This window comes from Aestuariirhabdus haliotis (assembly GCF_023509475.1).
GTDB classification, from domain to species: domain Bacteria; phylum Pseudomonadota; class Gammaproteobacteria; order Pseudomonadales; family Aestuariirhabdaceae; genus Aestuariirhabdus; species Aestuariirhabdus haliotis.
The window spans coordinates 1-56512 of record NZ_JAKSDZ010000001.1 but is presented as its reverse complement, the minus strand read 5'-3'; the positions used below and the strand labels follow the sequence as shown (position 1 = coordinate 56512).

Sequence of the window (56512 nt, the reverse complement as noted above, 5' to 3'; positions counted from 1 at the left end):
TCGATAGGGAACTCCTGCCGGCGAGCGATCTGGGTTACAAACAGGCGAATGGCATCGGCCATGCTCATGCCTATCTGGTCCAGCACCTGCTCGGCGTCGGCCTTGATCGAGGGTTCGATACGGGCGCGTACAATTTCGGTTTTGATGGTAGTCATAAAAGCAGTGTCCTCGGATTGAATCAGTGATTATTGGCGCGTATCGCGAGTGTAATAGCGGTCACCGTCGAAGTGACTAAAACAATCACCCAGATTGGGGTGGTTGATCTGCTGATGATCTTCGCAGGGCTCAAGATTGCGCTCAGCAACATAGGTGGTGCTGTCGGTACCATCGACAAGTACATGGTACCAGGGGGCGTCTTTCGGCGGTCGGGTGCTGGCGACTGTCTCATACCAGGCGTCATCCAGTGAAAAGCAGGGGTCTACCCCGTAGATTACACCGCGATAGTGGAAACGACGGTGATGAACGATCTGGCCCAAATCAAAATGGGCTTGGTGAGTAGTCATAGAGGATGCTCGGTCAGGTTGGGCAAGCCGGTTGCTTGCAAACAAGCGTCAGTGCTTTTTAGCAATAAGATTATAGAGCGTGAAAAGCAGGAATAGGTTCCCGGTATCAGAAAATCCGCAGGTCAATGAATATAACGTAAACGGGGTAGCGCTCTGCGAAGGCTGGCCAGAATTCGGCTCCAATCCATTCGTTTCTGCCAGGGTTCCCCATCGATCGTAACGTTGTAGCAATCAAACTGATCGCTTCGAAAGAGTTCAATTTGGTGGACCACAGACGAACCCAAGTTGTAATCGGTGATTTCGATGACGCGGTGTAACTCGGGAAGTACAGGTATATCGCTTGGATCAGAATTTTCCAGACGCTTGCGAGCCGCTCGAGCCTTGGCCAACAGAGCAACTTGTATTTGATACTTCTTGCTGCGACGATACATTTAAATAGCCTCCTACCTTACAAGGTAGGTCAAGCTTGCAAGGTACGCTACCTTGTGAGGTCTTATGAATAAATTGTTAGTGTTCACCAAGTATGGAAGCCGAAGAAGAAATTTTAGTAAATAGGTATGCCGCTGGTATATTGCATACAGATGATATTCTCGAGTTTGTTAACACGAAGCTCGATGCGGGAGCATGGTCGGATGTATTCTTAGAAATTCTTGATTACGACCCCAAAAGTTGGGTCGGAATATCTGAGCTTTTTGAGAAATATTTAAAGGAAAGAGAAGTAAATCTACCTAGCCTAGAAGAAGCAGTCAGATATCTCGTAGAGCATCATGTCAAACTTATAGCTTCGGGAAGTGTAGAGCCTTGTGGTCAGTTTAGAAAAATGCTGCAAGAAATAGATGGCTACGATTACTATAGTAAAACCAAAGATTACGTTGGTGACGACCTTGGGATTCACGTAATGTATGGATGGTATTATGAAGACTATTGTTCAGTAGAAGAAATCAATCGGGGTATATTTAACGAATCTCAGGTTTGGGTTTCTAAATATTCTAAAAAACACTAACAAAGCGCTCTACCATCGGCAGCAAGCTGCCTGGACTCACAAAAGCTGCGCTTTTGCTCGCCGGTAAGCGCGGCGTTAGAGCTCTCTAGAGTATCGGTACATGATCATATATCAGAACTATGCTAAAGAACTTATAAGTAAAATAGGCCGCCTTTCAGAGTTGACAAAGCATGCCCCCTCAGTGGGAACTTTCCATGAAAATATAGTAAGTAATTATCTTGAAAATTTTATTTCAAAGCGTTTTTCTGTAAAGACTGGTTTTGTTTTCAATTCTGAAATTGGTGGATCAAGTCCGCAAATAGATATCCTTATAATTGACGAAAATATTCCGTCTGCATACCTATTTCAAGACAAAGACTTGGTGGTGGCAACGCCTGATTCGGTCGTATGTGCAATTGAGATAAAAACCAATTTTAACAAGAATTCATTCGATGATATATGTAAAAAGTCTGCTCACTACCGGAGAGTTAATCCAAAAGGAACCAATATCATATCGCTATGCTTTAATTCCAAGGTAAGGGATGCTGAAACTGTATCGACTTGGTATAAGAGCGTAGAAATCGAGGACGATTGGTTAATGTATCCTAGCGAGATAACGATCCTTGACTCATGCATATTGAAGGCAACACCCGAACCCTTAATTAAGCCCTCCGGTGCAAGCTATATTGTCTGTAATGATGGTGTTGAGGTAAAAGAGGCATTGTTAACAACCTTTCTTTTTTCAATCATGAAAGCATGTGAACTAAAAGCTGGTGAAAATTCTAAACGAACAATAGAAGCAGTATTTGCTGGAGATTTTGATAAGTTATTCACTATAAAACACACTGTATTTAAGTATGGTAAAGGCCGAGTAGATATGGATGAATTGAATAGGCATACAGGTGAAAATATATATAGGCGCGGTGAATAAAAGCTCTAACAAATCCATGTACAGCGAGCTACTTTTTTGCCGCTTGAATTATAGCGAAAAAGACTGCCATAATTCCATAAACTACAAAGCAGCCGCGTAATGGCAGGCGTTATAACTCTCTGGAGCAGAAGTGCTAGTTTGGGATGAAACTGATGTTTTGGCCGTTTTGGAAGTCGTACCTGAGGTAGAGCCTGACGGTATTTGGCATGTCTATTCGGTTGAGAAAAATGGAGTCGAATTGCGCATATCCATTTATCAGTATGATGGTGATGTTCGATTCGAACTGTTTAATGCAGAGTCTGAGAGTCCCATGTTCTCAATGCAGCTCTTAGATTGCTCGGGGGTTAGGTGGAAGAATGACCCGGCGGGAGAGTATCTGGAGTTCGCCCCAGCCAAGTGTTTCGGCTCCAGATATGATGGTGAATCACCTATCCCTTACGGTGTTCGTGTGTACGTTAAACCAACTATTAATGTTTCATTGTTCTAGAAAAGTTATAACAATGCAGCTCACTAACTCGTCGCTACGCTCCTCGGGGACAAAGGTCACAACGCGACAAGCCGCTGGCCATTGCCCGTGGCTGCGACGTTAGTTTACCCCAGCCACCAATAACTACACGGATGTAATTATGAACAAGAAAATATATTTAATATCAACAGCATTGTTAATAATCGGCGCATTGCTTAGTACCATGTCGGGCTGGCGCTATTTTTTTAGCCCTGTATCACTCTTCAAGCTTGGAACTCTCTTAAACATTGTATTTTCAATAGGCTTGGGAGCTCTTATGGCATACATGCTTTCAATCAGGTTTCTGTCTGTATGGAAAAATAGTGTGGATATAACCATGAGAGCTAAAACTAAACATGCGCTATATATACAAAATTCTGGGCGCTGGCTCGTATATGGCTATTATGTATTATTCCCGCTGCTACTGATCCTAATGTTCTTTGGCGGTCCAGTGAAAGCTGAGATTAAGTTCTTATTCTTTCCTTTATTAAAGATTTTTCCAATAGGGTATATTTTATTCGAAATGGCTAGATTGATTGACTTCGATGCTCGTCTAAAAAAGAAAACTAACAAGGTAATCTAGTACGTACGGCCAAAAAAAAAGTGGCCTTCACAGGGCGCGCGTCTCTAATCGCGGCGTTAGATAGCTGTGTTAGCCACGAAAAGTAGACACAGATTGTGCGTGTAAATAGAAGATTATATACAGATCTGAAAGCATCAATTGGTTGTGGTTTTCTCTCTTAATCTTTCATGTAAAAAAATATAAGGAAAGGGACCTGGATGGTCATATAAATCGGAGGAAAAAATATTTGTAGAAGAAGGTCTGTATGCAGTCGATGCACAGATGGTCTAAGTTTTAATCCCATATTATTTCGATCAAAGTTGATAAATGAAGCGATATATACAAAAAGGAATTAATACTGTAAGTCCACTTATGGATAAAGCGGTAGAAGGAATAACATCTAATATTTCTACGATTAAAAAAATGGTTGATGGTCTACCAATTTTTATATCTTTAGAGACCTCTGAAAAATATTCAATCGAAGAATATGATGAAAAGCACTATTTCGTTATTCCATACGAATTATCTGACTATAAGTTTGCTTTGCATACAACAAGATGTCTTCCTACAGGCGTTCCTGAGATAAATGATCTACCTAAAAGGAGAATATTTCATTTCGCAAATGAACATGCTGAGCTGGCATTAAAAAGTTATATGCTTAAGAGTGTAAATGAAGATATTCACGATAAACACAAAGAAAATCCGAACACGCTTGAATCGCTTGCTAACGACATTGATGCTTTAGACAAAAAACTGACCTATGGAATGCTGCTGGTTGGTGGCGTTACAGCAATATTTAATCCACTTATAGGTGCTGGCATTGCAGTCAAAGCTCTACTTCCTGGTGCAGCTAGTTTTGTCAATAAATATGGGGTGAGGCCAGCCGGGGAAAAGTTAAGCAAAATTCAGCTAGAAAAAGACGTGCGTAAAGCTGAAGAGGGTGTTGCTAAGCAGTTTGAAGATTCAGATACTTTGCGTGTGGTAAACCCAATTCTTCAAGAATTGGAGTTTTCATTAAGAACAAGTGAAAGTGAGCATGATCCTTTAACTGATCCTAATCTCGCGAATGGTAGTATTCCAGAAATAACACATGAGCGATGGCGAGAGCTTACGGAAGTTGCAATCTGTCATGTATACAAAGAAGTATACGAAGATTCATCTCAGCATAAAAAAGCAAAGTTAGGCCCTGAAGATCTGAGGTGGTTAAAAATAATGTTTGATACAGTGCCGAGCTAAATAATTGTTGCGACTGTTTGCATGATACGTGGACTGAAATGGATACATTTACTTTGAATTCTTTGATCCCTTGTTATGAATTCGCCTAACACATCGTATTATTTACCTTAAGAGTTAAATCTTGAAGTGAATCAAAAAAGCATTTATTCAAAATTCTTTACATGGGATAAAGGCCGTCAGAATACTGGCTATGAAAAAATGCTCATAGCCAGTGGTCGCTGGCCAAATCCATTTGATGTTTACATCCTGAGGTTTTCTGAAGGTGATGAAATACCTCTGCACGTTGATAAGGTTAAGAACGGTGAACACTATCGGTTGAATATTGTGCTGTGGTCGGCGAAAAGCGGTGGAAAATTTATTTGTGCTAATCCAATTTATGAAAGTAACAGAGTAAAGTTCTTTCGATCTGATAGTTCAGAACATGCCGTGAGTAAGGTAGTTAAAGGCCGTCGGTATGTGATGAGTATTGGTTGGGTAAAAAGTACAAAATAAGGATGTGTTGAGGGTCACATTCTGGTGATTCTATTGCGTGGCGGTTACGGACTGACTGCGAAGGCGAGAGCAATTTGTTATTGTTAGCGTCCAGATTACGTAATGAGCTGCCAATAAAAGGACTTTGATATGAGCGAGATTCAAACCATTAATGTCAATAAGGTGGAAGTGAAGCTTGCAGACACAGATGACCCGCTAGCACAAAAAATCAGTTGGAATCCGGCCAAGTCGGGTGGATCCAATTTCAAGACTCAGAAGATGACGGTTGAAGGCAAGCGGGTTGTTATCGAACGCTCTATCGGCGCCATACTGTTCTCGCTTATTTTCGCTATACCCGGCACTCTGGCCGTTGTGCTTGGAGTACCTTTTTTCCTCTTTGATGGAGAATACTTCGGTGCTGTTTTCCTGCTGGTGTGGGGCGTGATGTTTGGTGGTGCCGGCTATTATCTTTTATTAAGTGGGAAAAAATTTACCATCGATAAAGATCAGGGGGTGTACTATCGAGGTAAAGCCTACGACAAAATGAAAGCGTTGCCCGAAGATGTTCAGGGTCGAACACGGGAAATACATGCGCTACAGCTAATCAGTGAAAGGGTGCGTTCCAGATCAAAAAACGGAGGAACCAGCACGTACTTTAGCTATGAGATGAATCTGGTCTTAAGAAATGGCGAGCGGATCAATATTATGGATCACGGTAAGGGTAACGAGGTGGAAAAATCTGCCATCGAAATTGCCGAACTGCTGCGGATTCCTGTTTGGAAAGCAGAATATTGATATTGGATATTTTCTGAATGATCGCTGCATTCGTCAGGCGTTTTTGCGGACATTTCCTGGTTGTCTTTTTGCTGCTGTCAGCGGACGCTTATGCGAAAGAATGCGTTGTTTTGCTGCATGGACTGGCTCGTTCATCGACTTCAATGGAGGCTCTGGAAGAGCGCCTGACGAGCACTAACTACGATGTGGTCAATGTCGATTATCCTTCACGCGAAATGCCAATCGAACAGTTATCAACGTTGGCGATCGAGCAAGCCTTGTCGTCGTGCCAGATGCAGCAGGCGTTCCCCGTTCATTTTGTCACCCACTCTTTGGGTGGTCTATTGGTCCGCTATTATTATTCGCATAACAGCACGAATGGGCTAGGCCGGGTGGTTATGCTGGGGCCGCCCAATCAAGGCAGTCAGGTGGTCGATCACCTCAGAGCCTTGCCCGGGTTCGAGTTTGTCAATGGCCCGTCTGGTATGCAGCTGGGGACTGATGCAGACGGTATGCCCAGGCAGCTGGGTCCGGTTAACTTTGAATTGGCGGTAATCGCGGGAACGCAATCAATGAATCTCTTTCTGTCGTTGTTTCTTCCTAATCCCGACGATGGCAAAGTTTCTGTTGCAAACACCAAGGTTAAGGGGATGTGCAGTTTTGTAGCCCTGCCAACGACTCATCCCTTTATGATGAAAAATAATGTAGTGATCAATGAAGTTGTCAGCTTTTTGCAGGCTGGACGATTTGAACATCCAGATGCAGTTAATATCAGCGCAGCGAATAACTGCGGGGAGCGTTAGGTACTATCAATCAGCCTGGTAATGGCTTGTTCACCTATTATGACAATGTTCGATGGCCTCTGAGGGTGCATCAGTAGATGTTCATAGATGGAATCGTCCTGAGTAGTTTTAGTCTACAAGGAGTAGAACAATGGATTACCTGATCTCTCTGGCCACTGATCCGGCTATCTGGGTAGCGCTGATTACCCTGATTGCAATGGAAGTCGTACTGGGTATCGATAACCTGGTATTTATCTCTCTGGTGACGAATAAGCTACCGCCGGAACAAGCAGTGCGGGCGCGACGCATTGGTATCAGCCTGGCGTTAATCCTGCGCCTGGGTTTGCTCGGCACGATTGCGTTTATCGTTCAGCTGGTCGAACCGGTGCTCTGGTTGTTCGACCATAGCTTTTCCTGGCGTGATCTGATTCTGATTGCGGGCGGCCTGTTTCTGGTCTGGAAAGCGACACGAGAAATCCATCACAACGTCGATCCGGACCCGGATCTGGAAGCGGGTGGCAGCCTCGCCACCACCTCGAGCTATGCTGCAGTTATTGGCCAGATACTGGTACTCGATCTGGTGTTTTCCATCGATAGTATTGTAACGGCAGTGGGCATGACGCCGCACTTGCCAGTGATGGTAATAGCCGTAGTGGTTGCTGTCACCGTGATGCTGCTGGCGGCGGATCCGCTGGCCCATTTTATCAACCGTAACCCCACGATTATTATGCTGGCGCTGGGGTTTTTGTTGTTGATTGGTACCACTCTGATTGCCGAAGGCTTTGGCGTTCATGTGCCCAAGGGATATATCTACGCGGCGATGAGTTTTTCGGCGTTGGTCGAAGGGTTGAATATGCTTGCGCGCAGAAGGCGACAGCAGCGAGAGAGCGATTAGTCCTTTCCCTACAGCAGGAAAGGCGGCACAGCTAAGCTCTTAACTCTATTGTTGGAGAACAAGGAAACTGGCCTTATTTGGGAGTAGGCTAATTTGGCAAGCCAAAAGGGAACCTGGGCCAGGTTTAAGGGCTGATAATTGTTTTATGATGGCAACGAATCCACTGTGCACTGCTTGCAAGGAGGTTTGTATGTGCTGGAGATTATGCGCTGTGGCGTGTCTATTGGTGGCTCAACTGGGGGTTGCCGAGGTGGTACCAGGGCAAGCTCTGCCTCAGGATACGGTCGAAACAGCAAACAGTACGGATCCCCGCCAGCTGGTGACCATGCCGGAAGAGGCTCGCGAGATGATGCGCAAGGATATGCTCGATCATCTGGCGGTTATCAACGAAGTGCTCGGCTATATGGGCGACAATAATCTGGATGCCGCTGCCGAACTGATGGAGATGCGTTTGGGACGCAGCTCGATGGGCAAGCATCGTGTCAGGGGAATGGGCCCGGGTCGTTTTATGCCCTTGGAAATGCGTAACCTGAGCTGGTCCATGCATCAGTCCGCGTCGGAATTTGCGTTGATATCCAAGCAGGGGGATCTGTCCGGCGCCTATAAAGCGCTGCAAAAAGTGACAACCAGTTGCGTGGTTTGCCATTACAGCTACCGTGCTCGCTAGTCGGTTACCGAAGCGTTCAGCTGAGCCAAATGATTGACCAGCTGGCGGGTCAGGCTGGTATCCGACACGTTGCCCGGCCAGCAGGCGAAAACCGGCATGGTTTCCACATGCCAGTGAGGTAGTAATTCAATCAGCTCACCCCGTGCCAAAGCAGCCTTGACCAGATAATTCGGAGGCGTTGCTACTCCCGCCCCGCTGAGGCACAGCTGCGTCATAGCTTCGACGCTGTTGACGATCAGGTTGCTGGTAAAGGAGACTTCGACCGAAGCCCCATTGGCATGCTGCAAGCGACGATAGTTGGGCAGCATCGCCAGTTTGATCCAGTTCCAGTCACCCAGCTCACTGGGTTCGGTGGGTAGGGCTCGTTCACCAATGTGATCGGGTGAACACACCAATATCCGTTCCACCGATCCTATGCGTTTCGAGCGTAAGGCGCTATCGGGCATGGCGCCGGCACGAATGGCCAGGTCGAAGCCATCGGCGATCAGGTCGATGCGGTGGTCGGTGTAGAGAATGTCGAGCTCCACTCTGGGAAATCGTTGACTGAATCTGGCGAGTTGCTGATTCACCGGGGCGCGCGCCAACGCCGAGGGCAGGGTGATTTTCAGGCGCCCTGTGGGGTCCTCAACACCACTGGCCACTTCGCTAATACCGCTCTCAATGGCGCTCAACATTTTGCTGGCGTGGCGATAGAGAATTTCCCCTTCATGGGAGAGCGACAGACGGCGTGTGGAACGGTAGATCAAGGCAGTACCGATACGTTGTTCCAGCTGGGTAATGTGATAACTCACCACCGAGGGTGAAAGGCCCAGGGATTGCGCTGCGCGGCGAAAGGAGCCCAGTTTTATCGTCTCTGCGAAGATGGCAATGGCGCGAAGATCGTCGATCATGCTTATTCAGGTTCCTAAAAGAGGTTAAAAATAGAGAGTGGAGCTGTTTACTGGGGTGTTTGTTGCGCTGGCGGGCGGGGATGCAAAGCAGCGTGCTACTCGATGAATAATAAAACCATTAAACCAAATAATAGAACAATGAAATCAAATTAAACCATCTAATAGGTGTTAAGGGGCGGTGCTAGGCTGAAATTCAGATTCAGGAGGAATCATGTCCCTACTTATTTCCATGTCACTGTTTTCGCTGTCCATGTCGATTTCACCCGGTCCGGTGAACATCATCACGCTCTCTACCGGTGTCAATTATGGTTTTCGAAAAGCCCTGCCCTTTGTTTCTGGTGCCACGGTGGGCTTCACGCTTTTACTGCTGTTAATTGGCCTCAGTGTTGATCTGATTGCCAGTTTCAGTGGCCGGTTTTTACATCTTCTCAGTTATGCTGGCTGTGCCTTCATCCTGTATATGGGTTACGGCATCATGACCTCCAGTGGAGCGATTTCGGCGGCGCATGGGAAGCTACCAACCTTTCTTCAGGGGGCCGGTCTGCAATGGTTAAACCCCAAAGCCTGGGCCGCCTGCCTGGCAGGTGTCTCGGCGTTTAATCTGAGTCAATCTTACGAATTGTTGGCGATGTTCGTGATGATCTATTTTGTTATCTGCTACCTTTCCATCGGCAGCTGGGCGTTGCTCGGTGACAGGTTGACCGGGGTGGTCGGCAAGGAGAAGAACATTCGTCTGCTGAATAGGGTGATGGGAGGCGCGCTCATTCTGGTGGCGCTACAGTTATTATTGATGCCGCTGTAGCTCGGAGCATTACAGGCATCGAACGAAGAGGGTGGTAGCGGTAATCTTTCGGTGAGCTTAATAGCAACGATACGCTGCAGGCGTTCAGTGAGGAAGATATTCGTGGAAGAGTCCTGATGGCCCATTGTGATTACCAAGTGTCGCAATGGGCCATCATGTTTTCGATGGTCAGGCTTGTGCGGTGTTACTGCTGGGTATTTCTAATATGCGCCCGCTCAGCCAGGTTGGTCCATTTGCGCACCGATTTCAGATATCGGTTCTGGCTCTTGATAATCTTGGCCGCCAAACGATCTTTTTTGGCCATGCCGTTTAACAGGATGGTGTTGGTACCACGCAGTTTGGACATGACCGCCGGTGGAAAACTCAACACCTGAATTTTCGGGAAGGCATCGGTGATCAAACGCCAACTCTTGCCGTTCTCATAGGTAGACTGAACATACATGTCGTAGGCGGCGGTGCGCATGGCGATAATGAGAATTTCCTGAAGATCCTTCGGCAGTTTTTTCATCACCTGTTTGTTGATCAGGAACTGCAATTCGGCAGCGGGTTCGTGCCATCCTGTGTAGTAATAGGGAGCCACTTTATGCAGCCCCATATCCCGATCCATAGCAGGGCCAACCCATTCCACGGCATCGAGTTTTTTACTGGCAAAGGCATCGTAGAGTTCAGCGCTGGAAATATTGTCGACGACGTCGGCGCCCAGCTGCTTGAATATTTCACCGGCAAAACCCGGGACGCGCATTTTGAGTCCCTCAAGGTCTTTCACCGAGGTAATCTTCTTGCGAAACCAGCCACCCATTTGGTTGCCGGTATTGCCTCCGGGGAATGACATCAAATTGTGCGGGCTGTAGACCTTATCCATTAATTCCATGCCGCCACCATGGTAAAACCAGGCGTATTGTTCCGAAGCAATCATGCCAAAAGGCATGGTGGTGAAGAATAACGTGTTCGGTACCTGATCTTTCCAGTAATAAGAGGCGGAGTGCCCCATATCGTATTGGCCGGATTTGACCATATCAAAGATGCCGTAAGGCTTTTGATGGTTTGACGCAGGAACAATATTGATTTGCAGCCGACCATCCGACATCAGCGACACCATCTTGGCAAAATTACGTGTGGTATCGGCAAAGATGGGCATGTCCGAATCCCAGGATTGTGCCAGGCGCAAGGTATGGTTATCGACTGCCAGAAGAGAGTTGCTGACCAAACACAGCGCAGCGACAAAAAAACGAATCAAATTTTTCATGGTGCGCTCCTTTAGCGTATTTCGTTAGCCGATTCGAGATAAGAGAAATCGGATATCTCTGTCCAGGCGCGCACTTGGGACAGATAATCTTCCTGAGATTTCAGGATCTGCGCCGAGAGTTTATCTTTGGCTGACTTTTTCAATAACAGTTTGTGGCTGGCAGCCTGCATGGCTTCCAGTACCGGTTTGGGGAAGTTTTTCACACGTATGATGGAATAATTTATACGCAGGCTACTCCAGTTTTCTGCGCTTTCATGGGTGGCCTGTATATACATATCGTAGGCACTGGAACGCATCGCAACGCGCAATATTTCCTGAAGGTCAGCGGGTAGAGAATCGAACGCTTTTTTGTTCACGATAAAGTTCAACTCGGTCGCAGGTTCGTGCCAGCCGGTGTAGTAGAACTGGGCACTCAGGTGAAGGCTTAGTTTAAGATCGAGCGAAGGGCCAACCCATTCGACGGCCTGGATGCGGTTGTCCTGCATCGCACCAAGCAGTTCACCGGCCGGGATATTGGTTGGAATAACGCCGAGCTCGGCCATAACTTCACCAGCGAAACCGGGCACTCTCATTTTCAGCCCTTTGAGGTCATCCAAGGAGCGAATACGGGTTTGAAACCAGCCACCCATTTGGCTGCCGGTATTACCACCGGGGAAGGAGAGGAGCCCGTGTTTGGCGTAGACCTGCTCCATCAGTTCCATGCCGCCGCCGTAATAAAACCAGCTGTATTGCTCGATGGGCAACATACCAAAGGGCATGGTGGTAAAGAACAGCGCGTTGGGATCTTGCTTGGCATAGTAATAGGAGGCGGAATGTCCCATCTGGTATTCGCCGCTCTGGACCATATCCCAGATGCCAAGGCCTTTACCGTGGGTGCTGGAAGAGTCGATCTCGATTTTGAGTCGGCCATTGGACATCTCATGGACGCGTTTGGCTAACAGTTCAGAAACATCGCCAAAGATCGGGAATCCTTCAGACCAGGTTTCGGCAAGACGGAAAGTATATTCGGCAGCCAAGACCTTGGCCGGTAAACTCATAACGCCAAGTAACAGCGCAATACATATTTTTATTTTCATCGGGCTATCCAGTACCGCAGTACTTCTAAACAACTGAAACAACGCAGCGGTAACCCAGAGCAAAGATCATCTTTGAGTGTGGCATGAAAGATGCCGACTCTATAATTATATGATGTATCAGTTAACTGAGAATTATCGCTGATCCCTTAAATGTAAAATTTACTCACAAATGCAGATAAATTTTGCAAGCTCAAATACGCTAACATGTCTATTGTTCTAACATCTATCGAAAAATTTGCTGGCCAGTTTTGGTTTGTGAAAAACGCTGATTTTTTTCTGGCACGAACGTATTAAAGAAGTGTTTTGGTACAATTGTTTCACTCTTCTGCTTTGCCATGGTGGTAAAAAACGTGAAGCAATGAGTTTGAAAGTAGCACGTAGGTACAGCTTCTATAAAAGCGATTAGAGTAAGCAGTAGAGAGTTAATAGAGCCCGGAAAAACACTCCTTGGCCTCCGTAAATATCGCTTTGACAGTCAACACAAAACGCAATGCTGGTAGAATCAGGCGAACGATAAATCACGAAATAAGCTGTAATATAAGGGTTATTTCGAACGGATGCGGCTGATTGTTATTGGCCCAGGTAAGAGATCAATCGCCAAGGGAACTCCTGGTTTGATCGGCGTTGTTTCCAAAAAAAGAGATTATGAATCTCTGGTGGGGAGAACATTATCCAAAATTTATTGGCGGGAAAACATCGAGTGGGTAGCGGATGGATTTAAAAAAACGGCCATGGCCGTTTTTCAGGTTTGTCTCCTTTTGTTCGTGGATAACTGAAGCTGGAGTGCTGGCGGATTTGTAAGGAGATGAAAGCAGTGTGTAAAAAATTGATGCTGACGTCGGTTTTCTTGCTTGCCTGTATATTGGTAATACCAATGGCGTCATATATAAAGCCACCAATCTGCGCGGATGGAAGAATGCGACGCAGATGTGAATATCTCTAGGGTGAAAATAATTCTGCCTGTGCGTCGGGTAGATACGTATTCAGGCGGCCATTAGCGATCTCATTGCCGCGCTCAAGAATCCGGCAATTAAACAATCCCATGCCTTCGCTCAGGTATTCTTGATGCGCCTCTATAATGAGTTCGCATCCCAAGGCAAAAAAAGGCCTGGTGCTATGATAGCGGCGCGAGCCAATAAGGTACCCCACCCGGACTTCCTCCCCTCGGTTCAGGCAATGATAGCCACCAAATAGAGCGATGGCCTGAGCCATGAGTTCGATCCCCAATGAGGCCGGCAGTTGTCCTTGCTCCGTGATAAAGGGATTGTCGTCATGTAGCACCAGTGAGCAGCGAACGTTGGCCTCATCGATGGCGAGCAGACGCTCAACCATGCGCATCGGCGGCTGATGTATCAGGCAATCATTGACGGGAAAAAGATCAGGGTTCATAAGGAGCCTCTTGCTGATGCCAGTCCAGGGTGTCAATAGCGAGCTGATAGTCCCGCTGGAAATGAACATAAGTCACAGGGCCTTGTAACCGGGTTGGCGTCTGATAATCGATCTGAATCAACAGGCTGCCCCTGTCCCAGATTTGGCGTTGCAAAGCTGTTTCATAGAGACGCAACCCGTTGGCAAGCAACATCTGTTCTATTTGCGCAGAGCTCCAGTAACAGAGCATCAAATCGAGCAAGAGATTCTCGGGCGCGAATGGCAGTTTGGTCAATCCGCTACTGTCACTGGTCAACTGTCTGCCGTCATAGTTCAGGTTAAGCAGTGGCACTCCCAGGGGCGTTAATGCGGCCAGGGCGAACTGCTGTGGAGCGGCTTCGAAGGTTGCCAGAAACTGTTCGTGTTTGTTGCCATATTGAACGGCGACCAGCTGGTTTGCCGATAGACCGCTCAGGTGGGGATCAAGCCCGGGCAACTGTACCGAAACTCCCCGTGCAAGGGATGCGAAAGTGGGGGGAGGTTCTGTAAGAGCAGCATCCTGTATCGCCCTGGGGGTTGAACATGCGGATAAAATAACAACCAGCAGAGACGCCAGCAGGGAACCTGGGCAGCGCAAACGATACTGAGAGTGACGAGGATTCAACGTTCTGCTCCGGTTTGTCGTGGCATCGCAAAGGGGGCCAGTAGATAGGCGACTAGAATCCCCACCAACAGTGTTTGCCCGAAGGCGCTGATGGCAGGAGTGTCACTCAGGCTGAGTAAACCAAACGAGAGCAATGTAGTAATAGCCGCCAGGGTGACTCCTAACAATGTGGTGCGCCAGTCATGACCGCGTTCGGCAAAAAATACCGAATAATCGATGCTGATACCCAGCACCAACAATAGCGCCAGAAGATGGAAAAGATTGATCGGTTGACCCATCAAGCCGTTGATGCCCAGCGCCAGTGATGACGCGAGCACCGGGACTGTAATAACTTTCAGTGCTTGTGTAAGGGGATAACGCATGCGCAGCAGCAATAAAATAGCCCCATAGGCGGCGATCAATAGCAGGCTGATTCGGTAGCGATAACGCGCGAGAATGTCCGAGGTATCATCGGCCTGGCTGACAAACTGGGCATTAGTGATCTGGGCCGCGAGAGTTTTCATGGTTTGATGCAGTTCGGGGGTAAACAACAACACGCTGGCCACGCCGTACTGACCATTATCAATCCATAAATGGTTAAGCTGCTCTCGCAGCGGGCCATTGTTCAACGAATCAATATCCAGAGCTTTGATCGGCGATTGCTGAGCAATGGATGCCGCAGTGGTGGCAATAGCGGCATCGGTATAGCCGGCGTCTCCTAGCAAGCGGTGCAGCTCCTGTTCAACCAGTTGATCGGTCAGGGCGCGATTCTCACGCTGCCTTTTTTGGCTGGCCACATAGCGACCGACCGAACGAACCTGGGCGTTACCAGAGCGACTGGATGGCAGTTGGTCGAGCAAGGCTTCTTCGGTTTGCAGCAACGCTTCATTGGTCGCCGCGGTGAGCACAATATAGCTATGATCCATTCGATTGCCGGCATAGGTTTGCAGTTGATGATCCATAGTCTGGATTTCCGGGTTCAGCGGTTGTAACTGGCGAACGTCGTCATCTGCATGCAATAGCAACAAGCCGATCAGGGCTAAAACCGTCAGCATCATCAGCACTATCCGATGCTGAATGGCTGGGCGTGTTGCCCAGAACCGCATCAATGGCTGGTACAGGTACACCAGGCCATTATTGTGATAGGAAGGCTGGGGACGTAGAAGGCTGGGATAGACCAGAACCACCGTCAACCAGGCGACCAGTAAGCCGCTACAGGAAAACACGGCCAGTTGTTGCAGCCCTGGAAAGGGGGTGGCTAATAAAGCGCTGTAGCCTAGCAGGCTACTGATCAACCCCATCCCTATGGCGGTTATGATTCGACCGAGTCCATCGAAGGGGCGCCAATGAGGACCCCCCTCGTTCTGTTCGGCAAAAAAATGGAATGCGTAGTCGATCGACACGCCAATCAGGCAGGCGCCGATCACCAGCGTGAACAGGTGGATCTGGCCAAAGATGAGCAATGTACATATTAAGCCGGCGAGTATGCCGCTGCCAATTGAAAGCATGGCAATAAAGAGCGGGCCGAACGAACGAAAAACCCAGAGAATCAACAGCATGACGCCGCACAGAGAGCCCAGCCCGATGGTGGATATCTCTTCTCGTGCGCTCTCGGCACCCGCCGCGGCATAGAAGGTAGCACCGCTGCGCAGAAGCTGAACGTTGGAGCCTTGCTCGCTGGTAAATTTGTCCAGCGTGGCCAGCAAGCGGGACTGGGTTGACAGGTCAAAGGGATCGCTGGCGAGCGTGGCGCGCAACAAAATGCCATAGCGATTACCGGCAGAATAGACCAGCATGTCTTCATCAAGCTGGAGCTGACCACCAGGGGGTTGTATAGAATCCAGATAGCGACCCAACAGGCCAAAAGGGTCGTCATTGAACTGCGCAGCGGTAATGCCGGAAAAGGGGTTGTAGAGATTTTGCAGCGCCGTTTCACGTAGCTCCGAACCCTCTTGTTCGAGCAAGCGTTGCCGATCATGCCGGCTTAACAGTTGCCAGCGGTAGGGATAGTAGAGCGCACCCACTTGTTGCTGTTGGTTAAAATCGATGCGTAGCTGAAGTCGTTCCAGTAGCTGGCTGTCGAGCAACTTGGCTTCTAACGCCAGGGCGGCCTGGCGTGCACTGGTTTTCGAATCACTTTCGACCATAAACAGGAGTTGGCGGGAAAGCTGACTGGAAAATCGTTGTACCGCTTGCTGAACCGCGGGTTGCTGCTCGGCATGGGGCAGTAGTTCCAGCATGCTGGTTCTCGGCTTAACGCCCGTGTTCAGTAAGACGCTACCTTGCCAAACCAGCAACAGCATTAACAGTAACCAGATCAATAATCGGGCGGGTTGCCAACGCGGATTGAGTAAGGGGGACAAGGTGATTTTCATAGTATCAGGGTTGATACTGCTTCAGTTCAGCATCGGATAATGGAAGCTGGTCGGTACTGAGATTTTTGAAGTGGATGTCGATACGCCCACCGCTGCTTTCGATCATGGTGAGTCGCGACAGTTGATCCTGTCCTTCGATGCGAATGGCTTCAATGGCTCGACGCATCGGTTCCTGGATTGGCTGTAACAATAACCCCTGGTCGGTATGCTCAATACGAAAATCCTGCCGCAACCTTGCCCAGTCACCGCCCAATAATGACTGAAAGATCGCCACAAAATAAAAGGGCGCGGGGTTCTGCACCGGGGTCAGTATTTGCGGTGCTTTATCGGCCACCTGCTGGATCAAGCGTTGTTCAGAAAACACCAGACGAGTACGAAAGGGTGCTTGCTGTTGCCAGAGAAAACCCTGGTCACGGGACAGGATAAATTGCCCGGAAGATCGTAAGGGGTTGCTCAGGTTGGGCAATGTGCGAAGCTGCATAAACTCGCCGCGCAGGGTGCGATAGTTTTGCAGTGAGGCGAACCGATTATCGATTAACGTCTGGCTGCTGGACTCGGCCGTGACCAGACCTGAACCGGCCAGCAGCCAGGCGATCAGACTGACCAGCAGCAGCCAGGCTTTCATAACGAATCCCTGATGCGCTGCAGTAATACCTCTGGGGATTGCAGACATAGATTCCCCTGGCCATCGACGGCAACTTGAACGCTGTGACCTCGGGTGAGTACCTGGCTGTGGTCGGCGTTATGGATCAGGTAATCAATCTTGATGCGGTTTTCATATTCCGACAGCTGTGCGCTGACATGAATCTGATCGCCAAATTGACAGGAGCGCACATACTTTAAACGCAGGTCGACCACTGGCCAGCTGTAGCCGCTCTCGGCCATTTTCAGATAAGTGAAATCAATTTTTTTGAGTAATTCGCATCGGGCCAACTCAAAATACTTCACATAATGACCGTGCCAGGTTATGCCCATCGGGTCGGTATCGAAGAAGGGAATTTCAAGTTTCAGGCTGATGCCCGGCAATTCCTGACCGGTGACAGCATCGATAACGGGTTTAAGGCGTTTTGCGCTCATGGTGTGGTCTCTTGGTCAGGGCGTGCCCAGAAGTCGAAAAAATTGAACCATTGCAAAGGGGCTCGCAGACAATAATGCTCCAGTCGACCGGCATAGTCATCGACGGCTTGTTGCAAGGCTTGCGTGCGCTCTTTTCTTGGCAGTACTAACTGGTCGCGAAAGGGTTCGAAGAACATGTCGAAACCGGTATCGTTGCGCAGGCAAAACAGTAAAATCACAGGGCAACGCATCAGCGAGGCGAGTATAAAGGGCCCCTGGGGGAACGAGGCCTTATCGCCCAGAAAAGTGCTTTCTACGATGCGCTCCTGGGCATTGGCTGAGGTGCGGTCGCCGACAATCACCACCAGCTCACCCTGATCGATTTTCTCTTTCAGGGTCACCGCCAGTGCCGGGTCAAACTGGCTGACCTGTATCAGGTTGAGGGATGCGTCAGGGTTGAGTTCCTCTACCACCTGATTGAAAACCAGCGCGTGCTCGGTAAACACGATGGCGTTGGCGGTAAGACCGGGAACCCGTTCGCTAAGGGCGCGACAGATTTCCAGATTGCCAAGGTGAGAGCCTAATATCAGTACCCCTTCACCGCGTTCGAGGGGTTGGGTCAGGCAGGCTTCGTTATGAATGCTGAGCGAATCCATACCGATGTCGCCAAGCCACACCGACATTTTGTCGAGCATCGCCTGGCCAAAACTGTAAAGATGGCGAAAACTGGTTGTGGCATTTGCTTGTGGTACGGTTACCCCTTTCGGTCGGGAAAATCGTGCCAATCGATCCAGGTAATCTCGGGAGGCTCGGCGGGCATTACCTGCGAATAGAAAGAAATACAGCATGACCGGAAACAGCAAGATATTGAAAACCCGGCGACCACAATAGCGATAAACCTGCAGCATAAAGCGGATCCCCAACCGGCTACCGCGTTCGCCCAAGTCGGACCAGTGCTTGCTCTTCGCTTGCTGATTCAATGAAGGGCTACTGCCGGATCGATGGCGGGTCAACAACGCAGGAATGCGCTTCAACATGCCAAAAAACAAGCGACTGTGCATTTTCGAAATAAGCCAGTTATCGTGCCAGCCACTGAAGTGGGAAATGCCATCCTTGGGATAGGTCACTCGCGTTGGAAACTGGATGACGTCGACCCCTTGCCAATAAAGCCGTACCAGGATTTCAATATCGAAATCCATTCGACGTCCCAGTGCGCAACGGTCCATCAGTTCGATGCAAGGGGCCAATGGGTAGGCGCGAAATCCACACATGGCATCGCGGATCGAAAAGGACAGGGTTTCGATCCATACCCAGAAATGAGTAATGTAACGGCTGTAATAGCGTGCCTTGGGCACCGACGCATCGTACATCGGACGGCCACTGATCACCGACAACGGGTGGGCATGCATTTGCTCGATCAAAACCGATACATCCTCACTATTGTGCTGACCGTCGGCGTCAACCTGCAGAGCGTGACTGAAACCCAGTTTCCATGCCAGGCGCATGCCGGCCATAACGGCGCCGCCCTTACCCTGGTTGCTGGCAAGGCGGGTCAGTTTGACCTGCTCAGATCCCTGTTCTATGCGCCGCAGTTCGGTGGCGGTTTGGCTGTTGCTACCATCATCAACCAGAATAACCGTAAGCCCGTATGCACTCACCGACTGGACCGTCGTCGCTATGGTGTGCGGATGGTTATACACCGGGATCAGTATGCAGGGGTTCAGTTCGCGCATTTAATGGTCAGACTCGGTTAGGGTAATCCGCCCGCTGGACACATCACCCTTGGCGTTAAGGTACTGGAACCAGAGTTGCTGCTTATCGCGCTTGTACTCGAGCTTCAACTCAAGGTGCTGTCCGGGGAGTACCAGCTGTTGAAATTTGACCCGCTGCATGCCGGAAAAGGCTCCCGTCACAGACAGTATTTCTTTCGCGTAATGTTCTGCCCATTGCAATTGCACCACCCCGGGCAGAACGGGTTGATCGGGGAAATGACCGGCGAACCAGATCAGCTCGCGAGACATTTTCAGCACCAGAGTGGCCGTGTTGTTGTCCATGGCAATGATTGATTGTTCGGGGTATTTCATGATGAATGCGCTATAAAAAGGCGGCGATAAATCCATTCGCCAGCGGCCAGAGTGGCCATTAATCCATAAGCAATTAACCCGTTATACAGCGTCCAGTGTTCGAGACTGGCATAGAGAGCGGTATACAGGGCAATGCTGCCGTTGACCATAAAAAACAGACACCAGATTTGTGTCACCCTGCGAGTATAGCGGACGCCCGATTCCGGCAGGTCGGGATCTTGCAGGCGGGCAATGCGTTCAACGAAGGAGGGGCCATGGCGCAGGCTGAGGCCAAACAAAATCAGCATCAGAGTGTTTACCGCCACAGGGTAAAAGCGAAACGGCAGATCGCTATTGGCTAGCAGGGACAGTGCCGCTACAGCGATACCGACGAAGGCAATCGCGCGGGTCGAGGTGGTGATGGCCAGGCGGCGGCCCAGCAGTAGGCGTGCGGAGAATAGAACCAGCAATAACCAACCCAGATGGGACGGTTCCCAGTAGCTCAGTCCCAGATAAACAGCAATGGGGTAGAGTACGACCAGTACCCCCAGCAAAAGGGAAAGCAGGCGCTCCACAATCAGTCGAGTAGCGCCTCGACGGCGTCAACCACATCGCCGACCGTGCGCACATTCTTAAACTCTTCGGGTTGAATTTTTTTGCCGGTAAAATTTTGCAGGCGTACGACCAGGTCGACAGCGTCGATGCTGTCCAGGTCAAGATCCTGGTAGAGCTGTGCTGTTTCGGTAACCTGGTCTTGATCCAGTTCGAACAGCTCTACCATCGCTTTTTGCACTTCGCTGAATATGGCGGCGCGGTTTGACATGGGGTTTCCTCTAGATGTCTGTATGCTCAGTGGCCTTAGCCGGCTCATTGTAAGGCTAAGGCGTCGGTTTGCCCAAGGGATTCGGGCGTGGTAAATAATGGCTGATTAAGCTGCTCTTCCAGCGTACGGCTGAGGGTGCGGGCGGCAATCGCCAGCGAGGCGCTTTGCTCAATTAGCTGATCTGGATTAATTTTGTCACCGACCTCAATGCGGAAATGAGGCGTGCGGGGTGGTATACGGTACCAGGGGGTATTGCGGGTAAACACCGGCGGCACACAATGGATATGTACCAATCGTACCGGGCAACAGGTCCGAACGGCGATATTCGCCGCGCCCCGATTCAGGCGCACGGGTTGGCCCGGATCGGTTCGAGTGCCTTCGGGAAATACGATCAAGCGCTCTCCCGCATGCAGGCGCTGGCGGCACAACTCGATCATATCGGGGCCGGTGGAGTTGGGCAGATAATCGGCGGCACGCACCACGCCTTTCAGAAAAGGGTTGCTCCATAAGGCCTGTTTGACGATGCAATCGCAGTCGGCAACCTGAGAGCCTAACAGGACAAAATCGACCAGTGACGGGTGGTTGGCAATGATCAGGGTGCCCCGATCCTGGGTCAGCTTTTCGATCCCGATAAATTCCACCCGGAACACTCGAAGCCCGGTAACGATAGCGGTGAAGGTGCGGAAGGTGATGTTGATCAAACGTTTCACGCGCCGTTTACGTTGCTGATCATCCGGGCTGAACAGATTAATCGCCGGAAAGCATACCAGGGCCAGTATCAAGGCGCCGATACCGAACAGACTAAAGCCGATCGCGGTGCCCATCAGGCGCCAAAGCCAGTTGAGGGAGGAAACCATGACTAGGCGTCCCGCTCGCACACCAGCAAGCTGTGACCCCGGCCGAGGTTATCGTGCTGGCGGGTGACACGCAGACCGGCTTGCTCTATGAATCCAATCAGATCGGCCGCAGCGTACATACGGCTGTTGCCGTTGGCCATGGCGGTAAAATAGAGCGAGGTACAGTTCAGGCTCAGGGCCCCGGCTTCCTGCGGTTGTCGATCCCACAGGGTTTCCATAATAAACAGACGGCAATCGGTGCTCATGACCGCTTTGACCCGTTGCAGTATCGACAGAATTTGTTCGGGTGGGAAACAATCCAGGAACTGGCTCATCCAGATTGCATCGGCCCCGGAGGGTGGTAGCTGGTGCTCATCAAGCCAGTCGATAGGATACCCATCGATACGCTGGGCCTCCGGGTGCTCGGCGTTCTGTTCCCTCATCAATGCCAGCTGCTGTGGCAGATCGACCACGGTGACCTGAACCTCGGAGTTGGCCTGGACACAGGCCCGGGCCCACTTGCCGGTGTTGCCACCGATATCGAGCAGATGGCGTACCGGACGATCAAACACCAATGGCAGTGCCTGGGGGTAGGCATTATCGGAATAATAATGGTCAAAATTGAACCAGCTGCGACCGGCTTCCTCGGGCAGCGAGGAGAGTCCGGGATAGAGGGTGGGCCAGTCACCAAATACCTTGAGGCCTTCGGGTTTGCCGCTGCGGACCGAATCGGTTAATGCGGCGATGCCCTGATAGCAAAAGTCCTTGCTGAAATCGAGGTTGACGTTGGTCATGCGATCGTGGAGTACGAAGTGACCGGTTTTGCTCAATACATAATGGCCTTCACGATCCCAACTCAGGCCTATACTGAGACTGGCGTCGAGTAACACTTTGGCACCGTAGGCGGAGATATCACAGTGTTTGGCTACTTCTGCCGCGGTGGCACCCAGTTTCCGTGCTTGATCCAGGGTTGCCAGAATGCCCAAATCCCTCAATGCGACGGTGGCCTGGAAAATAATGGGAGCAAAAGCAATGCGCTGCGCATCGCTGATTGCTTGCAGGGCACTTTTGTCATCGGACTGGTAATAGTGGGTCATGGCATCGGATGGAGGCTGTGAGAGGGCGCGGATTATAGCTCCCTGAGGAGGGCTTGCGAAGGTTTCAACCTGACTTTTGACCCCTGATATGGCACCAGATCAATGCCGTTGGTAGAATCCTCCCCTTTTTGACTGGATATCGGTGGCTAAACTGAAGGTTTGCCGCCGAAGGTAGGTAACGTATGGGACGCAGAGTCCTGGTAACAGGCGCCAGTAAGGGCATTGGTCAGGCGATCGCGCAGCAGCTGGCGGCGGATGGTTTTCATGTCAGTGTGCACTATCATGCTGATCGGTCGGGGGCAGAAAACACCCTGGAGATGATCACACAAGCCGGTGGCACTGGTGAACTGTTGCAGTTCGATGTTAGTGATCGTGAGCGTTGCCGAACCCTGCTCGAACAGCAAATTGAAGCCCAGGGCGCCTGGTACGGTATTGTCTGCAACGCGGGCATCTGCGCCGATACGGCGTTTCCGGCGATGACCGATCAGCAATGGGATGGGGTGATTCGGACCAACCTCGATGGCTTCTATAATGTCCTGCACCCCTGTGTAATGCCCATGGTGCGTGCCCGCAGTGGCGGCCGAATCATTACCCTGTCGTCGGTCTCCGGCATGATTGGCAACCGGGGTCAGGTTAACTACAGTGCTGCCAAGGCCGGTATTATTGGTGCCACCAAATCCCTCGCACTGGAATTGGCCAAGCGTAAAATCACCGTGAATTGCATCGCCCCGGGGCTGATAGAAACCGATATGGTGTCAGAGGTGGAGGTCGATGAAGCGCTTAAATTTGTACCTGCACGTCGAATGGGCACCCCGGACGAGGTAGCAGGTCTCGCCAGTTACCTGATGTCTGATCGAGCTGGTTACATCACCCGTCAGGTGATGGCTATAAATGGTGGTATGGCCTGATGAAACGCGTCGTGGTTACGGGAATGTCGGGAGTGACTGCGCTGGGCAGTCACTGGAATGAGGTCGAAGCAGGCCTGCGGGGGCTGCAAAATCGGGTTCAGGTGATGCCCGAATGGGCCTGTTACCAGGGCCTTACCACGCGTCTGGGAGCTCCCATCGAAGATTTTACGGTGCCGGCTCATTACACTCGCAAGAAGCTGCGCAGCATGGGCCGTGTCGCCCGCCTTGCTGTGGTTGCTTCGGAAGCCGCGCTCGACGATGCTGGGCTGTTGCAACATCCGGTGCTGACGAATGGCCGTACGGGGGTTGCTTACGGTTCCTGCACCGGTAGTACGGAACCCTTCAAGGCCTTTGGTACCATGCTCAATGAGCACAGTACCCGCGGCGTCACAGCCAACTCCTATATCCAGATGATGTCCCATACAGCGGCCGTTAATCTGGCATTGTTTTTTGGCGCGACCGGACGGGTGATTCCGACCAGTAGCGCTTGCACGTCGGGCAGTCAGGGCATTGGTTATGCCTGGGAAGCGATTCGTCACGGCTACCAGACGGTAATGATCGCCGGTGGTGCCGAGGAGTTATGCCCAACCGAGGTGGCGGTATTCGATACCCTGTATGCCACCAGTGTACGCAACGATCAGCCCGAGCTGACTCCGCGTCCCTTCGATCAGGGTCGTGATGGTCTGGTGATTGGTGAAGGGGCGGGTACCCTTATCCTGGAGGAGCTGGAACATGCCCAGGCCCGTGGTGCGACCATTTATGCCGAGCTGGTTGGTTATGGCACCAATAATGACGCCCAACATGTTACCCAGCCGACAGCCGCCACCATGCAGGTAGCGATGGAATTGGCTCTGGAAAGTGCCGGTTTGCAGGCGGACGTCATCGACTACATCAGTGCCCATGGCACCGCAACGGATCGGGGGGATGTGGCGGAATCCCAGGCCACCGCGACCCTGTTTGGGAGTCAGACCCCGATCAGTTCATTGAAAAGTTACCTGGGTCATACTCTGGGGGCCTGCGGTGCGCTGGAATCCTGGATGGGAATCGAGATGATGAATCGAGGCTGGTTTGCGCCCACGATTAATTTACAAACCATCGACTCGGCCTGTGGTGAACTGGATTACCTTATGGGTGAAGGTCGTGACATCGATTGTCAGTACTTTATGAACAATAACTTTGCCTTTGGCGGTATCAATACCTCGCTGATTTTCAAGCGGTGGCCCTAGGGCACCTCTGAATTATTCACGGAGTAGTCTGAGTGTATCCGAATCAATCAGAATTGATCGGGTTCACCGGAATTCAAAAAGGCGTCGTAAGGACGCCTTTTTGAGTTTTGGACTGACATCGACAGGTTTTGGCCTTACCGAAATCGGTCGTTTGTCGAGATTACTCGTAAGTGCACAGATAGGCGGTATCCTTGGCGACCTTCAGTTGAAAGCTTTGGTTGGCCTCAACGATAAAGGCTTCCCCACTGGAGAAAGTCTGCCAATCGTTGCGGCTGGGCAGCTGAACGGTCAAGGCGCCGCTGATAACGGTCATGGTTTCTTTCTGGCTGGTACCAAACTCGTACTCTCCCGGGGCCATGACACCGACGGTTGATGGTAGCTTTTCGCCCTCGAAAGCGATGGAGGTGACGTTACCGTCGAAATATTGATTGGTCTGAAACATGGCGTGCCTCGCAGCTGCAAGTGGTTGGGTAAAGGGCTGCATAGTAGCGAATTTAGGGGTGGCGTTAAAATAATGGCAAGACAAAAAAGGTACATCTGTTGGTAAAAAAATTGTCATCTTGCTGGGCGACACTGTTCGGGATACGGCGGTTAACGTCGGTACCGACAAGTCCAACGGAGGATGCAGGGATGAAGCAGAAGACTATTCAGCGACAGCTTACCCAGGAAAAAGTACGTCAGTCAGAAGAGTTGCGCCGGGATGTGGAACGCTTTCTGGCCAATGGCGGCAGTGTTCAAGTGATTGAAAATGGAGCCAGCCATCGCAACCGTTACCCGATAGATCTCGAGTTTGAATCCTTCCACGTTTGAATGATCAGGATGGGTCAGTAACGACGGGCAGGCGGCTTAGGCCTTCCCGTCGTTGGTTGGTCTTAGCCGTCAGATTTTAAAGCGAGCCAGTGCCCGGGCCACCTCACTGGCCAGTGAGCGAATGGAGCCTGCTTCATTCTGGGCCTGTTCCGCGCCACTGCTGGTTTCGTGGGCAATATCACTGATACCCATAATATGACGATTAATCTCTTCTGAAACGGAAGACTGCTGCTCCGCGGCACTGGCAATCTGTGCCGACATGGAGGCGATTTCATTCATATTGCGCACCACTTCGGCCAGCTCATTCTTGGCCAGGTCGGCTTGCCCGGTGGCACCCTCGGCCATCTGCTTGGCCTCATCCATAATGCCAACGGCGCGTTGCGAATCGGTCTGCAATTTCTCAATGATGGTGCTGATTTCGGTGGTCGCTTCCTGAGTTCGTGAGGCCAGGCTGCGGACTTCATCGGCGACGACCGCAAATCCCCGTCCGGCTTCACCCGCCCGAGCCGCCTCGATCGAGGCGTTCAAGGCCAGCAAATTGGTTTGCCCGGAGATGCTGCTGATAACGGAGACCACTTCGTTGATGTTTTCACTTTGATCGCGCAGCTGGTGGATTATGCCGGTGGCATCGGTCATCTGCACGTTCAAGGTATCCATGGCGGCTTTGGTGCGTTCGACCTCCGCTTCGCCATTATGGGCCGATTCGCTGGCCTGTTCGGAGAATTGCGCGGTTTCGGCAATGTTCTTCGCGACGTCTTGTGCGGTGGCGGTCATTTGGTTCATTGCCGTGACCAGACTGTCGATAGCCCTCACTTGTTCCTGAGCGCCATTGGCGGAGGTATCGGCCAGTTGAGCGGAGGTGTCGGCGGAACTGTGCAGATGCTCCATCGGTTTCAGGATATTGGTGACCAGTTCGCGCAGACTGTCGATAAAATAGTTATAGGACTCGGTCAGCTCGCCCAGCTCATCTTTGCTGCTGGATTCCAGTTTGCGGGTCAGGTCTCCTTCGCCCTGGGCGATCTCCTTGATCGCTTCAACAATGGTCGTGATGGGGCGCATCTGAACCTGCACATAGACCAGTACCAGCGCCACCATAATAAGGATGGCGAGAATCAGGAAGATCAACCCCAGGGTCTGCATATTGGTCAGTTCGGAGAAAATTACCTCCTCAGGTACCATCATGATCAATGTCCAGCCGGTCTCACCCACGGCAGCTCTGATCACCAGCAAGGCTTCATCGTTGAGGGTGATGCGCTCCAGATCCGGGCTGGTGAGTTCATCATCGATGGTTTCGATGGGTTTCAGGAACAGCTCCTTGTTTTCGGCGGCAATAATTTGTCCGGAGCGATCGACCAGATAAGCTTGACCGCCACCGGGGACCTCCAGCGCATTGACGATCTCGTTCAGTTTGACCAGTGTCATATCACCGGCGGCTACGCCGGCAAACTTGCCATCCAGAATCAGCGGCAGGGTAACCGTTAACAACAGATCGCCGGTCTCAGCATCGCTATAGGGTTCGGAGACATCCAGGGTTTGCTTGCGCTTTGAGTCGATATACCAACCTCGTTCCCGTACCGGATAACTGTTGTTGGCTTTCTGGTCGGCTTCAAAGGCCTCATCGCTGAAATAGAAATCGCCATCTTCGAAACCCAGGTACACATCGAAGAAATCCTGGCCGGAGGTCGAGCCGCGCAGCAGGGCTCGGAACTGGGTCGCATCCTGGCCGACCATTTCGACCTGCTCTTTAACGGCGGCGACAGTATCCACCTTGCGCTGGAACCAGTTCTCCAGCTCGCTGGTCACCGACTGGCTGCGATAACCCAAATCGCCATCGATCAGTGTCGTGATGGCATTACCCGAGATGGTCCTCATTAACATATAGAGGCTTAACAATAAGATGGCGCTGATGGTCCCGGCGCCGAGGGCAAACTTGTATTTCAGGCTCAAAGATTTCATGAAGGGGAGCTCCAATACCGAGAGGCAATTCTATTAAGGTATAGCACATAGCCGTCCTGGCCGAGGCTTAGTCCGGACTCCGTTGACTTGGAGAATGGGGCTAAATCTCTTATGCTGCAGCAAGCTGCTCATCCAGGGAGGTGATGATGTTCAATATGCCGTTGATACGTTATATCGGCTCGAATCTGCCGAGCTTGAGCCTGCAGAATTTTTTTGCTTCAACGATCGTGATGACCGTACTGCTGGCATCGCCTCAGGTGTTCGCCGAAGCGTCGGATGACGCCGATGCTCGGGCCATTGTCCGCGCCGCACTCGACCACTGGCGTGGTAGCAGCTCCTTCTCCGAAATGACCATGACCATCGAGCGTAGCGATTGGACGCGTTCGCTATCCATGCGTGCCTGGACTCGAGGTGACAAACTCTCATTAGTACGAGTAACCGACCCCGCCCGGGATGCTGGCAATGGCACCTTACTACGGGGTAATGAGATGTGGACCTTTTCTCCCAAGGTGAATCGCATTATCAAGGTGCCTTCGGCGATGATGAATCAAAGTTGGATGGGATCGGATCTTTCCAATAAGGATATCTCACGTTCCAGCGATATCGTTGACCAGTACCAGCATCGTTTGCTGTCCGAGGAAACCATTGATGACCATCGGGTGTATCAAATCGAATCGATACCGCTGGAGGAAGCGGCTGTGGTCTGGGGGCGGGAAGTACTCAGGATTCGTGACGACTATGTCATGCTGGAGCACCAGTTTTGGGATCAGGACAACCTGCTGGTCAAAACCCTGTTAACCCTTGAGATCGATACCATGGACGGGCGTGCGGTGGCGGCACGTCAGCGTATGTCCAAAACCGAATCCCCTGAAGAGTGGACCGAGATTCAGGTGCAACGGATTCGCTACGATGTGGTTCTGGAGGAATATCTGTTTACCCGCTCCAACTTGCGCAATCCGCGTGAGACGGTCATACCATGAGCGTGCGAGCATGATCCTGCGGCTTGCCTGGCGCAATCTGTGGCGCCATCCGCGACGCACCTGGCTGACCTGTGGTGCCATGATCTTCTCCAACTTGCTATTGGTGTTCCTGATGACGCTTCAGTTCGCCATGTATCGCCTGATGATCGACAACACATTGGGGGCGGGAACGGGTCATATTCAGGTGCAGTCCGAGGGCTATCTGGACCGGGCCACGATGCGTAATACGCTGGCCAATATCCAGCAATTGTCTCAGCAGTTGCGCGAGACATTTCCCGAACTGGAAAGCGCTGCGCGAGCCGAAGCCTTTGCTCTGGTCTCCAGTGAGCAACGCTCCTATGGGGTGCAGGTGGTGGGTGTGGAGCCCGAACAGGAACCCCGGTTATCGAGTTTACCCGGACTGATGGTATCCGGGCGTTATCTGCAGGCTTCCGACCAGGACGCGGTAGTCATTGGTGCGGTACTGGCACGTAATCTTAAAGCGTCGGTCGGGGATGAGCTGACCTTTATCGGTAGTGGCCGGGATGGCTCCTTTGCCGCCATGGTGGTCAATATCGTCGGCGTATTCGAATCGGGTATTGCCGACATCGATCGCAATCTGGCGCAATTGCCCCTGAACAGTTTTGATAGCGCCTTTGCTATGGCGGGCAGTGGGCACCGAGTGGTGGTTCAGGTGCCTGAACTGGAGCAGGTGGACTATTGGCTGGACCGGATTCAAAGCGTCCCCGGCGGTTTGCCGAAGGGGGCTGCGGTGCTGGATTGGGATCAACTGCAACCCGGGCTGAAACAGGCGATTCAAGCCGATATGGCGTCGGCCTGGTTTATGTATGGCGTGCTGGTATTGCTGGTGGCTTTTGGGGTGCTTAACACGCAATTGATGTCGGTGCTGGAGCGAACCCGTGAGTTTGGCCTGGTCTTGGCCCTGGGCTTGCGCCCGACCCGATTGAGCCGGCTGGTGATGCTGGAATCGGCTCTGATGGCCTCAGTGGGTTTGGTTCTGGGAGTGGTTTTGGGGGTGCTGTTGATACTCTGGCTGGGCTATAGCGGGTTCAGTTACCCCGGCATGGACGAGATGGCCTCACGTTTCAACTTGCCGGCGCGGCTTTACCCTAACCTGTCGTTTGAAGGTGTACTGCTGGGGCCGGCGGTGGTCTTTGTCGCCAGCCTGATGGCCGCACTGTACCCGGCGGCGCGCTTGCTCCGGTTACAGCCGATCAGCGCCATGAGGGCCGTCTGATGCGGTTGGTAATGACCCTGGCCTGGCGCAATCTATGGCGTAACTACCGTCGCACAATGATCATGCTGGTAGCGATCGTACTGGGGGTATGGGCCATGATCTTTATGACCGCCCTACTCAGGGGCATGGTCGCCCAGATGCTGGATACCGGTATCGAAACCCTGGTCGATCATGTCCAGATTCAGCATTGGCAGTACCAGGACGATCCCAGTATCGACAATCGTATTCAGGCGCCCCGGGGGGCGCTGCTGCAGCGTTTGCAACAGAATGATATTCGCGCCTGGTCCACGCGCATCCGAGTGCCCGCCGTGGTGAGCAGCGAACGGGAATCACGGGGTATCAATCTGGTCGCGGTTGAGCCGCAGATGGAGGCTCAGCTGAGCTTTGCCGCCGACGCCGTTATTGAAGGCCGCTGGTTAGAGAGCGCCGGTGAAAACGGCGTAGTCATGGGGCAGGAGCTGGCGCGACAGCTGCAGACCCGCCTGGGCAAGCGGGTCGTGGTGATGAGCCAAAGCCCCGGTAATGAGATCGCGGATCGTGGTTTGCGCGTAGTGGGCATCTACCGTGCGACCCTGCAGGGGGTAGAGCAGCGTTATCTGTTTATGGGGCGCGAAACAGCCCAGCAACTGCTGGGGGTTGAGGGTCAGGTATCGGAGATTGCCCTGCAGCTGCAGGAGGCCGCCCGGGCCGATGTGGTTCGTGATCAGCTTCAGGCTTTATTACCCGAGGAGCAGTTGGCCCGTTCCTGGTCCGAGCTTGATACCTACCTGGCGACCATGCTCAAGGTGATGGATGGCTTTGTGCTGATCTGGATGCTGGTGGTGTTTTTGGCGCTCTCCTTCGGTCTGGTAAATACCCTGGTGATGGCACTGTTTGAACGAACCCGCGAACTGGGTTTGATGATGGCGCTTGGGTTGCGGCCCCGACTTATCCTTTTGCAGGTATTGCTGGAATCCTTGCTGTTACTGACCCTGGGATTATTGCTGGGTAACCTGCTGGCCATTGCCTGTATAGAGTGGATGGCCGACGGTATCGATATATCGATCGTCTCCCGGGGCATGGAGATGATGGGAGCGGGTAGCATGCTCTACCCACAGTTAAGAATCGGGGATCTGGTGCTGGCAAATGTGGTGGTGCTGATACTGGGTATCGTGGCCAGCTTATTACCCGCCTGGCGGGCGTCGCGCTTGCAGCCCCTGAAAGCGCTGGCGAGTCATTAAAGGGGGTGAGCGTGCGTAGAGCTTTAGATGATCCATTAACCCGGAAGATGAAAGGGCTCAGAAGGTGAGGCATGAAGGAAACTCTGAATAGATCGACCGCCGTCAGCTGTCGCGGATTATGCAAACGTTTTGCCCAGGGTGAGCACAGTGTTATGGGGCTGGATCGGGTCGACCTCGATGTTAAGCCTGGCGAGCTACTTTGTCTCAGTGGGCCTTCGGGTTCGGGCAAGACCACCCTGTTGAATGCGATTGGTGGACTCGACCGTGTGGATGAGGGGGATATTGAAATCTCGGATCGGCATCTTAGCTCTATGAGTTCCCGGCAACTCGCCGATATGAGGCTTAATCATATTGGCTTTGTATTTCAATCGTACAACCTGATTCCGGTGTTATCGGCGCGGGAGAATGTTGAATTTATTTTGCAATTACAAGGGCAGTCGGAAGCCCAGCGCCGCAAAGTTGCCATGCAAGTGTTACAAGAAGTGGGTTTGGCGGGCATGGCGGAACGACGCCCTGACCAGCTCTCGGGAGGCCAGCAGCAACGGGTTGCTGTGGCCAGGGCGATAGCCTCCAGGCCTCGTTTGGTGTTGGCCGATGAACCGACGGCGAATCTGGATTCACACACCGCCGAACAGTTGATGGACCTGTTCGTTAGCCTGAACAAAAACCATGGCACGACGTTTATTATTGCCACCCATGATCAACGTGTAATGGCCTATGCGAAACGGCAGATTATTATGCGGGATGGTAAAATTGTTGAAGACAAAACGCATTAACTCTCAAACAGACACTGCCTGACTTATGTTGCCAGCTTACCTGAAAAAAATCGTCTCGCAGGGCATTGTGTTATCGATATTGGGAGCTTGCCCGGTTGCCGCGATAGCGGCCGACTGGGGCGGCCATATCAAGTACCGGTATAGCACCGAGCAGTATTCCGACAGCAGCCTGTTTCGTCCGGCGTTTGGCCATAACAGTGAAGACCATGGCGCGGATTTTCGGCTGAAGTTCCATCAGCGCCAGGGTCAATGGTCCGTCGATGTGCATTACCAGCTACAGGCAAGGCACGGAGATAGCCTGGAGCTGCGCAACCGTTTTCCAACCCTGTCGCTGTTACCGGACAGTGCCCCCAATGATGACCGGCGTTTGATGCGTCTGACCCGAACCTTCCACGAAGATGATCGGGAAGTGCGTCTGCATCGCCTCGATCGTCTGAGCGTCGCCTGGCACAGCCCGCAATGGGTGGCCCGCATCGGGCGTCAGGCCATCAGCTGGGGCAACGGGCTGTTTTATACCCCCATGGATATTTTTAACCCCTTCGACCCGGCGGCCATCGACAAGGAATACAAAAATGGCGACGACATGTTCTACGGCCAATGGTTGAGTGCTACCGGCAGCGATCTGCAACTGGTTTGGGTGGTACGTCGTGATCCGTTGACCCAGCAGATTGAAAACGAGCAAGCTTCCCAGGCGTTGAAATATCACGGTTTCTTTTCTGACGGAGAAGGCGAAGTCGATCTGCTGCTGGCACAGCATTTCGATGACGACATACTGGGAGTCGGTTTGCTGCACAATATTGGCGAGGGTATCTGGCGAGGAGATCTCACCCTGAGCCGCAGTGAGAGTTCAACCGTTGTCAGCTTCGTCAACAGTCTCAGTTGGTCCTGGGTGGGTTGGGAGAAAAACATGAGCGCCATCCTGGAGTATTATTACAACGGCTTTGGTGAACTGGACAGCGAACCCTCCCTGGCATCGATCCAAAACAATGATCGACTGACCGAGCGTCTGGCTCGGGGTGAACTCTATACCCTGGGTCGTCATTACCTGGCGACCTCACTGACGGTTGAAGTCACCCCCCTGTTGCGCGTGACGCCCAATCTGTTTGCGGGCTTGCAGTCACCGTCGGCCCTGGCGCAGTTAGTGGTGGAATACGATGTGACGCAATCGATGCGCTTGTTGTCGGCACTGGAGATTCCGCTGGGACCCGATGGTAGCGAATTTGGTGGTATTCAGGTGCCGGGTGTTGGCACGAATGCATCCCGTTACCTGAGTCGTGACAGTCGTTTAACCCTGCAGTTAGGTTGGTATTTTTAATTGGATGGGCTGTGGCCGAGGCTATCAATCATCACACTACCGAGAAGCCCGAGTCTTGCTATACTGCGCTCATACGATGAGCCCTATTATTTAAGGAAGCGATAATGAAGATGTTACAGAAAGTTGGCGTGTTGCTCTGTCTGCTGGTACTGGCGGGCTGTGCCTCAAAAGCCACCTGGGAAGGCATGAACGAAGACGATATCTCAAGCTGGAAGTCTGCAGGATTCAGTGCCGAAGCCGCCCAGATGTGGGGTGAGTACAAATTCAATGCGACCGAGGCCGCGGCCTGGCGCGACCAGGGCTTTGAGGCCAGAGACGCCGCCAGGTGGGCCGAAGAGAAATTTACGGCCGAGCAGGCCGGGAGCTGGAAACAGGGTGACTTTGATCTCGACGATGCCATCGACAATCGGGCCAAGGGACTGAGCCCTATCAAGACTCAGTAACCCGCTCGAAGACTGGGTTAAATAGCTCGCTGTTTCAGCGGGCTATTTTTTTGTCAGCGCAGTGCCTTCAAACGCAATGCCTGGCCAACCATCGCGCATAAAACGACGGATATTGCCATGGTCTTCGCCCTGCGGATTTTCAAGTACATCGACGCGGTAGTAATCACCGAAACAGGCCAGGGTTTGTGCCTCAGTCAGTTGATTAAGTCGGGCGAATGCAAAGATGCGGCAGGAGCCTTCGTTGGTGCCAGCGGCATTGGACAGGGCGTCGCTACCCAGCCCGTTGCTAAATGCTGTGGGTTGATACTCATAATCGCGTTCGATCTGATCCTGAACCTCTTTGAAACTGACCGTTTGGGGGGCCGTTCGTAGCTTCTCCAGTAAATCCTGCATGCTTGCTCCTGTGGCAATGAGTGATGGTTCATCCCGATGGACGATGTTGGCGAGTCACCATAACGGCAAAGGAGCGCAAAGGCTACGGGAGAAGCAATGCCAGGAAAAGAGGGGTTGTGGCATCGACTTCCATAAGCTGGAAAATCAACCGTCTGCCCAACCCCTCCAATAGAATAAAATGCGACCTAGGAGGATTGTATTTCGATGTTACGGCGCTGCTCATCCTCTTCCGCCAGTTTGGCGATGCTCAGTGTGAGTACGCCTTTATCGACGTTCGCATTCAACCGTTTTGGATCCGCATCGGAAGGTAGGGTTAACACCCGCTGGAAAGATCCATAACTGCGCTCGATGCAATGATAGTTGTCTTTCTCTTCGTTTTTTTCCTGCTTCTTTTCTCCCTTGATGGTGAGCAGATTGCCATCGAGTTCGATTTTTAAATCATCCTTGTCCACACCCGCAACTTCTACCGTAATGTTGTAGACTTCGGGCGTTTCATTGATATCGAGGTTGGGTTTTAACATCACATCTTTCAGCTCGGGAAAGGCACGCTCTTCAAAGGGGCTTAAACCAAAGCCAGCAAAAGCGTTGCCAAACAGGCGATCCATTTCGTGATGCAGTTGAGTTAATGGATGCTGGGGTACCTGGCGCTGAACCGGCACGGAGTTGGGCTGTTCGTTACTGAACCAGTTCCAGGGTAATGCTTGTTGCCATTTCATGACGGCCTCCTTTTCGTGAAAAATTTATAGAGACTGCATTAATTAATATGATTTTAGTCGCCAAAAAATCAAGCCATCGACGCGATAAAAAAGATCAAATTCTGATCGATGTCAAAGGTTGATATGTGAATGAAAAGGTTAAAACCCGGTGGGTTATCGATGTGCGTTTGATATGACGTTGAGGCATTAACGCCAGCCCTCTGAGGTTTGCATCCCCCGGATTGTTAGGGCACCTCTGAACAATTCGAATCGCTCTCTGCGGAGCCTGAAAACCGCTTTTATCAAGGCGAAGCTCGCCATTCATGTCCAGACCTGGATAAGAGCTTCAACACAGAGAACATTCACATTATTCAGAGGTGCCCTAGTAAGCGTGTTAAGGTTAGCTGAGGTTGAAGAAGGAGCTATCGTGAAGGAAACCCAAGAGATCGAACAGTGGTTACAAGACAGTCTGGCTGACTTTCGGATCGACTCGAAGGAGAAGCAGGAGTTGCGACTTATACTCGGGCAGCTTGATATCGAACAGAGTCACTTTGTCCGCAATCGGGCCTTCGATCTTGCCCAGCAGGCGTTGCCTTCGGGTGATAAGGCTGGCCGCAGCGTGTTGCGCTGGTTGCGTTCGATTATGCGCATTCTGGACAACAGCCACAGCCACCGGGGCGGAGCCGCCGAAGTCTATTTCAGTCCCGGCGAGGACTGTCGACGGAAACTGATCGAGTTGATTCAGGGGGCTCAGCACAGTCTCGATATCTGCGTATTCACCATCTCCGATGATCGCATCAGCGAAGCGATTCTGGCGGCGCAACGGCGTAAAATTGCCCTGCGCATTATTACCGATGACGACAAGAGTTTTGATCGGGGCAGCGATATCGATCGCTTGCGTGACAGGGGGGTGGCCCTGCGCATGGATGATGAGCCCAGTCATATGCATAATAAGTTTGCCCTGATCGATCGCAAGATTCTGGTCAACGGCAGCTTCAACTGGACGCGCAGTGCCTCGGATAAAAATCAGGAGAATATCCTGGTCACCGATGACCCGGCATTGGTTGTACCCTATATGAGCCAGTTTGAACTCCTGTGGCGCCAATACGGACCCAAGCATGCCGATCCCGAGCAGATTCGTACCCTGATCAAAACCCATAAGACGCCGGCGAACTAATTGCAGAATGAACGAAACCAACCCGCTACCGATTCTCTATTCCTTTCGCCGTTGTCCCTATGCCATGCGGGCCCGGTTGGCGCTCTGGGTCAGTGGCACCAGCGTCGAGCTGCGCGAAGTGGTGTTGCGCAATAAGCCAGTAGAGTTGCTGGCCATCTCGCCCAAGGCCACGGTCCCCGTGTTGCAACTGCCCGAGGGTCATGTGATCGAACAGAGTCTGGAGATTATGCAGTGGGCGCTGGCCCAGAGCGATCCAGGGCTTTGGTTGCCGGAACGGACACAACAGGACCGGGTACAGGCACTGGTCGAACATAACGACAACGACTTTAAATATTGGCTCGATCGCTATAAATACGCCGACCGTTACCCTGAACGCAGTGAACAGGATTACCGGCGTGAGGGAGAGCGTACACTAGAACACCTGGATACTTTGCTGCGCCAACAGCCGGCCTTGTCGGGCGATGCCTGGGGGCTGGCAGACTGGGCCATCTTGCCCTTTATTCGTCAGTTCGCCCATGTAGACCGTGAATGGTTTTATCAGTCTCCCTATCCAGCGCTGGTAGCATGGCTCGACAGGGGGCTGGAATCCTCGGAATTTGGCGCGGTGATGGGCAAGTACGCGCCCTGGCGGCCAGAAGACGCTATTGTCATGTTTGGTTCTAATGTGGCTGCGAACCCTATTCCCTGACGGCCTGCAAGGGACTGGACGGCAACGAAGCGGATCAGTATCATAGCCCGCCTGTTACGCACCCTTAGCTCAGCTGGATAGAGCGCTGCCCTCCGGAGGCAGAGGTCAGAGGTTCGAATCCTCTAGGGTGCGCCATATACAACAATGCCCGCCACGAGTGGGCATTTTTATATATAGGTATTAAAGGTTCGAACCACGATGGTTCGACCAAATGCGACAGCATTTTGAAACGAGCGCAGCGAAGCCCGCAGGGGACTAACGGCCATAAGCCGTTAGGATTCATCCTCCAGGGTGCGCTACCTTTGAAAGTGCCCGCCCAGTGCGGGCTTTTTTGTTTGTAAGTGTTAGAGATCCAGAAAATAATAAGATTCGACACAATGCGGTATCCTGACATTGGGTAAAGCCTGAAGGGGCTAATGGCCAAAGGCCGTTTGCGCTTATCCGTTAATCGGCGCTATAACAATCAACGGCTTAGCCAATTGCCCTGGCTATTGATATTGAGGGTTTGCGATTGATGGATTGTGCATGATGGGCTATTTATAGTCATACACCCGAGCCGTAGTTACACCACAACAGGCATAAAAACTGTCCCTATGAAAAACTTACGGCCACAATTGCACTTCATTTTTTTGTCTTTTACGCTATTGGCTGTTGATATCACTTTCAGCACTTTCTACGTGCTGATATCCGGTAATACCTCTTCGATCGTTCAAACCATTCTGATGAGTATTGCCTTTCTGGGAATAATCAATGTGTCCGGTGGGCTTTGGTTGTTCAGGGATATTGGCAAGCGTGAAATGGGTGATGCTCTCGCACAAGAAACGCTATCCAGAAATATTCAAATGCTACCAGTCAAAAATGCCGTATGGGTGTTTTGTCTCACACTGGCCTATGTGCTTACCAGCCTATCGATGGGAAATTTTCTGCTTGATGATGCAACGGCGGAAGAACGTTTAATGCCTGTAATCTATTTCTCTGTTGTCTGGTTTTCCTTGTTATACGCCTTTCAGTTTTCCCTCTATGCCTATTTTATTGGTATTGCCAGTTCTATTCATACGCGTAACTGGTTTCATCGTGAATACAAGCTGGAAATACCCAGTGTTAAACATCGACTGGTAATACGTTTGTTAATGGGTATGTTCGCGATTATTCTCATTCCTTCAAGCTTGATTCTGACCGATGTCTGGTACTTTGAAGAGATCAGGAAGTTACAGGGCTTAACCACCAAACAGGCCATTCTGTTGGATATTTTGTCAATGCTGGTTGCTGCGATAGTGAGTGTTGTATTCATCTGTCGATCAATTACCCTACCGCTGCAAAATATACGAGATGCTATGGAGAAAACCTCAAGTGGCAATGAAACCGTTGCTGCCGTTGTTTTAACCGACGATGAGATCGGTGTTGTGGCGAGTTCTTTTAATAAAATGATGGATAAAATTAATGAACGAAAGTTTATCGTTGAAACCTTTGGTCGTTATGTTCCCGAAACCGTTGCCGCGACGATTATTAAAAGTAAAGGAGAATACAAACCTCAGTATCGACAAGCCACCATTCTTTACACCGATATTGTAGGCTTTACCTCTCTATGCGAAAAGTTACAACCCGATGATATCGCCAGTCTTTTGAATGAATATTTTTCGTTATTAACGGCGATTATCAATAAACACGGCGGCATCATTAATCAGTTTCAAGGTGATGCCATGCTAATCACCTACAACGTACCTGCCCGAGATAAAAACCACGCTGATGATGCCTTGCGAACGGCTATTGAAATTCAGAAATTATTATCGACACAGCTCTTTAAATCGACCTATAAAATGCCTACCCGAATCGGCATCAACACCGGTAAAGTCTTCGCCGGTACCATTGGTGGAAAAGATCGGTTGAATTACACCGTGCATGGTGATGCCGTTAACATCGCCGCCAGGCTGGAAAATCTGAATAAGGAGTACGACACCTCTATCCTTATTTCTAAAGCAACCAAGTTGTTGATCAGTAACTCCCTCAAAGAGCAACTTCAGCTAATACCCATGGGGAAGTTGCAGGTGAGAGGGAAAGTCAACAATATCAGGGTTTATAGTGTTCCAATCGACACTGTGTGATAAAAAAGTGGAGCTATTTCATCTCGATAAGCTAATTCAATATGCTTCAACCTGGTTACGGATTGCCGACGAGAAGCACCACTTGTTGTCAGAAACTTAGTTAGCGACGGAAATGAAAGAGTTCTTGGGGTAAGTGTTATCAATGAAGGCAAGACCGTGGTCGCCCGCAACTGTATTTCGGGCCAGATGTGCCAGAGGAGTTTATCGGCTAGTGCATATTATGCTCTTATCAATAAACGCTAGAGACTAAAAAACGAGGCCGACAATGCCAGTCAATGCATCAGATATTATTCTGCACAACTATCCGCAATCGCCTGTGGCTGAAAAAATACGAGTAGCGCTGGGGATCAAAGGGCTTGCCTGGTACGATGTGGAAATACCGCGACTGCCCCCCAAGCCCTTGCTCACACCCCTCACTGGAGGCTACCGTCGTACACCGGTTATGCAAATTGGTGCGGATATCTACTGCGATAGTCAATGTATTATCCGCGAGTTGGAACGGCGTTATCCGTCACCTACCTTTATGCCATCTGAAGACGCGGGGTTGATGTGGTGCCTTAGTCGATGGACCGATGGTGAACTCTTTAGTCTTGCCGTAAAAATAGTGCTGGGTTCGGCTGGAGATAGCTTGCCTGAAGATTTTGCCAAGGATCGTGGTCTTCTCTATTTAGGCGAGAATTGGGCCGCACGCCTGAAACAGGCCAACGATCAATTACCGCATCTTGTCGCACAATTACGCGCACCACTGTCCTGGCTCAACCAGACACTCAGCGATGGCCGTGTATTTTTACTCGGCCCTGCGCCTGCTGCAATTGATGCACAGTTTTATCACGTGGTCTGGTTTATACGGGGAAGATGGGACGGCGGCCCTTCATTGTTTTCTGAATTTCCACACCTGGAGCGTTGGGAACATAATGTCAGTGCGATCGGTCATGGAACATCCGCGGCTCTTGCTGCGGAAGAAGCTTTGGATATAGCATTAAACTCGGAGCCCTCAATCGTCAGTCAGAGTGTCAAGAATGACCCGCAAGGCTTAGCGGTCGGCACTAAGGTATCGGTTGGCCCTGATCTGGAAAGTGGTGAGCAAAGCGTCGAGGGTATTGTCCGTAACCTGGATACAGATAGCATATCCATAGAGCGTACTACGGAGGAGGTTGGCACTGTTTGCGTGCATTTTCCACGAGTAGGTTATCGGGTTGAGGTTTAATATGCTGTTGCCTTCGTTAATTTCCACAGCCCGGTCAACCACGTCTGGCTTACTCTTTTTTCAGCTGGCAGTAAGGTTGAATTCGGGGAGCCGTAAATGACCCATAAACACCTGTTTTTCGATTGCTTCGGAACCCTGATTGATACCGAGCAGAGTTCCTTGCGGGCTACTAAAAAGATGCTGTCCGAGCTGGCGCCGGATATCGACCCAGTGGTGTTTTATAAGCAATGGAAGGCGATGAATGGTGATGCGTGCTACTTGCCTTTTCGTACAGAAGCCGAGGCTTTTCTTGAGAACTTCAATCAATTGATGGCTTTATATGGAGAATCTGCCAGGGTCGATTCGATTGATTATCTTCGCCATGAAATGATCAATCGAAAACCCTTTGGCGATGCCCTTGAGGTCATCAAGCGATTAAGCCGGGTGGCTAAGGTTTATGTTGCAAGTAATTCCGATCATTATCCGCTGGAGTGCTGCCTGGAACCCTTTGTTCCCTATCTCTCGGGGATCTATTCAAGTGAACAGTTTCAAACCTATAAACCCCAGGCCGGTTTTTTTCACAGCATGCTCGAGGAAAGCCAGGTGGAAGCCAGTGACAGCTTCTACATTGGGGATTCGATCATTAATGATGTGGTAGCGCCGGAACGCCTGGGCATTCGAAGTTACTTGATTGATCGAACCTCTTCGGAGCATGGTTTGGGTTGGCCAAGCCTGTCGGACTTTGCTGATGAAATAGTTCGCCGGTTAGCTCCATAATTAATCAGAGGTGCCCTTGGTATTATCGTATTTCACAATATTGAAAATGACCTCTGATAGAGGCAGCTTCGATATACCTGACCCGATCAGGTGATCACAGCAATTTTTCTGATCAGGCCTTTGTGTGTAGTACTAACCTCAAAATAATATATAACCTATGTCAGCCGGAAAAAAGCTGACCTTGACGCTGCCACCGGGTGTCGTCGAATCGTTTCTCTAGCGTGCGGTTACCATGGTCGCACTGGCTTTTCGGATGCCAGTGCAGCGTTCGGTGCAGGAAGCATCGTGATGAACGTCGGTCATGGGTTTCTGGGAGGATAGCTCAATAGTGACAGGGAGTGAGGTTGTGGTGATTTTTATCGATAGGGCGTTTGCTGTATAACAAAGCCATAGTCACGATTGGATTTTTGGTCGGCTTCTCTCTGATATGGATTATCAATAATGAACACCCCGGTTAAAATAGTCAGCGTTGTTGTCGCGCTGGCTTGTCTGCTACTCGCTGTTAATTTTGGTCTTCGGTCTTCCATGGGTTTCTTTATGGAACCTGTTTCTAAGCATTTTCAGTACGGTCGTGAAGTGTTCGCATTTTCCCTTGCCTTACAGAATCTGTGTTGGGGTTTGTTTCAGCCATTGGCAGGAGCTGTGGCAGACCGATTCGGCAGTGCCAGGGCCATTCTTGGGGGCGCGTTATTGTATGCCCTGGGGCTGTACATTACAGCGAACGCTGAAGGGCTCTGGGAGCTGCACATAGGTGCGGGAATTTTGGTCGGTATGGGCATTGCCGGCACCGGTTTCGGTGTGGTTTTGCCGGCTTTGGCCCGAATGGTAGCGCCGGAGAAAAGAGCCTTTGCATTGGGCTTGGGTACCGCTGCCGGATCTGCAGGGCAACTGTTGGTGATTCCTGTAGCCCAGGAGTTTATCGCCAGTTACGGCTGGCAAACGGCCATGTTGATTCTGGCGAGTGGCGCCCTGTGTATGCTATTTATGGCAACGCCTTTTCGAGCTGATGCGAACGTTACTGATGCCGATGAGGACAGCTCATCACAATGTTTAACCGAGGCTTTGAAAGAGGCGGGTGGTCACATTCATTATTGGCTATTGATCGCTGGTTTTTTTGTCTGCGGTTTCCAGTTGGCCTTTATAACCGTTCATATGCCGGCCTTTTTATCCGATCAGGGGTTTGATGCTCGGGTAGCGGTCACCAGCTTATCCCTGATCGGGTTATTTAATATTTTTGGTTCGCTGATGTTTGGTGTCTGGTCCGGAAAGTATTCCAAGAAAAATCTGTTAGGCATTATCTATGCATTAAGAGCCTTGACCATAACCCTGTTTATGTTGGTCCCGATGACGACCACGACGGTCTATCTGTTTTCCATCGTTACCGGCTTCCTGTGGCTGGCGACAGTACCACCGACATCGGGTCTGGTAGCACAGATGTTTGGTCTAAAATTCATGGGAACCCTGTATGGTATCGTTTTCCTGAATCACCAGTTGGGTTCTTTTCTGGGCGTCTGGGTCGGAGGCTATCTGTATGACCAGACGGGCGCCTATACGGTAGTCTGGTGGTCCGCTGCCGGTATTGCCTTACTGACCGCGCTGATTCATATCATTATTGATGAGCGCCCCGTGGCGCGTTTGCGATTCAAAACAGCCTGATATGGAACCCTGACCGCTATGGGGCGCGGCTACTGGCCGTTGATCTCGAAGCGAATTTCCTATCGATTCAAATAATAACTTTAAGCTATACATTAATTATTTTTTATCTTAAAACAATCTTAATTGCTTTTGGTTTCCCTGCATCAGGGGCGGAAATGTCAATAAAGCTTTAAAGTAATTACTCTAATATCGGTTGTTTTGCGAAATGGTCACTTTCCCCTTGACGATGTCCGTCGCCAGAATGCGGGGTGTATCAGTCGGGCATCACAACAGAGACTTCTAAGGAAGCTGCAATGAGCTTTAATTTCTTTTCATCGTCAAAAGATCGCAACCCAGTCCTGGAAAGCAATCTAGTACTGCATCTGGAGCCTCGGTCGGTGGCTGCGGAACTGCAAAACCTACCCAAGCAGGTCTACCCATTGGTACTTTGTTATTTACCCCCCGAGGTCAATGACCGTCCTGGGGATGTGAGCGCTATGGTCAATGCACTAAAAAGCATCAGTGATCATGTCGTCACTATAATGTCTTCGGGTTGCTTGGCGAATAAGAACGACAAAGACAGTTACTATTCCGAAAAAGATACCAAGGTCGTTATTCACCTGTTCAGTGAACAGATTATACAGCAGGTGGATGTCAAGGAGATCGCCATTCCTGCGCATACCAGTAATGAAGATATCGACCGGCATGTGGAAACACTCCGAAAGAGTGCAGAAGCCCTGAAACCCGCTTTCCCGGTGGAGCATAATAGTTGCGTCGCCCTGTGTTATTTTTCCGGTTTGACGGCGATGGAAAACCAGTTTCTGGAAGGCTTTTATCGAGCCCAGAACCTCGACTGGAGTTGCGACCTGGTGGGTGGTTCTGCCGGTGGCAAGCTGGATTTTGCCAGCGCCGCACTGGGCTATAACGGCGCCATGAAGGAGGATGTTGCGCTATTGATCTTCCTTCGTTTGCAAGATGATTATCAATACGCGATTCACAAGAGCCACAACTTCGAAAAAGATTCGTCGAAAGGCAAGTTTCTGGTGGCCGAGGCCGATAACACCAGTCGCACCTTGAAAACCATTATCGATCAGCAGAATAACTTGCGTACCCCCATCGACTATCTGTGCGATGTATTTCAGTGCCAATCGTCATCGCTGGAAGAAAAAATGAGCACCTATGCGTTTGCAGTCGAAATCAATGGTGAGCTGATGATTCGCTCGGTGGCCGCCATGGATCTCGAGGCGGGTCATATATCCCTGTTCTGTGATTCCACCTTTGGTGAAGAGTTACAGTTGGTGCGGGTCAAAAATGTCGCGCAGGAAAGTAACCAGGCGTTGAACAATTTTATCGGTGAGGTTGATGGTCAGCCGGAAGCCATGCTATTAACCGATTGCGTACTACGCCGATTACAAAACGCACCGAACGACTTGGCCAATATTGACTATGGCCTGGTTGGAAAAATGAGCGGATTCTCATCTTTTGGCGAAGTAGGAATGGGCCAGCACCAGAACAATACGGCCGTTTGTTTGTTATTTGCCAAACGGGATAAGAATGCCAGGCGTCATATTTCAGTGCGGAATTTTCCGCGTCGACTGGCCGATTGCAAGTGTTACTATTTGCAAACCAAGCTTAAACAGAAAGAGTTTATCAACCACTTGCAGGCGGATTTAATTGGCTCGTTGGAAAAATACCAACCTATTGTTGAAACGACCAATAGCAAACTATCGGCACTCGCCGATATGGCAAAAACCAGCGCCGCCGAACAGGAAAAAATAAACAGCATTATTACCGAATTACAAAAAACCAATACCGAACAAGAGGCCAAGCGCAATCATTTGATGGAGCGCCTGTCCAATCTGAATACCAGCACTGATAAGATCATTAACGTGATTAACAGTATCGGGGAGATTGCCGAACAGACCAACTTGCTGGCATTGAATGCTGCCATAGAGGCGGCTCGTGCGGGAGAGCAAGGTCGAGGGTTTGCGGTGGTGGCCGATGAAGTACGTAGTCTGAGTAAACGCACCAAGTCCAATCTGGACGAAACCGGCGAGGTGATTAAATCGGTAGAATCCGCGGTATCGAAATTGATTGAGTCGGTGACCGAGCTGCAAACCCATGCCGAACACGCCCAGCAAACCACAAGTACGGTTTATGATGTGGTGAATGAGTTGCAGGGTATTTCGGAAGAAGCAGTATTGCAGGCCGATTCTGGCGCTGAACTGGCGGCGCAAACGCAAGTGGAAATGAAAGATATTCAACACACATCAGAAAAATTGGGCCGCTTATGTGATCTTGGCTGAAGCTCTGGTGTCGGGGCAGGAAGTGCATCGGGGAAAACAGTCCGGGTACTCGGGACTTTCAGGGGGCAGAGTCATCTGGGTACGGCCTCCACTTTTGACCCTGTGCTTGCAGTAAAGGCGCCAATAATAATAGAGTTGTTACAACTAACCTGACAGCCATTCTATTTCATGCCACTAATTTGCCGGTCTTCGTTACTGTGCAAGGGTTTACAGCGGATGACATTGCACAGATTTTTTGATGTTGGCATTGACCATCTAGGCACAGGGCAGTCGGCCTATAAAATACGGGTCACCAATCTGGTGTCGATAATCACCAGCGTTATCGCCTCGGGTTATCTGCTGTTTTATTGGTTGGCGTTGAACTCTATTGCCTTGAGTCTGATGAACCTGGGCTTTGTGATTGCCTACCTGATGCCGCTCCTGCTGATGCGCCTGGGTTGGATTCGAGGGGCGAAATCCTGCTTCTTCATTGTCTTGATGCTGCATGTGCTGGTGTTGACGACAGTGCTAATGAACCGGGCTACCGGAATTCATCTGTATTACTTCCTGGTGCCGGCGGGCGTGTTTCTGTTTTTCGAATCGGATGAGCGACGGGAATGCCTGGCGTTTAGCCTGGCCGCCGTCCTGTTGTTCCTGATCTGTGAACAGCTGGGCAACAAACCATCCCTGATTGATATGACCGATGAACAGGCTCGCTGGTTACTTAGATCAACCGTGATCGTAAGTCTGTTGGAGGTCTATGTGGTCATGCTGGTATTTACCGGTGAGATCCAGAAGCGCGAGCGGCAGCTACAACATCAGGCAACGACCGATCCCCTGACGGGCCTGGCCAACAGGCGCAAATTACTGAATCAGGGTGATGTGTTATGCGAACGCTCGCATCGATATGGGCAGCCCCTGTCGATGTTGTTGATGGATCTCGATCATTTTAAACAGATCAATGACCATTATGGCCATACCGTTGGTGATACCGTGCTGGCGAGTCTGTCCGGCCTGATGGTTCAAGCTAGTCGAGGCAGCGATATTGTGGCGCGTTATGGCGGTGAAGAGTTTGCGGTGCTGCTACCCGGGTTGCACAAAGCGCAAGCGAAAAGCGTAGCAGAAAAGCTCCGTAAATTGATTGAAGCCCATCCTATCCAGATTGCCAAGGATCACAAAATACTCTGTACGGCGAGTATCGGTGTGGCCAGTGTCGGTGACACGCAATACAGCTTCGACCAACTCCTTGGCGCCGCGGATCGGGCCCTCTATCTGGCCAAGCAAGGGGGGCGTAATCGCGTCGAATGTTTTGATGGTGCACCCGCCTAGCCGAAGTCATTCGATGCGGATGGGTGCCTGTTGGTCCGACAGTGGCTCGATACGACCAATGATCACCGCCTCTCGATAACCCCTTTCCCGCAGTGCCAGGATGCAGGCATCGGCCTGCTTCGATGGCACACCTGCCAACAGGCCGCCGGCGGTTTGCGGGTCGAACAGCAGTGGAAATGCCGGATGCCGAGCGCTGTGTTCGATATCCTGAATGGCACGGCGCAGGCGCAGGTTTTGCGGTTGCAACGAAGATAGAATGCCGGCAGCTACCGTATCCAGAGCACCGTCCAGCAGCGGCAAGGCGTCCAGATCCAGTACGGCATCGACTTGCGAGGCTTTGGTCATCTCGATCAGGTGGCCGACGATGCCGAACCCGGTCAGATCGGTACAGGCACTCGCGCCAAACTGTTGCAAACAGGCAGCGGCCTGTTGACTGGACTGCAACATGGATGTGATCGCCGCATCGACCCAGCGACCCTTGGCCTTACCGCGCATATCGGCCGCGAACAGCGTGCCGGTGCCCACCGGTTTGGTTAGAATCAGAACATCACCCGCTTGCAATCCACTTTTACGCCAGACACGATCGGGATCGATCAAACCGTTTACCGTTAACCCGAACGCCAGTTCGGCGCCTTCGCTGGAGTGCCCACCGGCCAGCACGGCGCCGGTGGGCTCCAATGTGTGCAGGGCGCCAGCAAGCACATCGTAAAGAGTTTCTTCGACGACCCGTTCGCGGCCGTAGGGGACCGTGGCGATGGCCAGCACCGATTGGGGCTCGGCGCCCATGGCATAGAGATCGCCCATCGCATGATTGGCGGCGATGGCGCCGAAGGTGTAGGTGTCGTCGATAAAGGCGCGAAAGTAATCGACGCTTTGTACCATCACCTTGCCATCGGGTACCGCCAGCATGGCGCAATCATCGGCGCCGTCGCGGCCGATTAGGACATCATCTCGCTGCTGGTTTGGTAAGCGCTGCATGACCCGGTTAAGCACTGTAGCTCCGACCTTGGCACCGCATCCGCCGCAGCGCATGGCCAGTGTTGATAGTTCCTTGATGGCCTTGGCATCGGCGATGCCCGAGGCCAGTTCCGGTGACTCGGGTTCTGCCATCTTGGGCAACTCATTGAACTGGCGCATAAAGCGCTTGTCGATCCAGTTCTTCAGTCGCCACAGTGTCGCCGATTCATGGGACCAATTGCCGTGCGAAGCGATGGCGTAACGATTACCGGTGCTGATCAGGCCAAGGAAGTTTTTCTGGGGGCGATAAGGTCGCAGGGCTTGACCACTGGCGGCAGCGCGCAGGTTGTGCGCCAGTATGGGCCCCTGACGCACAGCAAACACGCCGGATTTGGGGCGAGGATTGGGCAGGGCTGCGATATCACCCGCGGCAAAAACAGCAGGATGGGAAATGGAGCGCAGCTGTTTATCAACGCGTACAAAACCCGCCTCATCGACCGCCAGCCCGGAAGCGGCAAGCCAACTCGGTGCCGATGCCGTGGTGACCCAGATTATGGCATCGGCGTCGAGTTGGCTGCCATCGTCGAGTCGGGCCCCCTGGGCCGAAACCTCAATCACACGTCGGTTGGTTTGTATCTGAATATGGCGTTCGTTAAAAATTCGTTCAAACCGTTGGCGCACTCCGGGATTATGCATAAACATAATTCCCTCACTTTGTGTCACCAGGCTGTAATGCAAACGACCAGGGTCTCCGCCGGCCTTGACCAATGCCTGTTGCAAACGGTGTTGGGTGGAGAGCGCCAGCTCTACTCCACCGGCGCCACCGCCAACGACCAGTATTCGAAAGGGCCCTGAAGAATTCAGCACGCGACTGACCAGCTGCTGCCATTTTATTAAAAAGCGATCGATTGGCTTGGCGGCCAGGGCGAACTCATCGACCCCCGGTACATCAATACTGCCGGGCCGGGAACCGGTATTGATGGACAGCAGGTCGTAATGAATGGGTGGGCGATGGCTGGCGAGAATCTGCTGGTTACCGAGGTCCAGTTGTTCAACGCTGGCATGATAGAGCCGGGCCCCGGCAAAGCGTGCCAGTGGGCCGAGGTCGATATGGCAATCGTCGTAGTCGTACAGCCCCGCGACATAACCCGGCAACATGCCGGAATAGGGCGTATGGATGTCTCGCGTGACCAGGGTGATTCTTAACCCGGGTACCGGTTTCATGCCCAGACGCTTTAATACGGCCACATGAGCATGGCCGCCGCCGACCAATACCAGATCCTTCACTACTACGGATGAGTTGCTCTTCATGATCGATTGTGGGGTCCCGTTTTAGTATTGCTGACCGCAGGAGTTTCAACCTGAAACAGCAACACGCTGAACAGTTGTTGATGATCGCTCCATTGTGCCCGCACCGCAAAGCCTGCGCGAGCAGCCAGATCAATAAATTCTTGCGGATGGTACTTGTAGGAGTTTTCCGTGTGGATGGTTTCACCTTTGGCAAAATCGTATTTTCTTCCACCCAGGGTTATGCGCTGTGGGCATCGGCTTACCAGGTGCATTTCGATGCGGCCCAGAAGCTCGTTATAGAGGGCTTGATGTCGCCACTGGTTGAGGTTGAAGTCGGCGCCCAGTTGGCGGTTGATACGGGTTAACAGGTTAAGGTTAAAGCGTGCCGTAATGCCGGCTTTGTCGTCATAGGCGGCTTGCAGAATCTGGTGGGATTTTTTGCGGTCAACGCCAATTAATAGATACCCTCCTTGGCCAACCAGATGGGCAATAGCCGTCAGAAAATTGATGGCGTCGGCCGGGTCAAAATTGCCGATACTGGAGCCGGGAAAGAATGCCAGACTAATACCGTCCGGAACGCTGGGGGGCAGGCGCATAACACGACTGTAATCGGTACAGGAAGCATGAATTTCCAGCCAGGGGAAATCCGTCGCCAGGGCTTCGGCCGCCAGTCGAAGATGGTCGCCGGAGATATCCATGGGTACGTAGGCCAGAGGCCGCAAACCCTCCAGTAAAATTCGAACCTTGGCGCAACTGCCGCAGCCGGGTTCAACCAGCAGGCTGCCACTTCCCACCTGGTCAGCGATATCACGGGCATTGTCAGTGAGAATGGCGATTTCGGTGCGGGTTGGATAATACTCAGGCAGCTGGGTAATGGCATCGAACAGGACGGAGCCCTCGGCATCATAAAAATACTTGGGTGGGATACTGGCCGGGCGCTGGTTGAGTCCGGTGATGATATCCTCGGCTAACTCATCGCGGGCGGAGTGTTCATCATAAAAGTGAATATCTGTCATTTTATGGATGTCTCCGCAGATAGGAGGATGACGCTTGTCGATCAGCATGGAAGATATTCAGTGGTGCTCTAGAGGGCGCAGGTGCGAAAGCCGGCAAAAACATCATTGCGCTCCGGACCGTAATAGGTACGCCAGGTGTTACGAATCATGCGCGCCCTTGTGCTCCAGGCCCCACCGCGCAGCACCATGGTTTTGCCAAACAGCGGCTGGGAGTAGTCCTGATACATGTCCGGCGTAAACCCGGGAAAGGGGCCAAAGGGGGTTGCCGTCCATTCCCAGACATTGCCGATCATCTGTCGGCAACCCAGAGCACTGTCCCCGGCGCCGTGAGCCGAAACATCGAGAGCGCCCAAAGCAAAGCCATCGAGGTTGGCGGGTGTAAGGTCATCCTCGGATGCTGGCTGGTGGCTCCAGGGCAGGTAACGCTTGCGATTGGGCAGGACCAGGTTGCTGGCATGCGATCGGGTATCGGGTTCGGCGCTGGCGGCGACTTCCCATTCGGCTTCGCTCGGCAGACGCCGATCGGCCCAGCGGCAATAGGCCTGGGCTTCGTGCCAGCAAACATGGATCAGGGCGCACTCGAGGGGCAAAGGGTGCCACTGGTCGAATTGGCGAAGCTGCCATCCGCTGGCGTCCAGGCGCCAGTAACAGGGGTGGCTCAAGCCGCTCTGCTGCAGCCATTGCCAGCCAGCCTCATCCCAATAGTTTGACTGCAGGTAGCCACCGGCTTCAACAAACTCCAGGTAATCACCGTTGCTGACCGCGGTACGGGCGATAGCAAAGGGCGCGATATCGATCTCATGGGCCCATTTTTCGTTGTCAAAGACAAAAGCCTCGTTCCGGCTGGCACCCAGCATAAAACGGCCACCGGGAATGTGAACATCCCCTCCCGCCGGGGAGGTAGCCTGGGTTGAAGGGGTTTGAGCAAAGAGTTCGGCGGAGGAGGCCACCCCGGATGTCAGCGAAGGCGCCGGGTAGCCCAGGGTTTGACGGGTATAGGTATAGGCCTCGTTGTGCATATCCTGGTGAAACACCGCGTATTGCGCCAGATAGTCCCGCCTGGGATCGTCACCACTGTTTAACGCTTGCAGGATTTGCTCAAGAACCTGCTCCATATATGCCCGGGTATCGGCAACAGAGGGCAGCGGCAGATCCCAGCGGTCGTCGTGTGCAATGTTGATCGAGTCGTAGAGTTGATCGGCATCTTCGCGGATCGGGGGCTGCTTGAGGTGTTGACGGAGCACCCAGTACTCGTAGAAATAGGCGACGTGGCCGATCTCCCAGCGCAGCGGATTAACAGTGGCCAGCCGCGGCCCCATCATCTGCTCGGGGCTTAAACCATCAATCAGGGCCAGAGTGCGCTGATGGGCGTCTACGGCCTGGCGGGCGATCTTCTGAGCATTAAGCCGAACCATGGCTGTTCCTTTCTTAATGACCTGGGCAGAGTGTACTTTTATGCAGCTATCAATAGTAGCCAAACCGAAATAATAGCCTATAGAACCCCGGGTGAGTGCTGAGCGGATTCAGACACTGCAGATGCCAGCCGAGCGTTTTTGATCCATACTCACGTTTCCCCATGGCCAATGCTCACCCTATGCGCATTATTCTGATCACTCCAGCACCTGCAACCTCTCTGGCGGGTAATAGAACCACGGCGGCACGCTGGGCGCAGATACTGAGAACACTCGGGCATCGGGTCGAAGTGGCAACCCGATATCAAGGCCAGCGGGCGGACCTGATGATTGCATTGCATGCCTGGCGCAGCGCCGAGGCCGTGGTCGCTTATCGTGATCGCTACCCTGACCGGCCGTTGATCGTCGGTATCGCCGGTACCGATGCTTACCGTTTTCTGGAGAGCGATCCGCGAGTAACCCTGCGCAGTATCGAATTGGCCGATCGGCTCGTGGGCTTGCACGATCTGATCGGCCAACGGCTGCCCCCTCGGTATCAGGATAAAATGCAGATAATCTACCAGTCTGCCAAGCCGGTTAACGGGCGCGATCCCTATCGTCGTTATTTTCATATTGCGGTGATGGGGCATCTGCGAGAGGAGAAAGACCCCCTGCGGCCGGCTCTGGCCGTGCGCAATTTGCCCAGTAGCAGTCGTATTCAGGTGCATCATTACGGTAAAGCCCATACCCCTGACTGGGCGGATAGGGCTCGGGTCGAGATGGCAAGCAACCCCCGTTACCATTGGCATGATGAGGTGTCGCATGCAGAGATACGCCGTATTTACCGTCGCACACAGCTATTGCTGTTACCCTCATTGATGGAGGGTGGAGCGAATGTAATTTCCGAAGCCGTGATGGCCAAAATACCCGTGGTCGCTTCCAGCATTGAGGGTTCCATCGGCTTGCTGGGTCCCGAATACCCGGGTTATTTCCCGGTTGGGGATGAGGTCGCTTTGTTCGAGTTATTGATGCGGGTAGAATGCGAGCCTGCATTTTATCAAACCTTGGAACAGGCCTGTCTGGCGCTGCGTCCGCGCTTTAGCGAAGCGGCTGAAAGCCAAGCCTGGCAAAGATTGTTAAGTCAGTTTTGAGGGCGGCTCGCCAAGAACTGAACCAGAGACATCGATGAGCTGACTCGTATCGTACGTGAGATGTTTTTATTTCAGTACGGATTGATCAAGATATAGAAAACCCTGAAACAGGATAGCTAGGAGCAAAGATGGAAACTTTAATCAGTCGATTTTTTACCGTGACCCTGATGGTGTTGTCGTTGGCAACCTTTTCGGGTGCGGCCAGCGCTGAAACCAAAACCCTGGTGTTCTCGGCCATTCCTGATCAGGATCAGGCGCAGCTGATGAAGCGTTTTGGCAAGATAGCCACCTATCTCAGCAAGGAGTTGGGTGTTCCGGTGAAATACGTTCCGGTTAACTCCTACGCCGCCGCCATTACGGCGTTTCGTAATGACCAGATACAGTTGGCCTGGTTCGGTGGTCTGTCGGGGGTGCGGGCTCGCTTGTTGGTGCCAGACTCTCAGGCCATCGCCCAGGGTTATGAAGACACAGAATTCGTCACCTACTTTATTGCCCATCACAGTACCGGTTTGCAACCAACCGAGGAATTCCCCAAGGCTATCGCCGGCAAAACCTTTACCTTTGGTTCCAAAGGTTCGACGTCCGGTCGGTTGATGCCCGAATACTACATTCGTGATGTGCTGGGTAAAACGCCGAAAGAGCTGTTCCCCTCGGTTGGTTTCAGCGGCAATCACTCGCGCACCATCGCTCTGGTGGAAGCCGGCTCCTATCAGGTAGGTGCAACCAACTACAAAGTCTGGGAAAAAGCCGTAGCGGCTGGCAAGGTGGATACCAGCAAGGTATCGGTCATCTGGAAAACGCCAACCTATCCCGATTATCAGTGGAGCATTCGCGGCGATGTTGATGCAGTCTGGGGGGAAGGTTTCAAAGAGCGAGTCAAGCAAGCGTTACTGAACATGGAAGACAAAGCATTGCTGGATGCGTTCCCCCGTAGCCGATTTATCGAAGCGGACAACAGCGATTACCAGGCCATTTTGGACACCGCGAAAGAGATCGGCCTGCTCGACTAAATCGTCGAATGTTTCTTTATCCGTCAGGACAACTTTGTCGCCATGTTTCATCTTGACTCCGTCAACGCTAATTACAACGATAAAGTTGCCCTGCACGATATCAGTCTGGAGATTCCTGCCGGCCAGAAAGTGGCGTTGATAGGTCGCAGTGGTGCGGGTAAGTCGACTCTGCTGAAACTGCTGTATGAGCAGCTGCCTAAAAAAATTGCCCTGGTGCCACAGGATTACGGTTTGGTTAGCAGTTTATCTCTATACCATAACGTGTATATGGGACAGCTCGAACGCAAACCTCTGTGGTACAACCTGGTCAATCTGGTGAAACCGCTCTCGCTGCCGGTGACCGAAGTGAAAGCAATCCTGCAGCGCTTACAGCTCGATGATAAGTTGTTTGAGCCGGTTGCACAGCTGTCGGGTGGCCAACAGCAGCGTGCCGCCATTGCCCGAGCCATGATGCAGGGTGGCGATGTGCTTTTCGGAGATGAGCCAGTATCATCTTTGGATGAGCAGCAATCCAAACTGGTGATGAGCCAGCTCTGCGAGCATTTCGATACCCTGGTATTGGCCATGCATGATATTGATCTGGCGCTGGCTTATTGCGACCGAATCATTGGTCTCGATCAGGGGCGCATCACTCTGGATGCTCCGACCCAGGAATTACAACGCAGGGATCTGCTCGAGATTTACGGTGAATAGCCCGATTCGCTATCGTCGCTCGGGGCGCTGGAAAGTTAGCTGGTTGTTCGTGTGCACCGCACTGCTGTGTCTTCCCTTTGCCGATTTGAGTATCAGTACCTACGACCCCTGGGCCGAATTGGGCCGGCTATTTGGTGGGCTGTTGCAACCGTCTCTGGCGGCTATCGAAGCGCCGATAGCAGCTCTGTTGCAGACTCTGGCCTTTGCCCTACTGGGCGTATCGGGTGGCGCTCTGGTGGGTTTTGGTCTGGCGCAACTGTTTCACTGGCGCTGGTTACGTATGTTATGTGCCTCCTTGCGGGCTGTGCACGAACTGTTCTGGGCGCTGATTTTTTTACAGATTTTTGGTTTGCACCCCCTGACCGGATTGTTAGCCCTGGGCATCCCCTACGCGGCCACCTTTGCCAAGGTCTATGCTGAAATTCTGGAAGAGGGGGATCGCCGGGCCTACGAGGTTATGCGGCAGCGAGCAGGCCCGTTATCCGCTTTTTTTTACGCACGGCTACCGGCCCTCTGGCAACACTTTGTCAGTTACACCAGCTACCGTTTGGAGTGCGGTTTGCGTTCCAGTGCTGTGCTGGGTTTTGTGGGTTTACCCACGCTGGGTTATTACCTGAGCACGGCCTTTATGGAGGGCAACTACGCTGAGGTATGGGCGCTGTTGATTCTGTTCTACGTCATCATCGCCAGCTTGAAATTCTGGGCGCGACCCCGGCTGTTGCCTGTGTACCTGATTGCAGCGCCTTTTATCATTGCTAATGATGCGACTATTTCCCTGGCTAATGTCAGTCGCTTTTTTATCCAGGATATCGTGCCATTACCACTGCGCAACGGTGAAGGGCTGGAGGGGCTGTGGCGTTGGTTTTCGGAGCTTTTTGTGAGCGATGCTCTGCCCGGCATAGTCAACACACTGTTGTTAACCCAGCTGGCATTGGTATTGACAGGCTTTATTGCTCTGCTGTGGTTTCCGTTGATCTCAAAACTTTTTTTTCAACGAGCCGGTCGGATGTTCGGTCATCTATTTTTGGTGGTGATGCGCTCAACCCCGGAATATATCCTGGCTTTTATTCTACTGGCGCTTTGGGGGCCGTCGATGTTGCCTGCGGTCATTGCCCTGGCGCTGCACAATGGCGCTATCATCGCTCACCTGATGGGGCGTTACAGTCATGCATTGTCACTTCGGCCTGACAGCCCGACAGGTATCAATCGTTACGCCTATGAAGTCCTGCCGGGTATCTATAATCAGTTCCTCGCGTTTCTCTTTTATCGCTGGGAGATTATCCAGCGTGAAACCGCCATCCTGGGCATTTTGGGTATCACCACATTGGGGTTTTACATCGACAGCGCCATCCAGGATATTCGCCTCGATCGAGCGATGGTGTTGATCGCAATCACAGCGGCGCTCAATGTGGCTGTTGATGCGATTTCTCACAATATTCGGTCAAGATTGCGGCTGACGTTTGGGGTGAAGCTGGGAGGTGTTTCTTCGGGAGGGTAAATTGTATAGAGGGGATATTGAGTGGAAGTGCATTCTGAAAATAAAGTTTTCATATAAGCTGAATTTTAGAGAGATTACTGAGTTGGTGTTAATGGGCTAGAGTCCTGGATTTTTGAATGTAGGAAGTAATTGATAACTGGAAAGCAATCAATTGTGGGGAAGGTTGTGATACGTCTTAATGGGGGTTCAATAAACCTGCTACAGAGTCTTTATAATCTATAAAGTGATTTTCAAACAGCTCATTTAAATCGTGAAAAGGAGAGTCAAAAAACGATGGTAAGGTTTATAGTTATTTTTATCATAATATCAGTTGGATCCGGTTGCAGTTCTAAAAAAGTGGATCTTGTTGATCCGGTTGAAGCGAAATTTATTGTATCGCCACCTACTTATGCAAAAGGGACTAATATAAATGTAATAAATGAATGTTTTATGCTTGAGGAGGTGGAGTCATCATTCTTGCTGTATTCAAGGACCTATTCATTAAATAGTGTCTTATCAAAAGACATAACCAATATCAGTGATGATCAGTTTGTAATTAAAATGAAGTTTAATGACGTAACTCCAAACGCCTTCCATCCATTTTCATTTAGGCCTATATCTGAAGCAATTATAAGTGTTTCAGTAATGAAAAATGGTGAAATTGTTGATGAATTTTCTAAGAAAATAAATTCAAAGTGGGCATTTACGGCATGTGATCGTTTAGAAAAAATTGCTAAAGCCAGCGGTAAATATGCAGCGAAATGGCTTAATAAAAGAGGCTATTAGAAATAGTTGAGTTAAAGGTTGTAGTTCCGTAAAAGGGCTGCAATAGCTCAGCTTCAAGTGAAGGGGAGCATCAAAGCTGTAGAGGTCAGTATTGGTTTAACCCTTTTCAGTTGTTGCTTACCGCTGCCTGATAGTGCCTTTCTAATGTGAAAAAAGCAGCTTTACTTAAAGTACTTCCATTAGCGACTGAATGGGTGCTGTCTAACCAAACAAAGCGATAATTTATGCAAGCACTTACATTTGATCCCGAGACCGATGAATTCAGAGTGTCTGATCTTCCGGTGCCTGAGATTGGTGATACGGATGTTTTGATCAGGGTTGATGCTTGTGGTGTGAACCCTGTTGACGCCAAGATGAATTAAAGGGGTCAGGTCTTACATTTGACACTTATTTGCTCCGGTTGATGAGTAAGAAAGTTAGAAAGCTTTAGTTTTTTTCGGTAAATAATTCACACGACATTCTTCTTTATGGTTTGATGTGGTTCGGAATCATCGGGGTCAGGCCTTACGTCTTACATGCTTTAAGAATTCTGTCTTGAGCGTGTGTCAAATGTAAGGCCTGACCCCGAAGGTTTTCGACCCCGAAGGTTTTCGAAGGTTTTACATGAAAACCAGATGCTATGCAGCATGAGCCGAAAAGGGGAGTGTCTGGATAATGCGGTAGCTGAAAGTTTTTTTGGTAGTTTGAATAATGAATGGGTTCATCATGAAGATTACCGAACACGAGCAGAGGCCAGGAAAAGCATTTTTGGATACATAGAGGTGTTTTATAACAGGGTTCGACGGCATGCGACTTTGAGTTATATGACACTGATGGAGTATGAGGCTAAATATGCCTCCTAATTTTGTGTCCGTTTTTTTGTGGTAATCTCAGAGCCCTTATAACCTGCAGTGTTTTTGGGTAAGGATGTTATTGATGGGGTGGAGTGTCAAATGTAATGTATGACTCGCCCTCCTTTTGCAAGTATAACGACAAATTAGTTTGCGGTAATGTATCCGGGATCTAAATGAGTAACTAATT

Annotated in this window: 57 protein-coding genes, 1 tRNA gene and 3 pseudogenes (1 of these 61 cut by a window edge); 37 read left to right on the top strand and 24 right to left on the bottom strand. The window is 51.3% G+C overall.

Features of this window, described 5'->3' with window-relative positions:
* The 3 genes from MIB40_RS00300 to MIB40_RS00290 form a co-directional block, all read right to left on the bottom strand.
* A protein-coding gene (locus MIB40_RS00300) for a type II toxin-antitoxin system RelB/DinJ family antitoxin (protein ID WP_249689538.1) crosses the window boundary here: on the bottom strand, window positions 1–155 show its 5' portion. 40 nt of this gene lie to the left of the window's left edge; only the first 155 of its 195 coding nucleotides appear in the window; it begins with the start codon at window positions 153–155; the stop codon falls past the left edge of the window.
* A gap of 30 nt (window positions 156–185) precedes the next feature.
* The gene (gene hspQ / locus MIB40_RS00295) at window positions 186–503 is read right to left on the bottom strand and encodes a heat shock protein HspQ (RefSeq protein WP_249689536.1); all 318 of its coding nucleotides are present in this window, start codon (window positions 501–503) and stop codon (window positions 186–188) included.
* Window positions 504–625: 122 nt separating this feature from the next.
* Entirely contained in the window at window positions 626–934 is a 309-nt protein-coding gene (locus MIB40_RS00290) for a hypothetical protein (RefSeq protein ID WP_249689534.1), read from the bottom strand.
* A 92-nt stretch (window positions 935–1026) separates the two neighbouring features.
* Between MIB40_RS00290 and MIB40_RS00285 the strand changes: the two genes are divergently transcribed.
* The 9 genes from MIB40_RS00285 to MIB40_RS00245 all read left to right on the top strand — a co-directional run bounded on the left by MIB40_RS00285 (window position 1027) and on the right by MIB40_RS00245 (window position 8308).
* Window positions 1027–1506: a hypothetical protein gene (locus MIB40_RS00285; protein WP_249689532.1), complete on the top strand. Its 480-nt coding sequence runs from the start codon at window positions 1027–1029 to the stop codon at window positions 1504–1506.
* A gap of 100 nt (window positions 1507–1606) precedes the next feature.
* On the top strand, window positions 1607–2416 hold the full coding sequence (locus MIB40_RS00280) for a DUF6602 domain-containing protein (RefSeq protein ID WP_249689530.1): 810 nt from the start codon (window positions 1607–1609) through the stop codon (window positions 2414–2416).
* Window positions 2417–3042: 626 nt separating this feature from the next.
* Entirely contained in the window at window positions 3043–3504 is a 462-nt protein-coding gene (locus MIB40_RS00275) for a hypothetical protein (protein ID WP_249689528.1), read from the top strand.
* Window positions 3505–3810: 306 nt separating this feature from the next.
* The gene (locus tag MIB40_RS00270; protein WP_249689526.1) at window positions 3811–4719 is read left to right on the top strand and encodes a hypothetical protein; all 909 of its coding nucleotides are present in this window, start codon (window positions 3811–3813) and stop codon (window positions 4717–4719) included.
* A gap of 126 nt (window positions 4720–4845) precedes the next feature.
* Window positions 4846–5211 carry a 2OG-Fe(II) oxygenase gene (locus tag MIB40_RS00265; RefSeq protein WP_249689525.1) on the top strand — a complete coding sequence of 122 codons (366 nt, stop codon included), beginning with the start codon at window positions 4846–4848 and terminating at the stop codon, window positions 5209–5211.
* A 129-nt stretch (window positions 5212–5340) separates the two neighbouring features.
* Entirely contained in the window at window positions 5341–5985 is a 645-nt protein-coding gene (locus MIB40_RS00260; RefSeq protein WP_249689523.1) for a hypothetical protein, read from the top strand.
* A 17-nt stretch (window positions 5986–6002) separates the two neighbouring features.
* Window positions 6003–6767, top strand: coding sequence for an esterase/lipase family protein (locus MIB40_RS00255; RefSeq protein ID WP_249689521.1), 765 nt, complete (start codon window positions 6003–6005; stop codon window positions 6765–6767).
* A 130-nt stretch (window positions 6768–6897) separates the two neighbouring features.
* Entirely contained in the window at window positions 6898–7641 is a 744-nt protein-coding gene (locus MIB40_RS00250) for a TerC family protein (RefSeq protein WP_249689519.1), read from the top strand.
* A gap of 190 nt (window positions 7642–7831) precedes the next feature.
* Window positions 7832–8308, top strand: coding sequence for a hypothetical protein (locus MIB40_RS00245; RefSeq protein ID WP_249689517.1), 477 nt, complete (start codon window positions 7832–7834; stop codon window positions 8306–8308).
* Here the strand turns inward: MIB40_RS00245 and MIB40_RS00240 are convergent.
* Complete coding sequence (locus MIB40_RS00240) at window positions 8305–9198, bottom strand: LysR family transcriptional regulator (RefSeq protein WP_249689515.1); 894 nt, start codon at window positions 9196–9198, stop codon at window positions 8305–8307. The genes MIB40_RS00245 and MIB40_RS00240 overlap by 4 nt on opposite strands.
* A gap of 211 nt (window positions 9199–9409) precedes the next feature.
* Here MIB40_RS00240 and MIB40_RS00235 point away from each other — a divergent pair, with 211 nt between their 5' ends.
* The gene (locus tag MIB40_RS00235) at window positions 9410–10000 is read left to right on the top strand and encodes a LysE family translocator (RefSeq protein WP_249689513.1); all 591 of its coding nucleotides are present in this window, start codon (window positions 9410–9412) and stop codon (window positions 9998–10000) included.
* Window positions 10001–10184: 184 nt separating this feature from the next.
* Here the strand turns inward: MIB40_RS00235 and MIB40_RS00230 are convergent, their stop codons facing one another.
* Both MIB40_RS00230 and MIB40_RS00225 read right to left on the bottom strand, forming a co-directional pair.
* Window positions 10185–11246, bottom strand: a complete 1062-nt coding sequence (locus MIB40_RS00230; RefSeq protein WP_249689511.1) for a TRAP transporter substrate-binding protein — start codon at window positions 11244–11246, stop codon at window positions 10185–10187.
* Window positions 11247–11257: 11 nt separating this feature from the next.
* Window positions 11258–12322, bottom strand: coding sequence for a TRAP transporter substrate-binding protein (locus tag MIB40_RS00225; RefSeq protein WP_249689509.1), 1065 nt, complete (start codon window positions 12320–12322; stop codon window positions 11258–11260).
* A 557-nt stretch (window positions 12323–12879) separates the two neighbouring features.
* Between MIB40_RS00225 and MIB40_RS00220 the strand changes: the two genes are divergently transcribed.
* Window positions 12880–13098, top strand: coding sequence for a hypothetical protein (locus MIB40_RS00220; protein ID WP_249689507.1), 219 nt, complete (start codon window positions 12880–12882; stop codon window positions 13096–13098).
* Window positions 13099–13261: 163 nt separating this feature from the next.
* Here the strand turns inward: MIB40_RS00220 and MIB40_RS00215 are convergent, their stop codons facing one another.
* The 11 genes from MIB40_RS00215 to MIB40_RS00165 are packed head-to-tail and all read right to left on the bottom strand — an operon-like array spanning window position 13262 to window position 22583.
* Window positions 13262–13711 (bottom strand): ApeP family dehydratase, encoded by a 450-nt coding sequence (locus MIB40_RS00215; protein ID WP_249689505.1) that lies wholly within the window; start codon window positions 13709–13711, stop codon window positions 13262–13264.
* Window positions 13701–14354 (bottom strand): DUF3261 domain-containing protein, encoded by a 654-nt coding sequence (locus MIB40_RS00210; protein ID WP_249689503.1) that lies wholly within the window; start codon window positions 14352–14354, stop codon window positions 13701–13703. The genes MIB40_RS00215 and MIB40_RS00210 overlap by 11 nt, the downstream gene beginning before the upstream one ends.
* Complete coding sequence (locus MIB40_RS00205; RefSeq protein WP_249689502.1) at window positions 14351–16708, bottom strand: MMPL family transporter; 2358 nt, start codon at window positions 16706–16708, stop codon at window positions 14351–14353. Before MIB40_RS00205 ends, MIB40_RS00210 begins: the two co-directional genes overlap by 4 nt.
* A 4-nt stretch (window positions 16709–16712) precedes the next feature.
* The gene (locus MIB40_RS00200; protein WP_249689500.1) at window positions 16713–17333 is read right to left on the bottom strand and encodes a LolA family protein; all 621 of its coding nucleotides are present in this window, start codon (window positions 17331–17333) and stop codon (window positions 16713–16715) included.
* The gene (locus MIB40_RS00195) at window positions 17330–17785 is read right to left on the bottom strand and encodes an acyl-CoA thioesterase (protein WP_249689498.1); all 456 of its coding nucleotides are present in this window, start codon (window positions 17783–17785) and stop codon (window positions 17330–17332) included. The genes MIB40_RS00200 and MIB40_RS00195 overlap by 4 nt, the downstream gene beginning before the upstream one ends.
* The gene (locus tag MIB40_RS00190; RefSeq protein ID WP_249689497.1) at window positions 17782–19497 is read right to left on the bottom strand and encodes a glycosyltransferase family 2 protein; all 1716 of its coding nucleotides are present in this window, start codon (window positions 19495–19497) and stop codon (window positions 17782–17784) included. The genes MIB40_RS00195 and MIB40_RS00190 overlap by 4 nt, the downstream gene beginning before the upstream one ends.
* Window positions 19498–19848 (bottom strand): 3-hydroxyacyl-ACP dehydratase FabZ family protein, encoded by a 351-nt coding sequence (locus tag MIB40_RS00185; RefSeq protein WP_249689495.1) that lies wholly within the window; start codon window positions 19846–19848, stop codon window positions 19498–19500.
* A complete protein-coding gene (locus MIB40_RS00180; protein WP_249689493.1) occupies window positions 19845–20402 on the bottom strand; it encodes a COG4648 family protein in 558 nt (185 codons plus the stop codon). The genes MIB40_RS00185 and MIB40_RS00180 overlap by 4 nt, the downstream gene beginning before the upstream one ends.
* 2 nt (window positions 20403–20404) lie before the next feature.
* Window positions 20405–20650 (bottom strand): acyl carrier protein, encoded by a 246-nt coding sequence (locus tag MIB40_RS00175; RefSeq protein WP_249689491.1) that lies wholly within the window; start codon window positions 20648–20650, stop codon window positions 20405–20407.
* 44 nt (window positions 20651–20694) lie between these two features.
* Entirely contained in the window at window positions 20695–21507 is an 813-nt protein-coding gene (locus MIB40_RS00170) for a lysophospholipid acyltransferase family protein (RefSeq protein ID WP_249689488.1), read from the bottom strand.
* A 2-nt stretch (window positions 21508–21509) separates the two neighbouring features.
* On the bottom strand, window positions 21510–22583 hold the full coding sequence (locus tag MIB40_RS00165; RefSeq protein ID WP_249689486.1) for a methyltransferase: 1074 nt from the start codon (window positions 22581–22583) through the stop codon (window positions 21510–21512).
* A 182-nt stretch (window positions 22584–22765) separates the two neighbouring features.
* Between MIB40_RS00165 and MIB40_RS00160 the strand changes: the two genes are divergently transcribed.
* Together MIB40_RS00160 and MIB40_RS00155 are read left to right on the top strand one after the other, a co-directional pair.
* The gene (locus MIB40_RS00160) at window positions 22766–23491 is read left to right on the top strand and encodes a 3-ketoacyl-ACP reductase FabG2 (RefSeq protein WP_249689484.1); all 726 of its coding nucleotides are present in this window, start codon (window positions 22766–22768) and stop codon (window positions 23489–23491) included.
* Window positions 23491–24717 (top strand): beta-ketoacyl-ACP synthase, encoded by a 1227-nt coding sequence (locus MIB40_RS00155; RefSeq protein ID WP_319941596.1) that lies wholly within the window; start codon window positions 23491–23493, stop codon window positions 24715–24717. Before MIB40_RS00160 ends, MIB40_RS00155 begins: the two co-directional genes overlap by 1 nt.
* Window positions 24718–24877: 160 nt before the next feature.
* Here MIB40_RS00155 and ppnP read toward each other — a convergent pair whose 3' ends face one another.
* Complete coding sequence (gene ppnP, locus MIB40_RS00150) at window positions 24878–25159, bottom strand: pyrimidine/purine nucleoside phosphorylase (protein ID WP_249689482.1); 282 nt, start codon at window positions 25157–25159, stop codon at window positions 24878–24880.
* A 188-nt stretch (window positions 25160–25347) separates the two neighbouring features.
* On the opposite strand from ppnP, the gene MIB40_RS00145 reads away from it, so the two are divergent.
* Window positions 25348–25527, top strand: a complete 180-nt coding sequence (locus MIB40_RS00145) for a hypothetical protein (RefSeq protein WP_249689480.1) — start codon at window positions 25348–25350, stop codon at window positions 25525–25527.
* A 69-nt stretch (window positions 25528–25596) separates the two neighbouring features.
* Here the strand turns inward: MIB40_RS00145 and MIB40_RS00140 are convergent, their stop codons facing one another.
* Complete coding sequence (locus MIB40_RS00140; protein ID WP_249689478.1) at window positions 25597–27483, bottom strand: methyl-accepting chemotaxis protein; 1887 nt, start codon at window positions 27481–27483, stop codon at window positions 25597–25599.
* A gap of 155 nt (window positions 27484–27638) precedes the next feature.
* On the opposite strand from MIB40_RS00140, the gene MIB40_RS00135 reads away from it, so the two are divergent.
* From MIB40_RS00135 to MIB40_RS00110, 6 genes are all read left to right on the top strand, one after another.
* Window positions 27639–28463, top strand: a complete 825-nt coding sequence (locus MIB40_RS00135) for an outer membrane lipoprotein-sorting protein (RefSeq protein WP_249689477.1) — start codon at window positions 27639–27641, stop codon at window positions 28461–28463.
* 10 nt (window positions 28464–28473) lie between these two features.
* Window positions 28474–29700, top strand: a complete 1227-nt coding sequence (locus tag MIB40_RS00130) for an ABC transporter permease (RefSeq protein ID WP_249689475.1) — start codon at window positions 28474–28476, stop codon at window positions 29698–29700.
* Window positions 29700–30920, top strand: coding sequence for an ABC transporter permease (locus tag MIB40_RS00125; protein ID WP_249689473.1), 1221 nt, complete (start codon window positions 29700–29702; stop codon window positions 30918–30920). The genes MIB40_RS00130 and MIB40_RS00125 overlap by 1 nt, the downstream gene beginning before the upstream one ends.
* Before the next feature lie 71 nt (window positions 30921–30991).
* Window positions 30992–31696, top strand: coding sequence for an ABC transporter ATP-binding protein (locus tag MIB40_RS00120; RefSeq protein ID WP_249689471.1), 705 nt, complete (start codon window positions 30992–30994; stop codon window positions 31694–31696).
* Between the two features lie 25 nt (window positions 31697–31721).
* Entirely contained in the window at window positions 31722–33011 is a 1290-nt protein-coding gene (locus MIB40_RS00115; RefSeq protein WP_249689470.1) for a hypothetical protein, read from the top strand.
* 104 nt (window positions 33012–33115) lie between these two features.
* On the top strand, window positions 33116–33454 hold the full coding sequence (locus tag MIB40_RS00110; RefSeq protein WP_249689468.1) for a hypothetical protein: 339 nt from the start codon (window positions 33116–33118) through the stop codon (window positions 33452–33454).
* A gap of 42 nt (window positions 33455–33496) precedes the next feature.
* On the opposite strand, the gene MIB40_RS00105 is transcribed toward MIB40_RS00110, so the two are convergent.
* The gene (locus MIB40_RS00105) at window positions 33497–33847 is read right to left on the bottom strand and encodes a HopJ type III effector protein (RefSeq protein ID WP_249689467.1); all 351 of its coding nucleotides are present in this window, start codon (window positions 33845–33847) and stop codon (window positions 33497–33499) included.
* Between the two features lie 185 nt (window positions 33848–34032).
* Window positions 34033–34563 carry an Hsp20/alpha crystallin family protein gene (locus MIB40_RS00100; protein WP_249689465.1) on the bottom strand — a complete coding sequence of 177 codons (531 nt, stop codon included), beginning with the start codon at window positions 34561–34563 and terminating at the stop codon, window positions 34033–34035.
* A gap of 406 nt (window positions 34564–34969) precedes the next feature.
* Between MIB40_RS00100 and MIB40_RS00095 the strand changes: the two genes are divergently transcribed.
* The 10 genes and pseudogenes from MIB40_RS00095 (at window position 34970) to MIB40_RS00050 (ending at window position 45721) form a co-directional block, all read left to right on the top strand.
* Complete coding sequence (locus MIB40_RS00095) at window positions 34970–35719, top strand: phospholipase D-like domain-containing protein (protein WP_249689463.1); 750 nt, start codon at window positions 34970–34972, stop codon at window positions 35717–35719.
* 7 nt (window positions 35720–35726) lie between these two features.
* Complete coding sequence (locus MIB40_RS00090; RefSeq protein ID WP_249689461.1) at window positions 35727–36407, top strand: glutathione S-transferase; 681 nt, start codon at window positions 35727–35729, stop codon at window positions 36405–36407.
* A gap of 58 nt (window positions 36408–36465) precedes the next feature.
* A tRNA-Arg gene (locus tag MIB40_RS00085) sits at window positions 36466–36542 on the top strand.
* A gap of 458 nt (window positions 36543–37000) precedes the next feature.
* A complete protein-coding gene (locus tag MIB40_RS00080) occupies window positions 37001–38509 on the top strand; it encodes an adenylate/guanylate cyclase domain-containing protein (RefSeq protein WP_249689459.1) in 1509 nt (502 codons plus the stop codon).
* A 265-nt stretch (window positions 38510–38774) separates the two neighbouring features.
* Window positions 38775–39716, top strand: a complete 942-nt coding sequence (locus tag MIB40_RS00075) for a glutathione S-transferase family protein (RefSeq protein ID WP_249689457.1) — start codon at window positions 38775–38777, stop codon at window positions 39714–39716.
* Window positions 39717–39812: 96 nt separating this feature from the next.
* Window positions 39813–40472, top strand: a complete 660-nt coding sequence (locus tag MIB40_RS00070) for an HAD family hydrolase (RefSeq protein ID WP_249689455.1) — start codon at window positions 39813–39815, stop codon at window positions 40470–40472.
* Window positions 40473–40913: 441 nt separating this feature from the next.
* Window positions 40914–42128 (top strand): MFS transporter, encoded by a 1215-nt coding sequence (locus MIB40_RS00065; protein WP_249689453.1) that lies wholly within the window; start codon window positions 40914–40916, stop codon window positions 42126–42128.
* 293 nt (window positions 42129–42421) lie between these two features.
* Window positions 42422–43591: pseudogene (locus MIB40_RS19815) on the top strand (FIST N-terminal domain-containing protein); the annotation flags it as partial.
* A 396-nt stretch (window positions 43592–43987) separates the two neighbouring features.
* Window positions 43988–44413, top strand: a pseudogene (locus tag MIB40_RS19810) (methyl-accepting chemotaxis protein); the annotation flags it as partial.
* A gap of 216 nt (window positions 44414–44629) precedes the next feature.
* The gene (locus tag MIB40_RS00050; protein WP_249689451.1) at window positions 44630–45721 is read left to right on the top strand and encodes a GGDEF domain-containing protein; all 1092 of its coding nucleotides are present in this window, start codon (window positions 44630–44632) and stop codon (window positions 45719–45721) included.
* A 6-nt stretch (window positions 45722–45727) separates the two neighbouring features.
* Here MIB40_RS00050 and selD read toward each other — a convergent pair whose 3' ends face one another.
* The 3 genes from selD to senA form a co-directional block, all read right to left on the bottom strand.
* A complete protein-coding gene (gene selD / locus MIB40_RS00045) occupies window positions 45728–47989 on the bottom strand; it encodes a selenide, water dikinase SelD (protein ID WP_249689449.1) in 2262 nt (753 codons plus the stop codon).
* Window positions 47986–48984 (bottom strand): L-histidine N(alpha)-methyltransferase, encoded by a 999-nt coding sequence (gene egtD, locus MIB40_RS00040; protein WP_249689448.1) that lies wholly within the window; start codon window positions 48982–48984, stop codon window positions 47986–47988. The genes selD and egtD overlap by 4 nt, the downstream gene beginning before the upstream one ends.
* Before the next feature lie 68 nt (window positions 48985–49052).
* Window positions 49053–50399: a selenoneine synthase SenA gene (senA, locus tag MIB40_RS00035; protein ID WP_249689446.1), complete on the bottom strand. Its 1347-nt coding sequence runs from the start codon at window positions 50397–50399 to the stop codon at window positions 49053–49055.
* A 161-nt stretch (window positions 50400–50560) separates the two neighbouring features.
* On the opposite strand from senA, the gene senB reads away from it, so the two are divergent.
* The 7 genes and pseudogenes from senB to MIB40_RS19805 form a co-directional block, all read left to right on the top strand.
* Window positions 50561–51526 carry a selenoneine biosynthesis selenosugar synthase SenB gene (senB, locus tag MIB40_RS00030; protein WP_249689443.1) on the top strand — a complete coding sequence of 322 codons (966 nt, stop codon included), beginning with the start codon at window positions 50561–50563 and terminating at the stop codon, window positions 51524–51526.
* Between the two features lie 167 nt (window positions 51527–51693).
* A complete protein-coding gene (locus MIB40_RS00025; protein ID WP_249690168.1) occupies window positions 51694–52536 on the top strand; it encodes a putative selenate ABC transporter substrate-binding protein in 843 nt (280 codons plus the stop codon).
* Window positions 52537–52578: 42 nt separating this feature from the next.
* Entirely contained in the window at window positions 52579–53229 is a 651-nt protein-coding gene (locus MIB40_RS00020) for a phosphonate ABC transporter ATP-binding protein (protein WP_249689441.1), read from the top strand.
* Window positions 53222–54727: a PhnE/PtxC family ABC transporter permease gene (locus MIB40_RS00015; protein ID WP_249689439.1), complete on the top strand. Its 1506-nt coding sequence runs from the start codon at window positions 53222–53224 to the stop codon at window positions 54725–54727. The genes MIB40_RS00020 and MIB40_RS00015 overlap by 8 nt, the downstream gene beginning before the upstream one ends.
* Before the next feature lie 273 nt (window positions 54728–55000).
* On the top strand, window positions 55001–55492 hold the full coding sequence (locus tag MIB40_RS00010; RefSeq protein ID WP_249689437.1) for a hypothetical protein: 492 nt from the start codon (window positions 55001–55003) through the stop codon (window positions 55490–55492).
* A 224-nt stretch (window positions 55493–55716) separates the two neighbouring features.
* Complete coding sequence (locus MIB40_RS00005) at window positions 55717–55854, top strand: hypothetical protein (protein ID WP_249689436.1); 138 nt, start codon at window positions 55717–55719, stop codon at window positions 55852–55854.
* Window positions 55855–56112: 258 nt separating this feature from the next.
* Window positions 56113–56334 (top strand): annotated as a pseudogene (locus tag MIB40_RS19805) (IS3 family transposase); the annotation flags it as partial.
* Window positions 56335–56512: the final 178 nt, after the last annotated feature.

Bases quoted from the DNA above. Each gene is read 5' to 3' on its own strand.
- hspQ (WP_249689536.1), bottom strand. From the start codon at position 503: ATGACTACTCACCAAGCCCATTTTGATTTGGGCCAGATCGTTCATCAC.
- MIB40_RS00290 (WP_249689534.1), bottom strand. From the start codon at position 934: ATGTATCGTCGCAGCAAGAAGTATCAAATACAAGTTGCTCTGTTGGCC.
- MIB40_RS00285 (WP_249689532.1), top strand. From the start codon at position 1,027: ATGGAAGCCGAAGAAGAAATTTTAGTAAATAGGTATGCCGCTGGTATA.
- MIB40_RS00280 (WP_249689530.1), top strand. From the start codon at position 1,607: ATGATCATATATCAGAACTATGCTAAAGAACTTATAAGTAAAATAGGC.
- MIB40_RS00275 (WP_249689528.1), top strand. From the start codon at position 3,043: ATGAACAAGAAAATATATTTAATATCAACAGCATTGTTAATAATCGGC.
- MIB40_RS00270 (WP_249689526.1), top strand. From the start codon at position 3,811: ATGAAGCGATATATACAAAAAGGAATTAATACTGTAAGTCCACTTATG.
- MIB40_RS00260 (WP_249689523.1), top strand. From the start codon at position 5,341: ATGAGCGAGATTCAAACCATTAATGTCAATAAGGTGGAAGTGAAGCTT.
- MIB40_RS00255 (WP_249689521.1), top strand. From the start codon at position 6,003: ATGATCGCTGCATTCGTCAGGCGTTTTTGCGGACATTTCCTGGTTGTC.
- MIB40_RS00250 (WP_249689519.1), top strand. From the start codon at position 6,898: ATGGATTACCTGATCTCTCTGGCCACTGATCCGGCTATCTGGGTAGCG.
- MIB40_RS00245 (WP_249689517.1), top strand. From the start codon at position 7,832: ATGTGCTGGAGATTATGCGCTGTGGCGTGTCTATTGGTGGCTCAACTG.
- MIB40_RS00240 (WP_249689515.1), bottom strand. From the start codon at position 9,198: ATGATCGACGATCTTCGCGCCATTGCCATCTTCGCAGAGACGATAAAA.
- MIB40_RS00235 (WP_249689513.1), top strand. From the start codon at position 9,410: ATGTCCCTACTTATTTCCATGTCACTGTTTTCGCTGTCCATGTCGATT.
- MIB40_RS00230 (WP_249689511.1), bottom strand. From the start codon at position 11,246: ATGAAAAATTTGATTCGTTTTTTTGTCGCTGCGCTGTGTTTGGTCAGC.
- MIB40_RS00225 (WP_249689509.1), bottom strand. From the start codon at position 12,322: ATGAAAATAAAAATATGTATTGCGCTGTTACTTGGCGTTATGAGTTTA.
- MIB40_RS00220 (WP_249689507.1), top strand. From the start codon at position 12,880: ATGCGGCTGATTGTTATTGGCCCAGGTAAGAGATCAATCGCCAAGGGA.
- MIB40_RS00215 (WP_249689505.1), bottom strand. From the start codon at position 13,711: ATGAACCCTGATCTTTTTCCCGTCAATGATTGCCTGATACATCAGCCG.
- MIB40_RS00205 (WP_249689502.1), bottom strand. From the start codon at position 16,708: ATGAAAATCACCTTGTCCCCCTTACTCAATCCGCGTTGGCAACCCGCC.
- MIB40_RS00200 (WP_249689500.1), bottom strand. From the start codon at position 17,333: ATGAAAGCCTGGCTGCTGCTGGTCAGTCTGATCGCCTGGCTGCTGGCC.
- MIB40_RS00195 (WP_249689498.1), bottom strand. From the start codon at position 17,785: ATGAGCGCAAAACGCCTTAAACCCGTTATCGATGCTGTCACCGGTCAG.
- MIB40_RS00190 (WP_249689497.1), bottom strand. From the start codon at position 19,497: ATGCGCGAACTGAACCCCTGCATACTGATCCCGGTGTATAACCATCCG.
- MIB40_RS00185 (WP_249689495.1), bottom strand. From the start codon at position 19,848: ATGAAATACCCCGAACAATCAATCATTGCCATGGACAACAACACGGCC.
- MIB40_RS00175 (WP_249689491.1), bottom strand. From the start codon at position 20,650: ATGTCAAACCGCGCCGCCATATTCAGCGAAGTGCAAAAAGCGATGGTA.
- MIB40_RS00170 (WP_249689488.1), bottom strand. From the start codon at position 21,507: ATGGTTTCCTCCCTCAACTGGCTTTGGCGCCTGATGGGCACCGCGATC.
- MIB40_RS00165 (WP_249689486.1), bottom strand. From the start codon at position 22,583: ATGACCCACTATTACCAGTCCGATGACAAAAGTGCCCTGCAAGCAATC.
- MIB40_RS00160 (WP_249689484.1), top strand. From the start codon at position 22,766: ATGGGACGCAGAGTCCTGGTAACAGGCGCCAGTAAGGGCATTGGTCAG.
- MIB40_RS00155 (WP_319941596.1), top strand. From the start codon at position 23,491: ATGAAACGCGTCGTGGTTACGGGAATGTCGGGAGTGACTGCGCTGGGC.
- ppnP (WP_249689482.1), bottom strand. From the start codon at position 25,159: ATGTTTCAGACCAATCAATATTTCGACGGTAACGTCACCTCCATCGCT.
- MIB40_RS00145 (WP_249689480.1), top strand. From the start codon at position 25,348: ATGAAGCAGAAGACTATTCAGCGACAGCTTACCCAGGAAAAAGTACGT.
- MIB40_RS00140 (WP_249689478.1), bottom strand. From the start codon at position 27,483: ATGAAATCTTTGAGCCTGAAATACAAGTTTGCCCTCGGCGCCGGGACC.
- MIB40_RS00135 (WP_249689477.1), top strand. From the start codon at position 27,639: ATGCCGTTGATACGTTATATCGGCTCGAATCTGCCGAGCTTGAGCCTG.
- MIB40_RS00130 (WP_249689475.1), top strand. From the start codon at position 28,474: ATGATCCTGCGGCTTGCCTGGCGCAATCTGTGGCGCCATCCGCGACGC.
- MIB40_RS00125 (WP_249689473.1), top strand. From the start codon at position 29,700: ATGCGGTTGGTAATGACCCTGGCCTGGCGCAATCTATGGCGTAACTAC.
- MIB40_RS00120 (WP_249689471.1), top strand. From the start codon at position 30,992: ATGAAGGAAACTCTGAATAGATCGACCGCCGTCAGCTGTCGCGGATTA.
- MIB40_RS00115 (WP_249689470.1), top strand. From the start codon at position 31,722: ATGTTGCCAGCTTACCTGAAAAAAATCGTCTCGCAGGGCATTGTGTTA.
- MIB40_RS00110 (WP_249689468.1), top strand. From the start codon at position 33,116: ATGAAGATGTTACAGAAAGTTGGCGTGTTGCTCTGTCTGCTGGTACTG.
- MIB40_RS00105 (WP_249689467.1), bottom strand. From the start codon at position 33,847: ATGCAGGATTTACTGGAGAAGCTACGAACGGCCCCCCAAACGGTCAGT.
- MIB40_RS00100 (WP_249689465.1), bottom strand. From the start codon at position 34,563: ATGAAATGGCAACAAGCATTACCCTGGAACTGGTTCAGTAACGAACAG.
- MIB40_RS00090 (WP_249689461.1), top strand. From the start codon at position 35,727: ATGAACGAAACCAACCCGCTACCGATTCTCTATTCCTTTCGCCGTTGT.
- MIB40_RS00080 (WP_249689459.1), top strand. From the start codon at position 37,001: ATGAAAAACTTACGGCCACAATTGCACTTCATTTTTTTGTCTTTTACG.
- MIB40_RS00075 (WP_249689457.1), top strand. From the start codon at position 38,775: ATGCCAGTCAATGCATCAGATATTATTCTGCACAACTATCCGCAATCG.
- MIB40_RS00070 (WP_249689455.1), top strand. From the start codon at position 39,813: ATGACCCATAAACACCTGTTTTTCGATTGCTTCGGAACCCTGATTGAT.
- MIB40_RS00065 (WP_249689453.1), top strand. From the start codon at position 40,914: ATGAACACCCCGGTTAAAATAGTCAGCGTTGTTGTCGCGCTGGCTTGT.
- MIB40_RS00050 (WP_249689451.1), top strand. From the start codon at position 44,630: ATGACATTGCACAGATTTTTTGATGTTGGCATTGACCATCTAGGCACA.
- selD (WP_249689449.1), bottom strand. From the start codon at position 47,989: ATGAAGAGCAACTCATCCGTAGTAGTGAAGGATCTGGTATTGGTCGGC.
- egtD (WP_249689448.1), bottom strand. From the start codon at position 48,984: ATGACAGATATTCACTTTTATGATGAACACTCCGCCCGCGATGAGTTA.
- senA (WP_249689446.1), bottom strand. From the start codon at position 50,399: ATGGTTCGGCTTAATGCTCAGAAGATCGCCCGCCAGGCCGTAGACGCC.
- senB (WP_249689443.1), top strand. From the start codon at position 50,561: ATGGCCAATGCTCACCCTATGCGCATTATTCTGATCACTCCAGCACCT.
- MIB40_RS00025 (WP_249690168.1), top strand. From the start codon at position 51,694: ATGGTGTTGTCGTTGGCAACCTTTTCGGGTGCGGCCAGCGCTGAAACC.
- MIB40_RS00020 (WP_249689441.1), top strand. From the start codon at position 52,579: ATGTTTCATCTTGACTCCGTCAACGCTAATTACAACGATAAAGTTGCC.
- MIB40_RS00010 (WP_249689437.1), top strand. From the start codon at position 55,001: ATGGTAAGGTTTATAGTTATTTTTATCATAATATCAGTTGGATCCGGT.
- MIB40_RS00005 (WP_249689436.1), top strand. From the start codon at position 55,717: ATGCAAGCACTTACATTTGATCCCGAGACCGATGAATTCAGAGTGTCT.